Raw genomic sequence first — 54,889 nt, forward strand, 5'->3', positions numbered from 1 at the left:
TGATGTCGGGGATATGGAGGACCATATCGTCGTCGATCGCGAGCTGTGACGATCGAGGGGCTGGAGGTGGTGCGCAACCCGCGCGCCCGCCGGCTGAAGCTGACGCTGGACCGGGTCAGCGGCCGGGCGCGACTGGTGCTGCCGGCCCGGGCGGCGTTGAAGCCGGCGCTCGCCTGGGCGGGGGCGCAATCGGCGTGGCTGGCCGAACAGCGGGCCCGCCTGCCACGGGTCCAACCCTTCGCGATCGGACTGGTGCTGACGATCGACGACCGACCGGTGACGATCGTGCGCGGCGAGGGGGCACGGCGGACGCTGGCGTTCGACGGCGCGACGCTGTCGGTCGCCGGGCCGATCGAGACGCTGTCCCGCCGCGTCGAGGCCTGGCTGAAGCGCCGCGCGCTCGACCTGCTGACCGAGGAGACGGCCTATTATGCCGCCCGGGCCGGCGTCTCCGTCACGCGCGTGGCGGTCGGCGATCCGCGCGGTCGCTGGGGCAGCTGCGCGTCGGACGGGGCGATCCGCTATAGCTGGCGGCTGATCCTGGCGCCGCGCTTCGTCCGCCGCGCCACCGTCGCGCATGAGGTCGCGCACCGCGTCCATATGGACCACAGCCCCGCCTTCCACGCGCTGGTCGCTACACTCTATGGCGAGGACCCGACCCCGGCGCGGCATTGGCTGCGCGCGCACGGGGCATCGCTTCACGGATTCGGCCGCTCGCCAGTATAGCGGTCCGGCGGCGGCGACTCGATCGGCGCGCGCGGCTGGGGCCGGGGTTGCGGCTGGCGCGGCTGGGTCTGGGCGGGGGTCGCCGGCTCGCGACCGCCGGTCACGCGGTCGATCAGATCGTCGAGCTGCTGCTGCGGCGAGGGCTGGGCCGGGGGCGCGGCCGGAGGCGCCGGCTCCGCCGGTACCGCGCCGCCCGGACCCTGGACCGGCGCATCGGCGGGCGGGGCGGCCGGCTGGCCGACCGGATTGCCGTTCTCGTCGACATAGACGCCATTGTCCGGCTGGCCGTAATAGCTCTCCTCATCGGGTTCGAGCTGCCATTCGGGCAGGGTCACCTGCGTGTCGAACTGTTCGATCGGCCGGCTGGCGACGGCGGGGCGCATAAAGGCGGCGAAGGCGCGGGCGGGCGCGGTGCCGCCATGCAGGCCGGCGACCGGCTTGGCATCGTCGCGGCCCATCCACACGCCCGTCGTCAGGCCCGAGGAGAAGCCCAGGAACCACCCGTCCTTCTGCGAGGTGGTGGTGCCGGTCTTGCCCGCGACCGGCCGGCCGATCTGCGCCTGGCGGCCGGTGCCGGTATTGACCGCGGTCTGGAGCAGGTCGGTCATTTCGGCGGCGACATAGGGCGCGACCAGCACATGGCTGCGATCCACCTCATGCGTGTAGATCGTCTCGCCGTTCGCGGTCACCTTGGTGATGCCATAGGGGGTGACGGCCACCCCCTTCGACGCGACGCTGGCGAAGGCGCGGGTCATGTCGATCAGCCGCACGTCCGACGTGCCCAGTACCATCGAGGGATGGGTGTTGACCGGCGTGCTGATGCCGAACCGCTTCGCCATGTCGGCGATGGTGGTGAAGCCGACCTCCTGGCCCAGCTTCGCCGCCACCGTGTTGAGCGAATAGGCGAAGGCGGTGCGCAGCGTCACCGTGCCGCTGAAATGCCGACTGTCGTTGCGCGGGCTCCAGCCGTCGATCGTCACCGGTCCGTCGACGATCGTGTCGTCGGGCTTGTGACCGGCCTCCAGCGCGGCGAGATAGACGAACAGTTTGAAGGCGGAGCCGGGCTGGCGCACCGCCTGGGTCGCGCGATTGTAGATGGAGGTGACATAGTCGGTGCCGCCGACCATCGCGCGCACCGCGCCGTCGCGGTCCAGGCTGACCAGCGCGCCCTGCGCCCCCTTGGGCACATTGGCGCGTACCGCCGTGTCCGCCTCGCGCTGCATCGCGGGGTCCAGCGTGGTCCATACCTCCAGCGGCGCCTGCGTCTCGTCGATCAGCGTGTCGAGCTGCGGCAGCGCCCAGTCGGTGAAATAGCGCGCGCTGTTCTGCGCGGGGGCGGGGGCAAGCTTCAGCCCGTCCGGGTCGGCAGCATCGGCCTGGCCCTGGGTGATATAGCCGTTGCGGACCATCTGCTCGATCACCACGCCCGCGCGGCCGACGGCGGCGGCGGCATCGGCGGTGGGGGAATAGTTGGACGGCGCCTTGACCAGGCCGGCGATCACCGCCGCCTCCGCCAGGCTCAGATGCTGCGCGCCATGGCCGAAGAACTTGCGGCTGGCCGCGTCGATGCCATAGGCGCCGCCGCCATAATAGACCTTGTTGAGATAGAGTTCGAGGATCTGGTTCTTGGAGAACTTCGACTCCATCGCCAGCGCCAGGATCGCCTCGCGGAACTTGCGCCCGAACTTCTTCTGGTTGTTCAGGAAGATGGTGCGGGTGATCTGCTGGGTGATGGTCGAGCCACCCTGTCGCCAGCGCCCCTTTTCCAGGCGCACCTCGATCGAGCGGGCGATGCCGATCGGGTCGACGCCGGGATGCTCGCGGAAACGGCGATCCTCGACCGCGATGGTCGCGTCGCGCATCACCTGCGGGATGTCCGCATAGGGCAGCCATTCACCGTAGCTCGGCCCCAACGACACCAGGATCGACCCGTCCGAGGCATGGACGCGGATCATCTGGCCGTTGGGCGAGGATTTCAGCTCGTCGAAGCTCGGCAGCTGCGCTCGTGCGACATAGACCGCGATGGCCAGGGCGCCGAGCGCCAGCACCATGAGCGCCACCAGCAGCTTCAGCGCGAGGAAGAAACGACGACGCCAGGGGGAGCGGGGAGGCGGTCGGCGGGGCGAGCGGGGGGCGGTACGCTGTGTAGCCATGGGCGGCCGTGCGGATACGCCTTAACGATGATCGCGACAAGGGGAGAGGGGCCCGGTCCCCGCTCCCCCGCCCTGATCCTCAGTCCTCGCGCGGGCGGAAGTCGAGCGCGATCGAGTTCATGCAATAGCGCAGGCCGGTCGGCGGCGGGCCGTCCGGGAAGACATGGCCGAGATGGCCGTCGCACCGCGCGCACCGCGTCTCGACGCGCACCATGCCATGGCTGCGGTCGGCGTGATCGGTCACGCTTTCCGGCGCCATCGGCTGGGTGAAGCTGGGCCAGCCCGAGCCGCTGTCATATTTGTCGGCGCTGTCGAACAACGGGTTCTCGCAACCGGCGCAATGATAGACGCCGTCCGCCTTGTTGCCGTTGAGCGCACCGGCAAAGGCACGCTCGGTGCCCGCCTCGCGCAGCACATGATATTGTTCCGGGGTCAGCCGCTGGCGCCACTCGGCTTCGGTTAAGGTCAGGTGATCCATGACGAATATGTCGGGTCGCGGGGGGCGGGCGTCAAGCGGGGGCGGGCGCCTTGATCCGCGTCGCGCGCGCCACCGCCTCGATCAGCGATACCGGCCCGGCGCGGACCGCCAGCACGGCGAGCGTGGGACGCTCTGCCAGGTGCCAGATCGCGCTGGCTAGCCCGATCGGCCGGCGGGTGGCGCGCGCGAAGCGGGCCTGCCAGCCCTGCGCCGACTCGCCCCGTCCATGCGCCAGCGCCGCCGACAGGCCGCTGGCGAGCGCGATCCCCATGCCTTCGCCCGCCAGCGAGGGGATCACGCCGGCCTGGTCGCCCAAGCGGAACAGCCCCGACTCGGTCCGGAGCGCACGCCAGCCATAGGGGACGTTCGCCACCGCATCGATCGCCGGGGCCGCCGCCATGTCCGCCAGCCGCTCGCCCAGCGGTCCCGAGTCGCGGCCGAGTCGGTGGAGCAGCGCCAGCGGGCTGCCCGCCGCCGTCAGCCGCGAACGCCGCACCGCCAGGCAGAGATTGGCGCTGCCATCCTCCTGCCGGACCAGCCCGGCATAGCCGCCGTCGAACAGGTGCAGCTCGATCGCGTCGCCGACCAGCCGGTCGAGCGCCGGTCCGGCGGCGAGGCGGACGCGCAGGCCCATCGCCGGGTCCCGCCCCCGCGCGGCCTCGGGCCGGGCCAGGCCGCGCAGCTCATGCTTGCCGGTCGCCAGCAACAGGGTAGCGGGCGACAGGGTCGCGCCATCCGCCAGCCTGACCCCCTCCGCCGTCCAGGCGCGGACCGCGACGCCGCGCTCCACCCCCGCGCCGGCCTCGGTCCGCGCGAGCAGCAGCGAGTCGAGCCGGCGGCGCGACACCGCCAGGGCGGGCCGGGGCAGGGGCGCCTCGCGCATCCGCTCGCCCACGAACAGGCGCAGGCGATGGACGCGGGCCGGGTTCAGGCGGTCCGCCGCCACGCCCAGCCGCTCCAGCGTCTCGATCGACCGCCAGCTCAGGAAACCGCCGCAAAGCGCATCGCCGGTGTCGCGGCTGCGCTCCAGCACGACGGCGCGAATCCCCGCCTCCGCCAGCATGATCGCCGCCGCCGCACCGGCCGGTCCGCCGCCGACGATCAGCGGGGCTTGCACAGCCGCTCGACGCAGAGGCGAAAGGGGAAGGCGCGGAAGATGCGGGCGTCGTCGATGCCCGCCGCCGCCAGCAGCGGCGGCCATTCGGCGGGACGGAAGCTGCGGGCGATCGACAGATGCCCGTCCGCGCGCACGATCGGGTGCCAGCGCGCCAGCCCCGCCAGCAAGGGCCAGCCGGCATGGGCGAAGCCGTGGCGGTGCAGGTCGTTGACCAGCCAGGACGCGGCATGATCCTGCATCCAGCGCAGGAAGGCGACCAGCTCGCCCGGCGTCATATGATGCGCGACCAAACTGCTGATCGCCGCGTCCCAGCCGCCGCCCATATCGGCATAGTCGCCGGTGACGTAGCGAATCGCCGAGTCGGCGGGGGTATGCGCGCGCGCCGCCCGTTCGCTGCGCGGGTTGAGGTCGATGCCGACCAGCTCGACCGGCACCGCGCGCTTCGCCGCCCAGCGCTCGATCCGCCGCAGCATGTCGCCATCGCCGAAGCCGATGTCGAGCAGCCGCAATCGCCGGCCCCGTTGCGCGATCCGGTCGAGAAAGGCGAGTGTCGGCCGCGCCGCCAGCGTCACGCGATTGACCCGCGCCAGATCGGCGACGACGGCGGCATAGACATCGGCGTCGAGATCGTCGGCGTCCATCAGCTCCGGACCCTCGGCACGGTGGCGCAGGCTCATGGCGCTGACCGGAAGCCCAGCCCCTCCGCCGCCAGGCCGGGACCGAAGGCGAGGGCGACGCCGCGGGTCACCGGCGGTCCCTCCAGCATCCGGGCGAGCGTGAACATCAATGTCGCCGAGGACATGTTGCCATGGTCGTGCAGCACGCCGCGCGCACTGGCCAGCGCTTCGGGCGGCAGCGCCAGGCTGGTCTCCACCGCGTCGAGGATCGAGCGTCCGCCGGCATGGACCGCCCAGCCATCGATCGCCGCCGGTCCATGACCCTCGGTGACGGCGGCGGCGAAGTCCGCATCGACCAGCACCTGTGCGATCCGGCGCGGCACCTCGCCCGACAGATGCATGGCGAAACCGTGATCGGTGATCGTCCAGCGGATCAGCGAGTCGCTGTCCGGCAGGGTCGCGGCAAAGGGCGTGCCGAGCGCGAAGCCGCCCGGCGTGGCGCTGACCAGGGCGGCCGCCGCGCCGTCGCCGAACTGGAGCATCGCCAGCAGCGATTCCAGATCGTCCGTGTCCTGCAAGTGGAGCGACGACAATTCGCAGCAAATTACCAGCACGCGGGCCTGGGGATCGGAGCGGACGATATGCCGGGCGCTGCGCAACGCGACGATCGCGGCGTAACAGCCCATGAAGCCGATCAGCAACCGCTCGACCGAGGGCGACAGGCCCAGCCGGCGCGCGACGATCTGGTCCAGCCCCGGCGCGACGAAGCCGGTGCAGCTGGCGACGACCAGATGGGTGATGCCGGCAAGCTCGACCTTGGCGCGCAACGCTTCCACCGCGCGCAACGCCAACTCGGGCGCGGCCTCGGCATAGATCGCCATGCGGGCGGCGGTGCCGGGCGGCGGATCGCCGGCATAGAAGGCGCCCGGTGCCGCTTCGGCCGCCGCGCCCGCGAGCGGCGGCAGCACCGACCAGCGCTGCGCGATGCCGGCCCGCGCCGCCATCCGCTCGAACACCGGACGCCCGCGTGGAGCCACGCGGTTGCTGGCCCAGGCGCGAAAGGCGGCATGGACGTCATGCGGCGGATGGGCGGTGCCGATCGCGTGCAGATAGGCAATGGTCTCGCGAGGAGCGGGCAGGGCGCTGGTCAATCGGCGTCTTTCACTGGAGACGGTTCTGACATGGGAAGTCGTTCGTTGGAAACGCGCGGCGCGATCGGAAGGACCCACGGCATCTCGGTTTCGTGAAATCCGCTAAAATATGGAAACATAAAGTATTTTATGATGACACGGCTTGATCGAGGTCATGGCTGCTCTAGCTTGATATGGTCGACAGCCAAACTTCCCCGTGAAGGAGGCGCGTTAGGAACCATCGTACCGGACCAGTAATCGTTCGGGAAGCGGGTGCAGAGACGCGAGGAGAGCAATGGCCGGAGCTACGCAGGACGAATCCGTCGTGGCGCTCATCAAGGACCTCACCGCCAAGCTGGCGGTGGTGGCCAATGGCATCGACGAACGGATCGGGCATGAAGCCCCTCCGGCTTCCACGGCCACGCCGCTCAACCGTGCCCGTGCCCTGATCGAACAGCGCCGGTTGCGACGACGCTTCCTGCCCGAGGAGCTGTTCCACGAACCGGCCTGGGACATGCTGCTGGCGCTGTATGTCGCGTCGCACGACCATCGGGTGATGAACGTGAAGACGCTGGTGTCCTCCGCCGATGCGCCGGTCACCACCTCGCAGCGCTGGATCGAGCATCTCGCCAAGCTGGGGCTGGTCCGCCGCATGGTCGACCCCATCGACCGCCGCCGGATCGAAGTGTCGCTCAGCGACGACGGACGACGCGCGATCGAGGCCTATCTGGCGGCGATCGCCTGAGGGTCGGCCTTCACGCGATGCCGCGAAGATCGGGTTCGCGGGGAGGAGATGCGCCCGCCGCGACCCTTGGCGCGAGATCGGGCCCGATCCGCCCTATTGCTGCGCCGCGCCGCCATGATCGCGGCCGAAATCGGGGCGGGCATCGTCCTGCCCCTGCGCGATGATCGAGCGGCGGATGGCGCGGGTGCGGGTGAACAGGTCGAACAGCGTGTCGCCGTCGCCCCAGCGGATCGCGCGTTGCAGCATCGTCACATCCTCGGTCAGGCGTTGCAGGATCTCCAGCACCGCCTCGCGATTGTTGAGGAAGACGTCGCGCCACATGGTCGGGTCGGAGGCGGCGATGCGGGTGAAGTCGCGGAAACCGCCGGCGGAGAATTTGATGACCTCGCTCTGGGTCACCTCTTCCAGGTCGGACGCGGTGCCGACGATCGAATAGGCGATCAGGTGCGGCACATGGCTGGTCACCGCCAGCACCAGGTCGTGATGGCGCGGGCTCATCAGCTCGACATTCGCGCCCAGCGTCTCCCAAAAGGCACGCAGGCGCACCACCGGCGCCTCGGCGCAGCCCTCCTCCGGCGTCAGGATGCACCAGCGGCCACGGAACAGCGTCGCGAAGCCGCTTTCCGGCCCGCTATTCTCGGTACCCGCGACCGGATGGCCGGGGACCAGCACCGCGCCCGGCAGCACGGCGCGGAGCGCCGCGATCACGCTCTCCTTCGACCCGCCGACATCGCTGACGATCGCATCGGCGGGCAGGTCGTCGGCGAACTCCGCCGCCGCCGCCGCCATCGCGCCCACCGGCACGCACAGCATCACCAGATCGGCATCGATCACCGCCGCGCCGGCGCTGTCGGCGACATCGTCGCACAGCTCGATCCGCACCGCCGTCTCGCGCACGTCGGGATCGCGGTCATAGCCGGTGATCCGCACCGTCGGCATCGTCGCCCGCACCGCGCGCGCGATCGAGGAGCCGATCAGCCCCAGGCCGATGATGGTGACGCGCGCGAAGGGCAGCATCAGCCGGCCCGGGCGACTTCGGCGCGCAGCACGTCCATCACCGCGCGCATCTCCTCCTCGGTGCCGATGGTGATGCGCAGGCCGTGCGGCAGGCCCTGGCCGGGCAGCCAGCGCGTGGCATAGCCGGCATCCATCAGCGCCTTGTACGCCACCTCGGCGGTCAGCGCGCCCTCGAACAGCACCAGCACGAAATTGGCCTTGCTGGGCACCACGCGCAGCCCGGCATTGCCGAGCGCCGCGATCTGCTCGCCGAACCAGCTGCGCCACTGGCGGTTATGCTCGCGGCTGCGGGTGATGAAGTCGTCGGCGCCCAGCGCCGCGATCGCCGCGCGCTGTGCGCCGATGCCGAAGGCGAAGGGCGCGCGGATGCGATGCATCGCCTGGATGATCTCGGGCGCGGCATAGCCCCAGCCGATCCGCTCGGAGGCGAGGCCGAAGATCTTGGAGAAGGTCCGCGTCACCAGCACGTTGCCCTGGGTGCGGGCCAGTTCCAGCGCGCCGTCGTCGTCCGCGGCGTCCAGATATTCGGTATAGGCCTGGTCGATCACCAGCAGCACCGACTGGGGCAGGCCGGCATGGAGCCGGGCGATCTCGGCCTTCGCGGTATAGGTGCCGGTCGGGTTGTTGGGGTTGGCAACGAAGACGACTCGCGTCCGCTCGGTCACCGCCGCCAGGATCGCGTCGACATCGGTCGCATAGTCATGGTCGGCGACCACCACCGGTTCCGCGCCGACCCGCCGCGTCGCGATCTCATAGACCGCGAAGCCGTAGCGGACATGGATGATCTCGTCGCCCGGCCCGGCGAAGGTGCCGGCGGCGAGGTGCAGCACCTCGTCCGACCCGGTGCCATAGACGATCCGGTCCGCCTCGATCCCGTAATGCGCGGCCAGCGCCGAGCGCAGCTCGACCGCCGCCGCATCCGGATAGCGTTCCAGCTCGCCCGCCGCCGAACGATAGGCCTCGCGCGCCGCCTCCGGCGTGCCGAAGGGATTCTCGTTGGACGACAGCTTGGCGACCTTGCGTCCGTCCTCGCTGGTCGCGCGGCCGGGGATATAGGGAGCGATGCCCAGGATCCAGGGCTTGGGGGCCAGGGCGGGGAGGGGGGCTGCGGTGTCGTTGCTCATGGCCAGCGGCCATAGGCCCCGAGCCGTGGCGTTGACAACTTGCTTTGCCGCCCCCGCCGCCGTAGCGGGCATGCCCATGAACCACGACCAGCGTTTCGGCCTGTCGCGGCAGGTGGCGCTGCCCGGCCCCCTGCGGCTCGATGGCGGCGCGCTGCTGTCGCCGGTCGAGATCGCGTACGAGACCTATGGCACGCTCGCGCCCGATGGCGGCAATGCGGTGCTGCTCTGCCATGCGTTGACCGGCGACCAGCATGTCGCCAGCCCGCATCCGCGCACCGGCAAGCCCGGCTGGTGGACGCGGCTGGTGGGGCCGGGCAAGCCGATCGATCCGGCGCGCGATTTCGTGATCTGCTCCAACGTGCTGGGCAGTTGCATGGGATCGTCGGGCCCGGCCTCGACCAACCCCGCCACCGGCCATCCCTATGCCATGGCCTTCCCGGTCATCACCATCCGCGACATGGTGCGCGCGCAGGCGCTGCTGCTCGACCATCTGGGCGTGGGCGTCCTGAAGGCGGTGGTCGGCGGGTCGATGGGCGGGATGCAGGCCCTGTCCTGGGCGGCGACCTTCCCCGACCGGGTGCGCGCCTGCGTCGTCATTGCCTCCACCGCGCGGCATTCGGCGCAGAACATCGCCTTTCACGAGGTCGGGCGGCAGGCGATCATGGCCGATCCGAAGTGGCGCGGCGGCGATTATTATGCCGATCAGGACCCGCCCGCCGCGGGGCTCGCGGTGGCGCGGATGGCGGCGCACATCACCTATCTGTCCGAGGCGGGGCTGACCGAGAAATTCGGTCGCAAGCTCCAGGCGCGGGACGCCAAGGGCTTCGGCTTCGACGCCGATTTCCAGGTGGAAAGCTATCTGCGCCACCAGGGGTTGAGCTTCGTCGACCGGTTCGACGCCAATTCCTATCTCTACATCACCCGTGCGCTCGACTATTTCGATCTGGCCGAGGAGCATGGCGGGCTGCTCGCCCATGCCTTCCGCGCCACGGCTGCGCGCTTCTGCCTGGTCAGCTTCGATACCGACTGGCTCTATCCGACGCTCGAGTCGCGCCATATCGTCCAGGCGCTGAACGCCGCCGGGCGGCCGGTCAGCTTCGTCGAACTGTCCAGCCCCTATGGCCATGACGCCTTCCTGCTGGAGGCGCCGGAGATGAATCGCGTGGTCGATGGTTTTCTGAAGGGCGGGGCGTGACCGATTCCATCATCCTTTCCGCCGATCCGGCGCGGATCGACGTCGCGCAGGTGCATCGCTGGCTCGCCGATACCTATTGGTCGCCGGGCATCGCGCGTGAGAAGGTGGAACGCGCCATCGCCGGATCGCGGGTCATCGGCGCCTATCGGGGCGATGACGGGCAGGTCGGCTTCGCGCGGCTGATCACGGATGGCGTGACCTTCGGCTGGCTGGCCGACGTGATCGTCGATCCCGACTGGCGCGGGGCGGGGATCGGGCGACGGATGGTGGAAGGGCTGCTGGCCGCGCCCGATCTGGCCGATATCCGGCGGGTGATGCTGAACACGCGCGACGCGCACGGCGTCTATGCGGCGCTGGGCTTCGCGGCCCCGGTCCGGCCGGACTTCCTGATGGAGCGCCTGCAACCCGGCGCGGCCGAGCGGTTGCGGGCGCTATGATCCTGCGGCCCGATCTGGCGATCATCGCCGACCATGTCGCCGCCGGCGCGCGGGTGCTGGATGTCGGCTGCGGCGACGGCGCGCTGATGGCGGCGCTGCGCGATCGCAGCGGCGTCGATGCGCGGGGGCTGGAACTGTCCGCCGCCAATGTCGCGGCGGCGGTCGGGCGCGGGCTGGCGGTGGTGCAGGGCGATGCCGATACCGACCTGGCCGGCTATCCTGATGCCAGCTTCGACTATGCGATCCTCAGCCAGACGCTCCAGACCACGCACCAGCCGCATGTCGTGCTCGACCATCTGCTGCGCATCGGCCGGCGCGCCTTTGTCAGCTTCCCCAATTTCGCGCATTGGCGGGTGCGGCTGTCGCTGCTGTGGGGCGGGCGGATGCCGGTGACGCGGCTGCTGCCCGAACAATGGTTCGACACGCCCAACATCCACCATCTGACCGTGGACGATTTCCGCGCCTTTCTGGACGCGCGCGGCGTGGCGGTGGAGGGGGCCTGGTTCCTGGGCAGCGGCCGGCCGCGATCGGCGGCGGCGGCGAACCTGATGGCCGAACATGCGGTGTTCCTGCTGCGCCGTTGATCGATTGATGACATGTTAACGTCATAATGGGCGGAACTATAATCTATGTGAGCCGTTCACGGCCGACACTGATGGAATTCCGCCATGCCCAAGACGGCCCTGATCGTCGAAGATGAGATATTCGTGGCCCTCGATCTGGAGCGGATCCTGATGGACGCCGGCTACAGCGTCGCGGCAATCGCCGCCGACCGTAGCGAGGCGCTGGAGGCCGCGCCGCATTGCAGCTTCGCGTTCGTCGACATCAACCTGCGCGACGGGCCGACCGGCCCCGACATCGCCCGCCGCATCGCCCAGGATTTCGGCGTGAAGGTGGTGTTCGTCACCGCCAATCCGACCCAGATCGATGGCGATGAAGGCGCGCTGGGCTATGTCCGCAAGCCGTTCAGCGAAGCGGCGATCCTGGCGGCGGCGCAATTCGCCTCCGGCGACCGCGGTGCGGCGAACGAGGATGTCGTGCCGCTGGACCGGATCATCGTCGGCTGAACGCCGCACGCGGGATCGTCACCTTCACGTGCAGCCCCTGCGGTTGCCAATCGCGGGTGACGGTGCCGCCCAATTGCCGCACCGCCGACAGTTCGACCAGCTGGCTGCCAAAGCCCATCCGGTGCGTCTCCGGCTCCGCCACGGTCGGGCCGCCTTCCTCGCACCAGCACAGCGCGACATGCTGGTCCCCCGCCTCCACGGTCAGGTGGACCTGACCGTCCTCGCGCGCCAGCGCGCCATATTTCGTCGCATTGGTCGCCAGCTCGTGGAACAGCAAGGCTAGCGGCGTCGCCGATCGATCGTCAATCAGCAGGTCGTCGCCGATGATGGTCACGCGCTGTCGATCGCCCAGCCGATAGGGTTCGAAAATCTGCTCCAGCAAGCCGGTCAGGCTGTCCTGCTGGCCGGTCGGGCGTGAGGCGATGCTGTGCGGGCGGACGAAGTCGTGCGCGCGGCCCAGCGCCATGATCCGCTGGCGCAGATCGTCGGCGGCGGGGCGGAATTCGGGCCGGGCGCGGGCGGCGAACTGGACCAGCCCGGCGATCACCGCGAAGATGTTCTTGATGCGATGGCTCAGCTCCTGGCTGATGACCTCGCGCTCCTCCAGCGCCAGCTTCTGCTCGTGGATGTCGGTGCAGGTGCCGAACCAGCGGATGATCCTGCCCTGGTCGTCGCGGATCGGCAGCGCGCGGCCCAGTACCCAGCGATAGGTGCCGTCGAAATGGCGCAGGCGATATTCGATCTGGTACGGATCGCCCGTCTCCAGGCTGTGCCGCCACACCGACCAAGCCCGATCCTGGTCGTCGCGGTGGAACATGTCGCTCCAGCCCTCGCCATCGGTCGATCCGGCGGGGGCGCCGGTGAAATCATACCAGCGGGCATTGTAGTAGTCGTGGAAACCGTCGGGCCGGGTCGACCAGACCATTTGCGGCATCGTGTCCGCCAGCGTGCGGAAGCGCAGGTCGCTTTCCTCCAGCGCGCGACGCGAGCGGGCGGCGTCCAGCCCCTGTTCGCGTGCGGCACGCCGGTCGTCCAGCCGCGCCATCGCGGCGGCGGCCAGCACCACCAGCCCCTCATGCTGGAGCGGGGTCAGTCCCGCGCGCGGACGCGGGTCGAGGATGCAGAGCGTGCCGAGCGCCCGGCCATCGGCGGCGAGCAGGGGCGCGCCCGCATAGAAGCGCACGTACGGCGCGCTGGTGACCAGCGGATTGTCGACGAAGCGGAAATCCTCATGCGTGTCGGGCACGATCATCGGCTCGCGCCCCATCACCGCATGGGTGCAGAAGGAGATGTCGCGCGGCGTGCCGTCCTGCTCCATGCCGGTCCGCGCGATGAAATGCTGGAATTCCTCCTCCAGCAGCGTCACCAGCGCGATCGGCGCATCGCACAGATGCGCCGCGAATCGCGTCAGGTCGTCCAGCGCCCCGGTGTCGCGCAGGTGCAGCGCGTCATAGGTCGACAGCACCCGCACATAGGGATCGACGCACAGGGCGGCAGGACCGCGTGTCAGGGAGTCCGGAATCACGGGGCGTGAACGCGTGAACGATCAAAACGGCACATCGTCGTCGAGATCGTCGGCGAAGCCGCCGCCCATGCTGCCGCCACGGCTGCCACCGCCCGACGCCCCGCCGGAGGAGGCGCCGCCACGGCTGCCGCCGCCCGACGACCCGCCACCGAAGTCGCCACCGCCCCATTCGTCGCCGCCACGGCTACCGCCGCCGCCGCCACCGCCAGCCCCGCCCTGGGGACCGTCGAGCATGGTCAGCACGCTGTTGAAGCCCTGCAGCACGATCTCGGTCGAATATTTGTCCTGGCCGTTCTGGTCCTGCCACTTCCGCGTCTGGAGCTGGCCCTCGATATAGACCTTCGATCCCTTGCGCAGGAATCGCTCGGCGACGTTGGCCAGCCCCTCGTTGAAGATGGCGACCGAATGCCATTCGGTCTTTTCCTTGCGCTCGCCGCTGTTGCGGTCCTTCCACGATTCGGACGTGGCGATGCGCAGGTTCACGACCTTGCCGCCGTTCTGGAAGCTGCGGCTCTCGGGGTCGCGCCCCAGATTGCCGACGAGAATGACCTTGTTGACGCTACCCGCCATGAACTGCCCCGAGATTTTAGAGGCCGACGGCGACCGCCAGCCAGTAAGTGATACCGGCCATGATGTACGCAGCCGCGAACAAATAGCCAACCATGAACAGCGGCCATTTCCACCCATTCGTCTCGCGACGGGTGACCGCGATGGTCGAGATGCATTGCGGCGCGAACACGAACCACATCAGGAAGGCGAGCGCGGTCGGCAGCGACCAGCGGCCGCGCAGGCGGTCGGTCAGCGCCTCCTGCCCCGCCTCGCCATCGGTATTGTCGATGGCATAGACGGTGCCGATCGCCGACACCGCCACTTCGCGCGCGGCCATGGCCGGCAGCAGCGCGAGCGCGATGTCGCGGTTGAAGCCGATCGGCTTGACCACCACCTCGATCCCGCGTCCGATCCGCCCGGCGATCGAATAATCGACCGGCGAGATGCCGCTGCCCTCGGGCGGCTTGGGGAAGCTGAGCAGCAGCCACAGCACCACCGTGGTCGCGGCGATGATCGTGCCTGCGCGCTTCAGGAAGATGGCCGCGCGCGTCCACAGACCCAGTGCGATGTCCTGAAGGCGCGGCCACTGATATTTGGGCATCTCCATCATGAAGCCCGAGGACGCGCCCTTGGTCACCGTCCGCCGCAGCACCAGGGCGGCGACATAAGCGCCCGCGATGCCGATGATCAGCAGCCCGAACATTACCAGCCCCTGCAACCGGACGAAGGGCAGGACTGGCGTATTGGGGATCATCGCGCCGATGATCAGGGTATAGACCGGCCAGCGCGCCGAACAGGTCATCAGCGGCGCGATCAGGATGGTGGTCAGCCGGTCCTTCTCATCCTCGATCGTCCGGGTCGCCATGATCCCCGGCACCGCGCAGGCGAAGCTGGACAGCAGGGGGATGAAGGCACGGCCCGACAGGCCCACGGTCGCCATCAGCCGGTCCATCAGGAAGGCGGCGCGGACCATATAGCCGCTCGCCTCCAGGATCAGGATGAACAGGAACAGGATCAGGATCTGCGGCAGGAACACGATCACCGCACCGACGCCGGCGATCAGCCCGTCGGTGACCAGCGACCGCAGGAAACCGTCGGGCGCATGGGCGGTGATCCAGCCCTCCAGCGACTTGAACCCGGCATCGATCATGTCGGCCGGCACGCTGGCCCAGGTGAAGACCGCCTGGAACATCACGAACAGGATGGTGACCAGCAGCAGCGGTCCGACCACCGGATGCAGCGCGACCGCGTCCAGCCAGTGCGCCCAGCGCCGCGCCGGCGTCTCCGACACGATCGCCGCCTTGGCGATGGCCCGGGCGCGGCGTTGCAGGGCCGAGAGCGACTCGTCCGGGAGATCGGGCGGGGGCGGCGGGCGTCGCGGCGCCCAGCGCGTCGGTCAGGTGCCGGCGAAGATCGTCCAGCCCGCGCTTGCGCACCGCGACCGTGGGGACGACCGGCACGCCCAGTTCGCGCGCCAGCACGGCGGGGTCGAGCACCAGCCCGTCGCGCTCCGCCAGGTCGACCATATTGAGCGCGACCACCACCGGCCGGCCGAGCGCGATCAGTTGCAGGGCGAAGCGCAGATGGTTGTCGAGATTGGCGGCGTCGATCACGACGATCATCGCGTCGGGCACGCGTTCGAAGCTCGACCGGCCGGTCACCACGTCGCGCGTCACGCGCTCATCGGGGGAGGAGGGGTCGAGGCTATAGGCGCCGGGCAGGTCGACCAGCTCGACCGGGCGGCCGTCGTCCAGCGCGATCCGGCCCGAATGCCGTTCCACCGTCACGCCCGGATAATTGCCCACCTTCTGGCGGGCGCCCGTCAGGGCGTTGAACAGCGCGCTCTTGCCGGCATTGGGATTGCCGACCAGCGCCACCAGCGGCGCGGCCTGGGTCACGGTCAGCCGGCGACCGGCGAGACATGGATCGACGCGGCGACGGCGCGGCGCAGCGCCACCGTCATCCGGCCGATCTTGCACGCGATCGGCCCGCCGCCCAGCGTCGCCCGGTGCAGCACCTGCACCTCGACGCCCTCGTCGAAGCCGAGCTCGCGCAGCCGTCTCGCCTCGGGCGGCGCCAGTCGCGTCCAGTCGATCGTCGACACGGTGGCGTTGCGGCGGCGCGGGAAGGTCGCAAGACAGTCTGAAGCCATGCGCGGCACATAGAGAGCATGCGACTAATTATCAATTAGCGACGGACAAGGATTCCGTCCGCCCGGCTGTCCGCCGGGGCGGATTGGTCGGGTCAGAGAAGCTCGGGCGCGGCATAGCCGTGATTCGCCAGCGTGCGGGCGATCGCCGCCTCGCGGTCACCCAGCCGGGTGAAGACCAGCCGGTGCGGCCCCGGCATGGCGGGCCAGGCCTGGTCCTGCGTCAGATATGCGACCCGCCGGGCGATGCCGGGGCCGCCATCGACGAAGCGCACGTCCGGCGCGACCTGAGTCATCACCGGTTCCAACAGCGGGAAGTGCGTGCAGGCGTTGACGATCACGTCGATGGCCGCGCCGCCCGGCTGGTCGAACAGCCCGTCCAGCTCGGCCCGCACCGCCGCCGGATCGGGCGCGGTCCCCGCCAGCATCCCCTCCGCCAGCGCCACCAGGGCCGCCGAGCCGTGGCGGATCACCGTGCAGTCGCCGGCGAAGCGCGCCGCCAGATCGTCGACATAAGGCTGGCGCACGGTCGCCTCGGTGCCGAGCACGCCGATCGTGCGCGTCCGACTCAGCGACGCGGCGGGCTTGATCGCGGGCACCGTGCCGACCACGGCCAAGTCGAGCGCCGCCCGCACCGCCGGCAGCGCGATGGTGGAGGCGGTGTTGCAGGCGATCACGATCAGGCGCGGGCGATAGCGTTCCGCCAGTCGGCCGAGCAGCGCCGGCACCCGCGCCGCGATCTCGCCTTCGCTCTTGGTGCCATAGGGGAAGCCGGCCGAGTCGGCGGCATAGACGATCGGCGCGTCCGGCAGCGCGGCCCGGACCGGCCCCGCGATCGACAGCCCGCCGACGCCGGAGTCGAAGATCAGGATCGGCCGCGCATCGCTCATGCCGCCGCCTTAGCGATGCGCGGCGTCGAGCGGAAGCGACGCTCCCTCATGCTCCTACAAGGGCAGGAGCATGAGGGAGCGGCCGGCCTGCCGGATGTTCGCCGGTACATTCCAGCCGACATGGACAGGAACAGAGCGGGCACGCTATAGGGGCGCGACAAGGGGGAAGAGTGGTCACCGAAGTCCTCTGGATCGCACCGGCGCTCGCGCTGCTGATCGGCTATCTGTTCGGCTCCATCCCGTTCGGGGTGCTGCTCACCCGCATGGCCGGGGCGGGCGACCTGCGCAGCATCGGGTCCGGCAATATCGGCGCGACCAACGTGCTGCGCACCGGTCGCAAGGGGCTGGCGGCGGCGACCCTGCTGCTCGACATGCTGAAGGCGGTAGCTGCGATCCTGATCGTCGAGCATCTCCATCCCGGCCAGGGCCAGCTCGCGGCGCTCGGCGCCTTTCTGGGCCATTGCTATCCGGTGTGGCTGCGCTTCCGCGGCGGCAAGGGGGTGGCGACGCTGATGGGGATCGTGGTCGCGCTCCACTGGCCCTCCGGCCTGGTGTTCGCGGCGGTGTGGCTGGGGCTGCTGGCGTCGCTGCGAATCTCCTCGGTCGCGGGGATGCTGGCGGCGGTCAGCGCGCCCGTCTCCGCCGCGCTGTTCGGTCGATTCGACCTCGTCGTGCTGCTGCTGGCGCTGGCGCTGATCGTGCTGTGGAAGCACGCCGCGAATATCGAGCGGCTGCTCGCCGGCACCGAACCGCGCATCGGTCGTAAGGGCTGAACCGGTGAGCGCGCGCCAGCCCGCCGCCACCGCGCGGCTGCGGCTGTTGCGCACCGCCGGCGTTGGCCCGGTCACCTATCGCCAGCTCATCGGCCGTTTCGGCGATGCGGAATCCGCGCTGGCGGCCTTGCCGATGCTGGCGCGGCGCGGCGGCGGCGAGGGGCCGCGCATCGCCGACCCGGCCGCGATCGAACGCGAGCAGGCGGCGGTTGCGCGGCTGGGCGCGACCTATCTGTTCCTGGGCGATCCCGACTATCCGCCGCTGCTCGCCCAACTGGACGACGCGCCGGTCGCGCTGATCCGGCGCGGCGATGTCGGCCTTTCGGCGCGGCCCTGCGTGGCGATGGTCGGCGCGCGCAACGCCTCGGCCGCCGCCTGCCGCTTCGCCCGGCAGATCGCGCATGAGCTGACCCAGGCGGGGGTCACGGTCGTATCCGGCCTGGCGCGCGGCATCGACACGGCGGCGCATCACGGCGCGCTGGCCGGCGGCACGATCGGGGTGATCGCCTGCGGCATCGATGTCGTCTTCCCGCCCGAAAATGCCGGGTTGCAGGAGGCGGTCGCGACCCAGGGCCTGCTGCTCGCCGAACAGCCGCCCGGCACCGAGCCGCGCGCGCGGCTCTTTCCCTATCGCAACCGGATCATCGCCGGCCTGTCGCAAGCCACGTTGGTGGTGGAGGCGGCGCCGCGCTCCGGCTCGCTGATCACCGCGCGACTGGCGGGCGAGGCGGGGCGCGACGTGCTGGCGGTGCCGGGCAGTCCGCTCGATCCCCGCGCGCGGGGGTGCAACCAGCTGATCCGCGACGGCGCGATCCTGGTGCAGGACACCGCCGATATCCTCGAACAGATCCGGCCGATCGATCCGCGCGCGGCGGTGCGGATGCCCGCCGGCCGCTTCGACGCCGGCCCCCCGGCCGACCCGAGCGACCGCGACCGGAAGGTCGTCGCCGGCCTGCTCGGCCCGGTGCCGGTCGCGATCGACGAACTGGTCCGCCAGTCGGGCCGCCCGCCCGCCATCGTCCAGACGGTGCTGCTGGAGCTGGAACTCGCCGGCCGGGTCGAGCGCCATGCCGGCGGCCGGGTGGCGCTGGTCTGATCCGTCCGGCTTGACGGGCGGGATCGCGCTCACCACCCTCGCGCGTACACACAAGGATCGCTAACGCCCCGCCCATGCAGCTCGTCATCGTCGAATCGCCCGCCAAGGCGAAGACCATCGAAAAATATCTCGGGTCGGACTATCGAGTCCTGGCCTCCTACGGCCATGTCCGCGACCTGCCGCCCAAGGACGGCTCGGTGAATCCCGATGACGGATTCGCGATGGAGTGGGAAAATTACGCCGACAAGGCCAAGCAGCTCAAGGCGATCGCCGACCTGTCCAAGACCGCCGACCGCCTGATCCTGGCGACCGACCCCGATCGCGAGGGCGAGGCGATCAGCTGGCACGTGCAGGAGGTGCTGCGCGCGCGCAAGGCGCTGCCCAAGGACGTGCAGCGCGTCACTTTCAACGCGATCACCAAACAGGCCGTCACCAGCGCGATGCAGGCCCCGCGCGAGCTGGATACCGACCTGATCGACGCGTATCGCGCCCGCCGCGCGCTGGATTATCTGGTCGGCTTCACCCTGTCGCCGGTCTTGTGGCGCAAGCTGCCCGGCGCCAAGTCGGCCGGTCGCGTCCAGTCGGTGGCGCTGCGCCTGATCGTCGAGCGCGAGCGCGAGATCGAGAGCTTCGTCTCGCAGGAATATTGGTCGGTCACCGCCGCGCTGGAGCAGGACGGCACGCCCTTCACCGCCCGGCTGGTGCAGTGGGAGGGGCGCAAGCTCGACCGGCTGTCGATCGGCAATGAGGGCGACGCGCTGCGCGCCAAGGCGGATGTCGAGGCGGGCCGGTTCGAGGTCCAGTCGGTCGAGACGCGGCCGGCGACCCGCAACCCGCCGCCGCCCTTCACCACCTCGACCCTGCAACAGGAGGCGGCGCGCAAGCTCGGCTTCTCCGCCGACCATACGATGCGGATCGCGCAGGGCCTCTACGAGGACGGCGCGATCACCTATATGCGGACCGACGGCGTGCAGATGGACGGCAGCGCCATTTCCGCCGCGCGCAAGGCGGTGGCCGATCGCTACGACGCCTCCTACGTCCCCGACAAGCCGCGCCAGTACCAGACCAAGGCGAAGAACGCGCAGGAAGCGCACGAGGCGATCCGCCCGACCGATTTCAGCCGCGACAAGGTCGGCGGCGGCGATCACGCCCGCCTCTACGACCTGGTCTGGAAGCGCGCGCTGGCCAGCCAGATGGCCTCGGCGCGGATGGAGCGGACGACGATCGATCTCGCCGACGGCACCGGCCGCCACATGCTGCGCGCGACCGGGCAGGTGGTGCTGTTCCCCGGCTATCTCGCGCTCTACGAGGAAGGCCAGGACGACAGCGCCACCGACGAGGAGGCGCGCCGCCTGCCCCGCCTGCGCGAGGGCGATACGCCGGCCAAGAAGGGCGTCGCCGCCGAGCAGCATTTCACCCAGCCGCCGCCGCGCTTCTCCGAAGCGTCGCTGGTCAAGCGGATGGAGGAACTGGGGATCGGTCGCCCGTCCACCTATGCGTCGATCATCAAGACGCTGAAGGACCGCGCCTATGTCCGCGTCGAGAAGAACCGCTTCTTCGCCGAGGAGAGCGGGCGGCTGGTGACGGCGTTCCTGGAACGCTTCTTCGAGAAATATGTCGGCTTCGACTATACCGCCGGGCTGGAGGAGGAGCTGGACGACGTGTCCGGCGGCCGCGCCGAATGGCAGGCGGTGCTGGAGGCGTTCTGGCGCGACTTCAAGCCGCGCACAGCCGAGGTGATGGAGCAGCAGCCGAGCGCGATCACCGCCGAGCTGGACCAGTTCCTGGCCCCCTATCTCTTCCCGGAAAAGGCGGACGGCAGCGACCCGCGCCTGTGCCCCAATTGCGGCGCGGGCAAGCTGGCGCTGCGCGGCGGCCGGTTCGGCGCGTTCGTCGCCTGCTCCAACTATCCGGAATGCAAATATACGCGTCGCTTCGCACAGGGCGGCGCGGCGGCCGAGGATAGCGGGCCGGAGACGCTGGGCAACGATCCCGAGACGGGCCTGCCGGTCGAGCGCAAGTCGGGGCGGTTCGGCCCCTATATCCAGCTGGGCGACGGCAAGGACGCCAAGCGCGCCTCCATCCCCAAGGATGTCGATCTCGACCTGGAATGGGCGCTGAAGCTGCTCAGCCTGCCGCGCACGATCGGCAACCATCCGGAAACGGGCGAACCGATCACCGCGTCGATCGGCCGCTATGGCCCCTATCTGGCCCATGCCGGTAAATATGCGCGGCTCCAGGCGACCGCCGACGTGTTCGAGACGGGGATGAACGCCGCCGTGGTCAAGCTGGCCGAGGCGGCGGCGGGTGGCGGCCGTCCGGCGCGCGGGGCCGCGCGCGAGCCGCTCAAGCTGCTCGGCAAGCATCCGCGCACCGAGGCGGAGCTGAAGGTGATGGAGGGCCGCTACGGCGCCTATGTCACCGATGGCGAGACCAATGCGACCCTGCCCAAGTCGGTGACGGTCGACCAGCTGACGCTGGAGGAAGCCGCCTCGCTGATCGACGCGCGCGCGGCGGCTGGGCCGAAGACCAAGAAGCCGGTGAAGAAGGCGGCGGCGAAGAAGCCGGCGGCGGACAAGAAGGCCCCGGCCGAGAAGAAGGCGGCGGTCAAGAAACCGGCGGCGAAGAAGCCCGCCGCGAAGAAGGCGGCGAAGCCGGCCGCCGGAGAGTGAGGCGATCACCCCCCGCTCATGGGGCGGGGGTGATTATGGGTTGGCCCGATACCGAACCCCTTCGACCATCCCGGCGAAGGTCGGGCGAACAGGCCGGACAAGCTTGTGAGTGTACCACAAGGCGTGGCCTTGCTTGGCTCTGTGCTCCTGCGTTCGCAGGAGCACGATAGCGACTCGGATCACCGACAGCCCGCCGATCGCGTCGACGCCGCCTACAGCAGCAATTCCTGCGGCGTCAGCCGGCCGACATGGCCGCCGCCGCGCCGGCGGGCCATCTCCGTCTCGGCGGTGTGGCGGATGTCGGGATCGCGGTCGGTCAGGAAGCCGATCAGGCTCTCCTCCTCAATCTCGCGCCATTCCTTGCCGCGATCGGGGCCGTAGCGGACGCGGGGCAGCAGGCCCGGCTCCTTCGACCATTGGATCAGCTGCGCGACCGACGCCTCGTTCAACTGGTCGCGCAGATGGTGCGCGGTGACATAGGCATCGGGAAAGGCGCGGTGGATCGGCAGGCCGCGCTCATGCACCATCCCCTCCGGCTTGCGCCAGTAGCGCAGCACCTGGTTGGAGAAGCTGGGGCTGTCCGGCCACAGCCGGAGCGCGCATTTCCAGGTGCAGATCCAGTCGGCGCCGCGCGTCAGCGCCGGGGTGCAATATTGCTCCTCGAAACTGGCGCGGTGCGCGGCCAGCGCGATGCGACGGGGCCAGGGGTCGAGCACCGGCCGCGCGACATCGTGCCACCAGCGGGCATCGGCCACATCCTCGTCGCGGATATGGTGGATCGCCATGGTGATGGGTGGGATCGGCCGGCCGGGATTGACCAGGATGCTGCCGCCCTCGCCCTGCAAGTCCCAGCGCCCGTCCTGGCCCAGCGCCACGTCCTGCCAGCCGATCTCGATCACGGCATGGGCGGGCGGGGAATTGCCGGTCGTCTCAAGGTCGATGACGCGGATGATCGAGGGGGCAGGGGGAGGAGCCATGCCCCTATGTGGGGCCAGTTTCGCCGGAAAGCGAGGCCGCGACGCCGCAGGCCGCAAGATGCGCCTCCACGCCCGCCAACAGGGTGGCGAGGTCGTCGGCATCGGTCGCCTCCGCCCGCACCGTCACGGCGGCTTGCGTGTTGGAGGGGCGCAGCAGCCACCAGCCCGTCCCCTGGCTGACCCGCAGGCCATCGGTGGTGTCGACCGCCACGCCCGCGGCCGCGAGTCGCGTGGCGACCGACTCGACCACCGCCCATTTGCGCGACTCGGGCACCGGGATGCGCAGGTCCGGCGTCGAAACCAGGCGCGGCATCGCGTCGTGCAGGTCGGTCAGCGACCGCCCGGCGAGATCGATCGCCCGGATCAGCCGCACGGCGGCATAGAGCGCGTCGTCGAAGCCGTAATATTCCTGCCCGAAGAAGATATGGCCCGACATCTCGCCCGCCAGCGGCGCGCCGGTGTCCGCCATCAGGGTCTTCAGCGAGCTGTGCCCGGTGCGGCTCATCACCGGGGTGCCGCCCCATTGCGCGATCCGGTCGAACAGTGCGCGGCTGGACTTCACATCGCCGACCACCGTCGCGCCCGGCTGTTCGAGCAGCAGCCGCTCGGCGAGCAGCATCAGGATCTGGTCGCCCCACAGGATGCGACCCCGCCCGTCGACCGCGCCGATCCGGTCGCCATCGCCGTCAAAGGCCAGGCCGAAATCCAGCCCCCGTTCCGCCACCAGCGCTTGCAGGTCGACCAGATTGGCCGCGTCGCTGGGGTCGGGATGGTGATGCGGGAAATGCCCGTCCGGCACGATGTGGAGCAGGTGATGCTCGCCCGGCAGCCGCGCGGTCAGCCGTTCGACCACCGGCCCGGCCGCGCCGCTGCCGCAGTCCCAGCCGATGCGGAAAGCGGGGACGCGCCCCGGCGCCTGCCCCTGGAGCAGCCGGTCGACATAGGCGTCGTGCAGGTCGATCGACTCGACCGTCCCCGCCCCCCGGCTCCACGCACCCGATTCGGCGAGCGCGCCCAGCGCCGCGATCCCCGGTCCATGCAGGCTGCGGTGGCGCAGCACCATCTTGAAGCCATTGTCGTCGCGCGGATTATGGCTGCCGGTCACCTGGATGCCGCCCGCCATGCCCGGCAGCACCGCTTCGGCGAAATAGAGCATGGGCGAGGGGCCGAGCCCGATCCGCACCACGTCCACCCCGCCCTCGGTCAGGCCACGCACCAGCGCGGCCTCCAGCATCTCCGAGGTCAGCCGGCCGTCGCGGCCGACCACCACCCGGCCGCCGCCCGTCTCCGCCACGCGCGTCGCGAAGCAGCGACCGATCGCATAGCCGTCCGCCGCGTGCAGCGTCCGGCCGACGGTGCCGCGCACGTCATATTCGCGCAGGATCACGGGGTCGAAGCGATGGCTCATGCCGAGGGGCCGAGCAGCCGGTCGCGCGCGGCGTTGACCCGCTGCGCCAGTTCGGCCGATCCGCCGCGATCGGGATGGACGCCCGCCAGCAACCGCCGATGCGCCGCGCGGATCGCCGCCGCGTCGGCGCGGGGACCGACGCCCAGCACCGCCCGCGCCTCCGCCTCGTCAGCCGCCATGCGCCGCTTGCCCGACGGCTTCAGATAGGTCCACGCCGCCCAGATCAGCAGCGCGACGACCAGCCACTTCATCAGGACGGAATCACGCCGCGACGTCCGGCACGCCGGGGGCCTCGGCCATCTCCGCGCCCTGTTCGCGCCCGGCGATCTCGCCGATATCGGGCAGTTGCAGCGCCGCCATCATCTCGCGCAGCTCCTGGCGCGCGGCGACATGGCCGATGCCCATCGATCCGATCGCCTTCGCGTCGATCATCGTCAGCCCCTGCGGGAACATCTCGCGATAGATCACGCGCTCGCCCAGGCCGGGGATGATGCGGAAGCCGACCCGCTTGGCGAGCTGCGCCAGCGCGTCGGACACGCGGCGCATGTTGCGCGCCTCGATATGCTGGAGGCGGTTGCGCAGCACGACCCAGTCGATCGTGGTGCCGTCGGCGCGCGCCCGCTGCTTGCGCGCGTCCCAGATCAGCTCCGAATAGAAGGACGGGCGCGTCACCTGATAGGTGTCGGGATCGACCTGGCCGATCAGGTCGAAATCGACGAAACTGTCGTTCATCGGCGTGACCAGCGTGTTCGACAGCGTCGCCGCCGTGCGCGCGAAATAATCGTCGCGGCCGGGCGTGTCGACGACCAGATAGTCGCAGTCCTGCTCCAGGTCGCGCCACGTCGCCTCGAAGAAGTCCTCGCTCTCGCCGTCATGCGTGGCATGGCGCGGCATCGGCAGCTCCAGCCCCTTGGACCGGATCGTCTGGGCGCGATTGTCCAGATAGCGGCCCACCGTGCGCTGACGATGATCGAGGTCGAGGCAGGAGACGCGCGCCCCCTTGGCAGCCAGCGCGATGGCGACGTGCACCGCGGTGGTCGACTTGCCGGTGCCGCCCTTTTCGTTGGCGAAGACGATGACGTGGGGCATGCGCCCTCTTCTTCCTTATTGCTACTGCGGTCTCCCCTCCATAGAAGCGCCCGCCGTTGGGTGCGAGGGAAGTTTTGCGTATCGCCCGTCGATCCCATATGCCGTTCTGAAGGAGTCCTGCCGTGCTGACCGTTCGCGACCTCAACGACTTGCGGGCGTCGATCGCCGGCTGGCGAGCCGAGGGCGCGCGGATCGCCCTGGTGCCCACCATGGGCGCGCTCCATGCCGGCCATATGGCGCTGATCGAGGCGGCGCGGCGGCCCGGCACCCGCGTCGTCGCGTCGATCTTTGTCAATCCCAAGCAGTTCGGCCCGAACGAGGACCTGTCGCGCTATCCCCGGCGCGAGGGGGCGGATGCGCGGATGCTGGCCGAGGCGGGCTGCGACCTGCTCTGGCTGCCGTCGGTCGAGACCATGTACCCGGCGGGGTTCGCGACCACCATTTCGGTCGCCGGGGTCAGCGATCATTTCGACGGCGCGGCGCGCCCGGGCCATTTCGACGGCGTCGCCACCGTCGTCACCAAGCTGTTCCACCAGATCGGGCCCGACGCCGCCTATTTCGGCGAGAAGGACTATCAGCAGCTCGCCGTGATCCGCCGCTTCGTCGCCGACCTCAACCTGCCCGTCGAGATCGTCGGCGTGCCGACCCAGCGCGAGGATGACGGCCTGGCCCTGTCGTCGCGCAACATCTATCTGGACGAGACGGAGCGTGCCCGCGCGGTCGCGCTGCCGCGGGCGCTGGGCGTCGCGAATCGCGCGATCGGCCGGGGCGAGCCGGTCGAGTCGGTGCTGGACGATGCACGCCGGGCGCTGGAGGGTGCGGGCTTCGTCATCGACTATGTCGCGCTCGCCGATGCCGAGACGCTGGCGCCCGACCCCGAACCCGGCCGGCCCCGCCGGCTGCTGGCGGCGGCGCGCATGGGCCAGACCCGGCTGATCGACAATGTTCCGGTAGAATAAGGGCGTATGCTCAACAGATTAGGTTAATGGCGTTAACTATTTCTTGAGTCGAATCGGTGCATGGATGAGTCCCATGAGCAATGAGGACGAGTCATGGGCAATAGTTTCAAGAGTGCGCAGTTCCTGATCGAGAGTAGAATCGCCGACGCCGCCGCGGGCGATGTCGACGCCTTGTTCGACCTCGGCATCTGCTACCAGACCGGCACCGCCGGCTTGCCCATCGACCTGATCGAAGCCCATAAATGGTTCAATCTCGCCGCCGTGCGCGGTTCGCAGGCGGCGCATGACGCCCGCGCCGAGGTGGCCGAGGAACTGACCGCGCGCGAGATCGCGACGGCGCAGGCGGCGGCCCGGGCGTGGCTGCGCCTCACCACCAGCATCCGCCACGCCGCCTGATCATCGGCCGCCGCCGGCCCGGTCAGGGCTTGCGGAACTTGTAGACGAACTGGTCGGTCCGGCCCCGGATGGCGGGATCGAAGACGTTCTTCGAATGATCGTCGGCCGGGTTGCGCAGCACCTTGCTCTCGCCGACGAAGCGGAAGCCGGCCGCCTCGACCTGACGGCGCACCGCCGCGGGATCGATCCGGTGCGTCGTGCCGGTATGGGACAGCTCGGTGCCGGGCGCATCGGCATGATCGATCACGATATAGGTGCCGCCCTTCTTCAACAGCTTGAACACCGCCGCGTCGAAGGACCGCAGCGCCGGCTCGCCGCCACCGCCATTGGGGATGTCGTGATAGTTTTGCGCCGTCCAGAACAGGTCGACCGGCACCGGCGCGGCCGGCAGGTCGACGGACTGGACCTCGGCGGTGACATTGGCCAGCCCGCGCGCCTGGAGCGCGGGCAGCGACTTGGCGGCGTATTTGGCCCCCGCCGCCGGCCAATAGGCATAAACATGCCCCTTCGCGCCGACGACGCCGCTGAAGATCCGCGTCCAATATCCGCTGCCCGGCAGGTAATCGACCACCACGTCGCCCGGCTTCACGCCGGCGAATTGCAGCACCGCCGCCGCCTGGCGCCGGGCATCGTCGCCTTGCTGGTCGGCGCGGGCCGGATCGGCGAGCGCCTGCGTTACCGGCGAGGCCGCCTGTTGCGCGGCGAGGGGGGCGGCCACCACCAGCATCATCGCCGCCATCGTCCATCCTGGCTTCATCATCGCTCTCCTTATCCTCTGGATCAGGCCAGCATATCGCGGACCATCGGGATCACTTGCCGGCCGTAACGCTCGACACAGCCCATCAGCCGGTCGTGCGACAGCGGCCCGGCGCTGTATTTCAGGTGGAAGCGCGACAGGCCGAGCGTGCGCACCGTGGCGGCGATCTTGCGCGCCACCGTTTCCGGCCGCGCCGACATAGAGCGACCCGGCGCGCACCTCCGCGTCGAAGGCGGCGCGCTGGAGCGGCGGCCAGCCGCGCGTCGATCCGATGCCGTCATGCATCCGCTTGTAATCGGGGAAGAACTCATCGGCGGCACTGGCGTCGTCGCGACCGACATAGCCGGGCGAATGGACGCCGACCGGCAGCATCGGCTGCTTCCGGTCCTGCAGCGCGCGGGCATAGAGGTCGACAAAGGGGCGGAAGCGCGCCGGATCGCCGCCGATGATCGCCAGCAGCATCGGCAGCCCGTAATGCGCCGCGCGCACCACCGATTGCGGCGACCCGCCGACCCCGATCCAGGTGGCGAGCGGCGCCCTCTCGACCGGCGGGTGGATCGCCTGGTCGGTCAGCGCCGGGCGGACATGGCCGCGCCACGTCACCGGGCCGCCGCGCCGGATCGCCGCGAACAGGTCGAGCTTCTCGTTGAACAGCCGCTCATATTGGTCGAGCGGATAGCCGAACAGCGGGAAGCTCTCGGTGAAGGAGCCGCGCCCCAGGATCGCCTCCGCCCGGCCCGACGACAGCGCGTCGAGCGTCGCGAACCGCTGATAGACGCGGACCGGATCGTCGGACGACAGCACCGTGACCGCCGAAGCGAGTCGGATGCGGCCGGTGCGCGCCGCGATCGCGGCCAGCACCGTCTCGGGCGAGGAGATGGCGAAATCGGCGCGGTGATGCTCGCCGACGCCGAACACATCGACGCCCGCCTGGTCCGCCAGCACCGCCTCCTCGACCGTGTCGCGGATCGCCTGGGCCGGGTGGACGGCAAGGCCGGCCGCCTCGGTCACGTCGCCGAACGTATCGAGCCCGAATTCCGTCATCATCGCTCCACGCTTGCAGTCACTTGTGACCTATCGCGGTTTGGCGGGAAGCGAAACGTTCCTGCCGCCGCCATCCGCGTCTAACGATCGATCGGCGCGAAGGACAACAGGCCGTGGCGATAGTTGAGGGTGATGCGCAGCCGCGTCGGCGCATCGCCGACCCGCGCGGCGGCGGCGCGGGCATGCGGCTTCCACCAGCCGATCGTCGGGTTGCCGGCGAAGCCGACGCCGTCATGCCACAGGCTGAAGCGATGGTTCGCGTCGCGATCGTGAAGCAGGCTGATCGCATAGAGACCGGGGCCGGGCGCGCGGATGCACAGCGTCACCGGCCCGGTCGCCGGCACGGGCCGGTCGACGCGGCGGAACGATTTGCCGGCCGCGACCAGCTTGTCGTCGTCCGCCAGGAAATCCGCATCGGTCGCCGGATAGAGTTCCAGCCGCAACCGGCCCCGGCGGTCCTTCAACCCGTCGACCGTAACGATGAAGGCGGGGCCGTTCTCGCCGGGTGCGCAGGTCGCGTCGCGCGTGCCGAGCGCGGGGTGGACGGCGGCGAGCAGCGCCAGCGCCGCGATCATCGCCGCCGCGCCGACGCGATCAGCCCGGCGGCGCCCAGCACCATGCCGACCAGCAGATGCGCGGCCAGGATCAGCGTCGCCATCAGCGTCATCGCCTCCGCCACGCGCGCGCCCTTGCCGACCAGGAGCGCGGCGAGCCCGGCGAAGACCAGGTCCTTGTTGGGCAGCAGCGGCAGCCGCGCGACCAGCAGCCGCAGCGTCGACAGCACCAGCCACCAGCGCACCGCCACCGTCGGTAGCATCAGATGCCACATCAGCGCCGCCAGCACCGTGCTGGCGATGGTGCGGAGCAGGTGGACGCCCGAGATCATCCAGAGCGTCGGCGCGGGCAGCGTGAACAACTGGCGGCGCAGCAGCAACAGCAGCAGCGACAGGCCGATCACCAGCCCGATCGACCAGAGCAGCGTCGATCCGCTGATCCCCATGTCGAGCGATCCGACCAGGGGCGCGGCGACCAGCACCATCGCCAGCGTGGTGCCGTTGCCGACCAGCGCCGACAGGATCGTCACGTCCTTGATCGCGCCGAACGGGGCGGTGCCGGGGGCCATGTGGCGGCGCGCCCACGCGTAGAAATAGACCTCGCCGATATAGCCGAGCAGCAACTCGTTGCCGACCAGCTTGCGCAGCAGCGGCACGAAGCCCGACAGCGGCAGGCCCCAGAGCCGGCGGAAGATCACCCAGTCTGCGACCGGCCCGGCCATGTAATAGAGCAGGAACACCAGCCAGAAGCCGATCCCGCGCGGCAGCAGCGCCCAGAGATTGGCGAGGTCCAGCCCGCGCAACTGCCACACCACCGCGCCCAGGATCGACAGCGACACGACGGGCGCCAGGATCTTCGACCAGCGCGAGACGGGCGCCTCCGGATCGGGCGCGGTGGCGTCCGCCATCGCCTGGTCGATCATCGTGTCGCTCATGCGACGGCTCCCTCGGTCGTCCGCGCCACCTGCGCGAAGGTCGCCCAATAGCGGCCGGCGGCGGCCTCGATCGTGAACCGCCGCGCCTGCGCCAGGCTGGCGGCATCGTCCTGGTCGCCGGGCCGGGCGGCGGCGATCGCATCGGCCAGCGCCCGGACATCGCCGACCGGCACCAGGGTGCCGAGCGCGCCGTCTTGCAGCAGGGCGCCCATGCTGCGGCTGCACCGCGTCGCGACGATCGCGCGACGGGCGGCCAGCGCCTCCAGCACCACCGCCGGCACGCCCTCGAAATCGGAGGACAGCAGCAGCACGTCATGCGCGGGCAGCAGCTGCGCCGGGTCGGGGCGATAGCCCAGGAAATCGACACGCGCCGCGATCCCCAGCCGCTTCGCCCGCGCCTCCAGCGCGGCCCGGTCGGGGCCGTCGCCGATCAGCGTCAGCCGGTCGTCCGGCGTGCCGCCCCTGGCGAAGGCGTCGAGCATCAGCGCGATGTTCTTCTGCGCCGCCAGCCGCCCGATCGCGACGAAGCGGCGGCCGGGTCCGGTGCGTGCCGGCTCGGGCAGCGCGCGGAGCCGGTCGATCAGCTCTTCGGACAAGGCGGGGTCGGGGATGATGGTGATCCGATCGGCCGACACGCCCGTCGCCTCGGCGATCTCGGCGAGCATCGGCGTCTCCATGCCGGTGAAGTGATCGATGAACCGGCCCTGGAGGCGCAGCCAGCGCCGATAGAACCAGCGCTGCCAGCCGGGCGTGTCGCGGCGGTCGAGATCGTTGCTGATCTTGGCGACGATCGGCGGGCAGTTCCGGCCCAGGACCAGCTTCATCGCCACCGCCACGACCGCATAGCTGTTGCCCGCGCAGAACAGCAGATCGGGGCGCAGCGACCGGATGACGCGCGGCAGCGTCGCGATCATCCACGGGGTTTCCCAATGCGCGATGCCGGGCCAGCGGCCGCGCGGCATCACCGCCTCCAGCCCCGCGCCCACATCCGTCGCCATCGCGCCGTCCGGGCGGCCCAGGAACAGGGGCGCCTCCCGTCCGTCCGCGCGCCAGTGGCGCACCAGCCGCAGCGCGATCCGCTCCACCCCGCCGGGCTCGTGGCTGTGCAGGAAGGTCAGGACGCGCAGCGGCGTCGGGGGGTGGGCGGGGGGCATGACGGGCGCTTGATCTCATGGCATCGGACATATTCAAACCGTCATGGCGCGCGCAGCGAAGCCATCCGGCGTCGGATCAGAACGCCCTGGATGGCTTCGCTGCGCTCGCCATGACGACATGGACACGGGTCATGTCACCGTCGCCATGGCGTTGCTGTCCACGCCATGGCGATGACACGCCGCGCTCCAGAAGGTAAGACGCCGCCGCCCGTCCGACCCGCAGCGGGCCGGACGGAAAAAGCGTCGCCCGCCGCCGTCAGACGTCGAGATTGGCGACGTTCAGCGCGTTTTCCTGGATGAACTCGCGCCGCGGCTCGACCACCTCGCCCATCAGCTGGGTGAAGATCATGTCGGCAGCCGAGACATCCTCGCTGGTCACGCGCAGCATCGAGCGGTTGGACGGATCGAGCGTGGTTTCCCACAATTGTTCGGCGTTCATCTCGCCCAGCCCCTTGTAGCGCTGGATGGCGAGGCCCTTGCGCCCCGCCGCCAGCACCGCGTCGAGCAATTGCGAGGGCCGCGCGACACGCGATTCGCCGCGCGCCAGGGTGGCGGCGGTCGCCTCCTCCTCCGCCGCGCCGTCCTCGGCCGCATCCGCCTCGACGCTTGCCACGCCGCGCGCCGGCACCAGCTTGCCCGCCTGGGCGAAGCTGTCCGCCTGTTCGGCCGCCAGCGTATGGAGCTTGCGCGCCTCGGCCGAGGAGATGAACCCCGCCTCGACGATGTGATGGTCGGTGACGCCGCGCCACAGCCGCTCGAAATGGATGCCGCCCTCGTCGGTCAGCCGCGCCGACCAGCGCGCCTCATGGTCGCCCGCCTCCAGCCGGCGGGTCACCTCCGCCACCCGGCCCTGGCGCTGCTCGCGCGTGAAGCTGGGGTCGAGCGCACCGGCCAGCGCCAGCACCTCGATGATGACCGGGTCGTAGCGCCGCGGCACATAGCGCATCAGCGTGCGCATCCGCCGCGCATGGTCGGTCAGGTCGCGCAGGTCCGCGCCGGTGCGCGGGCCGGTCGCCGTCTCGAACACCATCGCCGACACGCCGCCCTCGACCAGGTAATTGTCGAGCGCCGCATCGTCCTTCAGATAGACCTCCGACCGGCCTTTGGTCGCCTTGTAGAGCGGCGGCTGGGCGATGAAGAGGTGCCCGCGCGCGATCAGCTCGGGCATCTGGCGGTAGAAGAAGGTCAGCAGCAGCGTGCGGATATGCGCGCCGTCGACATCGGCGTCCGTCATGATGACGATCTTGTGGTAGCGCAGCTTGTCGGCGTTGAATTCCTCGCGGCCGATGCCGGTGCCCATCGCCTGGATCAGCGTGCCGATCTCCTTGGACGAGATCATCCGGTCGAAGCGGGCGCGCTCGGTGTTCAGGATCTTGCCGCGCAGGGGCAGGATCGCCTGGAAATGGCGGTCGCGGCCCTGTTTGGCGGAGCCGCCGGCGGAATCGCCCTCGACCAGGAACAGCTCGGACTTGGCCGGGTCCTTTTCCTGGCAGTCGGCCAGCTTGCCGGGCAGCGAGGCGATGTCCATCGCGCCCTTGCGCCGGGTCAGCTCGCGCGCCTTCTTCGCCGCCTCGCGCGCGGCGGCGGCGTCGATCACCTTGCCGACGATCGAGCGGGCATGCTGCGGATTTTCCTCCAGCCATTCGGCCAGCTTGTCGGCCATCAGGCTTTCGAGCGGCGCGCGCACCTCGGACGAGACCAGCTTGTCCTTGGTCTGGCTGCTGAACTTGGGGTCGGGCAGCTTGACGGAGACGATCGCGGTCAGCCCCTCGCGCATGTCGTCGCCGGTCAGCGTCACCTTCTCCTTCTTCAACAGCCCCGACTTGTCGGCATAGCTGTTGAGCGTCCGGGTCAGCGCGGCGCGGAACGCGGCGATATGCGTGCCGCCGTCGCGCTGGGGGATGTTGTTGGTGAAGGCCAGGACGTTCTCGTAATAGGAATCATTCCATTCCAGCGCGACGTCCATGCCGATCGAATCACGCTGCCCGTGGATCGCGATCGGATCGGGGAAGAGCGGCGTCTTGGCGCGATCGAGCCATTTGACGAAGGCGGCGATCCCGCCCTCGTAGAACAGTTCGATGGTCTTCGGCTCGTCATGCCGCGCGTCGGTCAGGAACAGGCGGACGCCCGAATTGAGGAACGCCAGCTCGCGATAGCGATGCTCCAGCTTGTCGAAGTCGAATTCGGTGATCTTGAAGGTGGCGGGGCTGGGCAGGAAGGTGACGCGCGTCCCCTTCTGCCCCTCGGCCGCCGGGCCGACGACCTTGAGCGGCGCGACCGCATCGCCGTGCGCGAAGCGCATGAAATGCTCCTCGCCGTCGCGCCAGATCGTCAGGTCCAGAAATTCGGACAGCGCGTTCACCACCGACACGCCGACGCCGTGCAGGCCGCCCGACACCTTATAGGCATTGTCGTCGGACGTGTTCTCGAACTTCCCGCCCGCATGCAGCTGGGTCATGATGACCTCGGCCGCCGATACGCCCTCCTCGGGGTGGATGCCGGTCGGGATGCCGCGCCCATTGTCGGTGACCGACACCGATCCGTCGGGGTTGAGCGTGATGTCGATCCGGTCGCAATGCCCGGCCAGGGCCTCGTCGATGGCGTTGTCCGACACCTCGAACACCATATGGTGGAGGCCCGATCCGTCGTCGGTATCGCCGATATACATGCCCGGACGCTTGCGCACCGCGTCGAGGCCCTTCAGCACCTTGATCGACGAGGCGCCATATTCGTTACTGGGGTTCGTTGCCATTTTGGAGATATAGCGAGGGACGCGCAAACTCCCAAGGCATTTGGCGGTTCCCTGGCCGGGTCGTACGCGAGCCGCAACGGCCGGGCCGCGGCGGTCGACCTTCGTCAGCCGGGTCCGGCGGCTGCGTGTCCCGCCTGCCAGCCGTCGATCCCCGCCCAGCCGGCAAAGCCCAGCGTGCGGATGCGCCGCCAGCGCCGCTCGGTCATCCCGCCCAGCGCGATCCGCGTCGCCGCCCCACCGATCCGCGCCGCGCGCATCGGTCCCAGTGTCCTGGCCCCCGGATGCGAGCGGGTGGCGAAGACCGGCGAGACCAGCACCAGTCGCGCGCCCGCCCGTCGACCCGCCGCCGCTTCGCGCGCGTCATGCGCGGGCCAGCTCGTCGCGCCGCGCACCCGGCCATGCAGCCCGGCCGCCCCCGGCAGCGGGGGCCGCGCCGCCAGCAGCATCAGCCGCCGCGCCCGCGCGATGCGGCGGACGCGCTGGAAGATCGCGCGCCGCTCGGCCGGCGGCGTCGCATGATGGCGGAAGATCACGCCGCTGCCCGGCGGCAGGCGGCGCAGCATCGGCCACAGCCGGTCGCCGACCCGTTCGTCGGTCATCAGCCAGCGCATGGGGTTTCGGGACGCCACGTCCGCGCCTATAGGCCGCGCCATGATCGAAGACGAGAGACTGACCGCGATCCGCGCCCGCATCGACGGCGCGGCGCGGCTCGCCGGCCACGCCCCCGACACGGTGACCCTGGTGGCGGTCAGCAAGACGCGCACGGCCGAGGAGATCGCGCCGCTGATCGCCGCCGGGCAGCGCGTCTATGGCGAAAATCGCGTGCAGGAGGCGGAGGGCAAATGGCCGGCCTTGCGCGACGCGAATCCCGATATCGCGCTGCATCTGGTCGGGCAGTTGCAGTCGAACAAGGCGGCGGACGCGGTCGCCCTGTTCGACGCGATCCATTCGGTCGACCGGCTGTCGCTGGTGACCGCGCTGGCCCGCGCGATGGAGGGCGGGCGGCGGCCGGACTGTTTCGTGCAGGTCAATATTGGTGAGGAAGCGCAAAAGGGCGGCTGCCCGATCGGCGAGCTGCCGGCGCTGCTGGCCGAGGCGCGGACGGCGGATCTGCCGGTGAAGGGATTGATGGCGGTGCCGCCCCTTGGCGTCGATGCCGCGCCCTATTTCGCGCTGCTCGCCAAGCTGGCGCGCGACCATGGGCTGGCGGGCCTCAGCATGGGCATGTCCGACGATCTGGAGACGGCGGTGATGCTGGGCGCGACCCATGTCCGCGTCGGCACCGCGCTGTTCGGAGCGCGCGCATGAGCCTCGCCACGCGGTTCGACGCGCTGCTGTTCGATTTCGACGGCGTGCTGCTGGAAAGCGAGTCGGTGGGCAACCGCCATATCGCCACCTTCCTGACCGAGGCGGGCTATCCGACCACGCCGGCCGATTCGATGGCGTATTTCATGGGGCTGGCGGGGCCGGACTTCCTGGCGGCGGTCGAGCGGCATATCGGCGCACCGATGCCCGCCGGCTTCGCCGAGGCGCGCGAGGCGGAGAATATCCGGGTGCTGGAAGAGGGGCTGGGCGAGGTGGCGGGGGCGGTCGCCTTCGTCCGGTCGCTGCCCGCCGACTTGCCCAAGGCGATCTGCTCGTCCAGCCCGGTCCACTGGATCGACACGCATCTGCGGCATCTGGGCCTGCGCGACGTGTTCGGCGATCACCTCTATTCGGGTCGCGAGCATGTCGCGCGCGGCAAGCCCGCGCCGGACCTCTACCTCCATGCCGCCGCGCAACTGGGCGTCGACATCCGCCGCTGCGCGATCCTGGAGGACTCGCCGGTCGGCGCGACGGCGGCGGTGGCGAGCGGCGCCTATGTCATCGGCCTGTGCGCGGGCGAGCATTGCGCGATCGGCCATGACGAACGCCTGCGCGCGATCGGCGTCGACGCCACCGCGCAGGATTTCACCGAAGTGGCGCGGCTGCTCGGATGATCGGGGCCGACGCTCCGGCGGCGCGTGCGCTGGCGGACGTCGCTGCCGCGATGCGAGGCGCACATCACGACTGGTGGATCATCGGCAGTGCCGCGGTCATGCTGCTTGGCGGCGACACCAGGATGGCGGACATTGATCTCCTGATCGACCCACGCGACAGTCAGGGCGTGCTTGCGCGCTTGAACGTCGCGCCCCTCCCGTCCGATTCCAACGAGCGATTCCGGTCCGGGACGTTCGCGCGCTGGACCGCGTCAACGATGCCGGTCGAGATCATGGCGGACCTGCACGTCCGGAACGATGGAGAATGGCAGCGCGTCACGCTGACGACCCGTCGATCCGTGTCGGTGGCAGGCGAGACCCTGTACGTGCCGGAACGTGCGGAGATGGTGGCGCTGTTGCATCGCTTCGGCCGGCCAAAAGACCTGCAGCGAGCGCGACTCCTGATGATCGCGCCGTAGGACGTTACGTCCCGGCGACGCTCAACCGCGATCCAGCACCCGGCGCAGCGCGCGCGACAACTGGTCCAGCGAATAGGGTTTGTGCAGCAGGTCGAAGCCATGCTGCGCATTCTCCGCCAGTACATGGCTGTAGCCGCTGCACAGCACCACGGGCAGCGTCGGATGGTTCCGGCGCAGCGTCATCGCCAGCTCGACGCCGTTCATTCCCGGCATCACCACGTCGGAAAACACCACGTCGAAGCGTGACGGTGCCTCCTCGATCATCGCCAGCGCGGCGGTCGCGTTGGTCGCCAGCACGCTCTGATAGCCGATCTCGCTCAGCGCCTCGGTGGCGAAGCGGCTGACCTCCTGATTGTCCTCGACCAGCAACACGCATTCGCCGCGCCCGTCGATGCCGTCATCCACCGTGTCGCGCGGGCCGGGCGCGGCGGTGCCGACGACGCGCGGCAGATAGATGGAGAAGGTCGCGCCCTCCCCGAGCCGGCTGTCGACGCTGACATCGCCGCCCGACTGTTTGGCGAAGCCGATCACCTGGCTGAGCCCCAGGCCGGTGCCCCGGCCGACGCCCTTGGTGGTGAAGAACGGCTCGAAGATCCGCATCTGGTTCTCCGCCGCGATGCCGTCGCCGTCATCGGTGACGGAGACGATCACGAAGTCGCCGGCGATGTCGTGATGGCCGCGCAGCGAGGGGATGCCGGGCGCGGGCGCCACCGTGATCCGCAAATGGCCGCTGCCCCCTTCTCCCCGACGGCTGCTGCTGCCGACGATGGCGTCGCGGGCGTTGACGACCAGATTGACCAGCGCCGTCTCGAACTGGCTGCGATCGACCTCCGCCAGGCAGGGCGTGTCGCCCGCGTCGAAGCTCAGCGCGATGCGGCCGCCGACCAGGGTGCGGACCATGTCGAGGATGCCCGCCACCGCCACGCCCACGTCGATCAGTTCCGGGGTCAGCGCCTGGCGGCGCGCGAAGGCGAGCAACTGCCCGGTCAGCTTGGCGGCGCGGTCGGCGGTGTCGCTGATCGCATCGACATAATGATCGCGCTTGGCGGGCGACAGGTTCGGCCGGCGCAGCAGCTCGACCGAGCCCCGGATGATCGTCAGCAGATTGTTGAAGTCGTGCGCGACGCCGCCGGTCAGCTGGCCGATCGCCTCCATCTTCTGCGCCTGGCTGAGCTGTTCGCTGGCGAGGCGCAACTGCTCGGCGGCGATCTTGGCATCGGTCATGTCGCGACCGACCGCGAAGATCTCCGTATCGCCCGGCGCCGCCACCCACTGGATCCAGCGATAGCTGCCGTCCTTGTGACGGATGCGCATCTCGAATTGCGGAAGGATCATGTCCTTGGCTGTGACGATCGCCGCCTCGGTCGCCGCCACGTCGTCGGGATGGGCGAGCGTGTCGCCGGACAGGCCGACCAGTTCGGCCTGGTCATAGCCCAGCACCTGCGTCCAGGCCGGGTTGACGGTGAGATAGCGGCCATCCGCCCCCACCACGGCCATCAGGTCGGGCGACAGGTTCCACATCCGGTCGCGCTCGGCGGTGCGTTGCGCGACCAGCCGCTCCAAGTCCCGGTTGAGCGATTCGAGCTGGCGCTGCCCGTCCTCCACCGCCCGGTCGGCCAGCACCCGCGCCGTCGTCTCGTTGGTGAAGATGAACAGGCCGACGATCGCGCCGTCCTCGCCCAGCACCCGCGAATAGGAGAAGCTCCACCAGGTCTCGGCGGCGCCGCGATCGGTATCCAGCTTCCAGGGCAGGTCGACGAACCGCTGGCTGCGCCCGGCAAAGGCGGCCTCGACGATCGGCCTGGCCTGGTCCCAGGCATCGGGCCAGACCCGCGCCAGCGTCGAGCCCATCGCGCCGTCCAGCCGGGGGCCGAGCAGCGGGAAATAGGTCTCGTTGAAGAAGAAGAACAGCTCGTCCCGACCCCAGCACAGGATCATCGATTCGGGCGAGTTGAGCAGCAGGCTGAGCGCGGTCTTGAACGCCGGCGACCAGCCTTGCGGCGGCCCCAGCGGATGGTCGGTCCAGTCGCGCGCCAGGATCAGCCGCGTCGCCGCGCCCCCGCCCGACAGGAACGCCAGGCCGGGCGGCAGATCGCCATCTGAACCATGTGAGTCGTAAAGCGACATAAGCTCCGGACGGCGTTGGACGGGGCGGGCATGACTAGCCTTCCGGCGGCCGTCAAGACCGGACGCGCGCCCGGCATCCGGTGCCGCCAAGTCATTGGGGATGGGGCAGTTTACGATCCATTATGGGACAGGCGAAAATAGGTCCTTTTGTAAATGAACCATTTACCAGGGCGCACATTGAGCGGGCGCCGTGGGCGGGGTGCCGCCTCGGGTCTTCTGGGCTCAACGAAGGACTTCTCTCTATGCGTCTCACCAAAGCTGCTCTGGCCGTGTCCGCGGTCTTCCTCGCACCGGCCGCGGCCAACGCCGCCGTGATCGGCAGCCTGGGGGGCGGCACCGGCACCTTCGCGACGCTGAGCAGCGCCGGCCTCGACGGCGGCACGGTCGCGACGCTCACCGGCGGCACCGTCTATGCCTCGGACCGGCCCTTCGCCGACATGCCCGAGGGCACGATCTTCGGCGGCACCTTCCTGGCGGCGGGTCCGCTCGCCGGCCAGCCGGCGCGGCTCAGCTTCGGCTCGGCGCTCAGCTATCTCAGCTTCCTCTGGGGCTCGCCGGACACTTATAACCGCCTGACGGTGTTCACCAACCAGGGCAGCTACGACTATACGGTCGACTCGCTTGACTTCGCGGTGCGCAACGGCAACCAGGCCTTCTCGCAATATGTGCAGTTCGCCGCGAGCGCGGGCGAGGCGATCACCGGCGTCTCCTTCACCAACGAGCCGGCGCGCGACGCGTTCGAGTCGGCCAACTTCAACTACACGCTCGCCACCGCCGCGGTGCCGGAGCCGGCCACCTGGGCGATGATGCTGCTCGGCTTCGCCATGATCGGCGCGGCCGCCCGCTATCGCCGTCGCGGCGTCGCGGTCACCTACGCCTGATCGGCATCGGAGCGGGTCGCCGGTCACCCGGCGGCCCGCCTCCACCCCCGGCCGATCCGATCAGGGTCGCCGCAGGATCGTGCCGCCGTCCTCTTCCATGGAATGGGAGGGAGACGGCGCGCAATCGCGATCCGTTATCGCGGACGGGTGTACGCTGGAGATAGGAACCGCATCCCATGGCGGGCGAGCGCGGTCGGAGCGCCGAACGCTGACACCGTAAGCGCGCTACAGTGGCGCGAGATGAGAGGATGGTGGGTCCGCCGGGGCTCGAACCCGGGACCTCTCGATTAAAAGTCGCTTGCTCTACCGACTGAGCTACGGACCCAATGGCCGCGTGACTAGGGACAGGGGCGGCGGCGGTCAACCATCGTGCGCAATTGTCGAATATGGCGATGGGTCACCGGATCGCGCCAGCGGCCCGCGACGGTGGCCAGCGGGACCAGCACGAAGTCGCGCGATCGGAAGGCGCCGTGCGGAATCGTCAGGTCGCGCGCGCGCCATGTCCCGCCCGACCACAGGATGATGTCCAGGTCGATCGGCCGCGCGCCCCAGCGCCGTCCGCGCCGCCGGCCGAGGTCGCGCTCGATCGCCTTCAGCCAGGCGAGCATCGCCGGGGGGGCAAGATCGCTGTCGACCAAAGCGGCGGCATTGGCGAAGCGGCGGATCGAGGGGCCGATCGGTGGCGTGCGGATGATCGGCGACACATGATGCGCGCCCAGCCGCGCGGCGGCGGCGGCCACCATCGCCTCCGGCCGGCCGGCGCGCCCGCTTCTGTTGGAGCCGAGCGCGATCGCATAGGTTGTACGCGTCATGGCCAGCGCTTACCCGCAAATCACCGCATCCGCATCCTCACCCATTCCGGAGACCGAACCGCCGCACGACTGTCCGCGCTGCCCGCGCCTGGTGGCGCTGCGCGAGACGCTGCGCGCCGAGCATCCGGACTGGTGGAACGCGCCGGTCACCGCCTTTGGCGACCCGGAGGCCTGGCTGGCGATCGTCGGCCTGGCGCCCGGCAAGCAGGGCGCGAACCGCACCGGGCGGCCCTTCACCGGCGATTATTCCGGCGACCTGCTGTTCGGAACGCTGCGCAAATATGGGCTGGCGGGGGGCACCTTCACCGCCGATCCGGGCGACGACCTGCACCTGAGCGGCGCGGCGATCGTCAATGCGGTCAAGTGCCTGCCCCCCGCGAACAAGCCGCTGCCGGAGGAAATCCGCAACTGCCGACCGTTTCTGGAGGGCCAGCTCGCCGCCCTGCCCCAGGTGCGGATCATCGTCGCGCTCGGCCAGATCGCGCACCAGTCAGCGGTGAAGGTGATGGGTGGTCGCCTGCCCAAGGCGCGCTTCGGTCATCTGGCGGAGCATGTCATGCCCGATGGCCGGGTGCTGATCGATAGCTATCACTGCTCGCGCTACAACCAGAATACCGGCCGCCTCACCACGCCGATGTTCGAGGCCGTCTTCGCCCGCGCGGTGGCGCTGCGGGCGGAGATGGCGGGCTAGAGCGGTTTCCCACCAGGTTGAACTACCCTCATCGCCCTGCGGGCGACCGCTTCGCGGCGGGGCGCTTTCGATCCGGGGCGGCGTTGCTTGTCGGTCACGATGCTTCGGCATCGCTCCCTTCGCGCGCCTTGCCCCGAACCGAAATCACCGCCGTGCCGATGATCCAACCTGATCGGAAACCGCTCTAGTTCAGATATCCTGCACCAGCCGGCCGTACAGCTCCGGCCGCCGGTCGCGGAAGAAGCCGAAGGCGGCGCGGTGGCGCTTGACCCGGTCGAGGTCGAGCGTCGCGACGATCACGCCCTCTTCCTCGCGGTCCAGCTCGGCCAGGATGTCGCCGCGCTCGTCGGTGATGAAGCTGGTGCCGTAGAAGGTCTGGCCATGTTCGGTGCCGACTCGATTGGCGGCGATCACCGGCACGACGTTCGACACCGCATGGCCGACCATCGCCCGCCGCCACAGTCGCGCGGTGTCGAGCGACGTGTCGTGCGGCTCGCTGCCGATCGCGGTGGGATAGAAGAGCAGTTCCGCCCCCATCAGCATCATCGCGCGCGCGGTCTCCGGATACCATTGGTCCCAGCAGACCCCGACGCCCAGCTTCGCCGAGGGGCCGTCCCACACTTTGAAGCCGGTATTGCCGGGGCGGAAGTAGAATTTCTCCTCATAGCCCGGTCCGTCCGGGATATGGCTCTTGCGATAGACGCCGCGCACCTCGCCGTCCGGGCCGATCATCGCCAGGCTGTTGTAATGATGGGGGCCGTCCGCCTCGAAGAAGCTGGTCGGGATCCACACTTTCAGCGCCTCGGCCAGTGCCTGCATCGCCAGCACCGCCTTGTGCTCGCCGACCGGACTAGCATTGGTGAACAGGCTCTCATCCTCGACGCGGCAGAAATATTCGCCTTCGAACAGTTCGGGCGGCAGGATCACCTGCGCCCCCTGGCCATGCGCCTCGCGCACCAGGCGCGAGACGTTGGCGATGTTCGCATCGATATCCGCCGAAAAGGCGAGCTGGAGCGCGGCGACGGTGATTTCGGTCATGCGCGCCCAGATAAGGGTTCAGGCGGCGTCCGTCACCCGCTTCCTGGGCGGATCAGGCGGGAATCTGCTGCGAGATGCAGTGGAAGCTGCCGCCGCCGGTCAGGATATGGTCGGCGCGCTGCCCCACCGCCTGCCGGTCGGGGAATAGCGCCTGCACCGCCGCCACCGCCGCATCGTCATTCTCCGCGCCATAGAGCGGCACGACCACGGCGGCGTTGCCGATATAGAAGTTCATATAGCTGGCGGGCACGATCTCGTCGTCGCGGATCACCCGGCCGGGCGAGGGGAGGGTGACGACCTCCAGCCCCGCCGCGGTCAGCGTGCGGTGCGCGGCCTGATAGACCTGCCAGTTGGGATCATTCTCCGCCGCCTCGGGGATCGCGACCCGGCCCTCGCCGACGAAACGCGCCAGATTGTCGACATGGCCGTCGGTATGGTCGTTGAGCAGCCCGTCGCCCAGCCACACCACGCGGGTCAGCCCCAGATCCTCGGCCAGCCGCGCGACGATCTGGTCGCGGGTCAGCGTCGGGTTGCGATTGGCGTTGAGCAGGCATTGCTCGGTGGTGACGACCGTACCGGTGCCGTCGCCGTCGATCGCGCCGCCCTCCAGCACCCAGTTGCAATAGCCGACCTTGCGGCCCTGCGTCTGCGCCAGCCGCATCCCGATCGTGTCGTCGCCGGGCAGGTCGTATTTGCCGCCCCAGCCGTTGAAGTCGAAATCGCGCGCCTGGCCGTCACCGATCAGGATCGGGCCGGTGTCGCGCAGCCAGATGTCGCCGAAGGGCTGCACCTCGACCTGCGCGAAGGGCGCGAGCGCGGCGGCGGCGGCGGCCGATTCGGCATTGGCGCAGACCAGGATCACCGTCTCGCCGCGCCCGTCGGCATGGACGGCACGAGCGAAGGCGGCGACCTCCGCACGCGCCGGCTCCAGATCCTCGACCCAGAGTTCGGGATGGCTGGGAAAGCCGATCCACACCGCCGAATGCGGTGCCCATTCGGCGGGCGGCGGCGGGGTGGTGGAGGCGGTGGTCGTCTGGTCGGTCATCGTGCGGTGTCTCGGCTACGGTCGCGAATGGCGCGGAATTCGGCGGTCGGATACCAGTTCGGCCACGAATTGCCATCCGCCAGCATCCGGCCGAGCTTGTAGTAGATCCGCAGATCGGACAGCGCACCCGACCAGTCCCATTTCGGATCATATTCGTCCGCCGGCTTGTGATAGCGGTTGGCGACATAATCCTCGGCCTTGGCATGGCCGGCGGCGGTGCCGCCCTCCACCAGGTCCTGGCCGGAATTGGCGTCGAGCATCGGCACGCCCAGCTTGGCGAAGGAGAAATGGTCGGACCGGTAATAGCCGCCGCGTTCCGGATTGCTCTCGGTCCCGATCACGCGATTCTCGCCGGCGACGATCGGCTTGACCAGATCCTCCAGCTCCGACTTGCCCGCGCCCGCGATCACGAAGTCGCGCGCCAGGCCGTTGACGTTGAGCACGTCCATATTGACCCCGCCGACCGTGCGGCCGAGCGGATAGATGGGATGCTCCGCATAATAGCGCGAGCCGAGCAGCCCCGACTCCTCCGCCGTCACCGCCAGGAAGCCGATCGAGCGCTTCGCCGGCCCCGCCTTGGCCTGCGCCTCGGCCAGCGCGACCAGCCCAGCGACGCCCGAGGCATTGTCGACCGCGCCGTTGCAGATATCGTCGCCATCGACCGGATCGCACCGGCCCAGATGGTCCCAATGCGCCGAATAGAGGACATAGTCGTCGGGCTGCGCGGTGCCCGGCAGCACGCCGATGACGTTCTTCGACGCCTGCCGCCGGATCGTGTTGCGGAAGCTGAGCGACATGCGCGCGTCCAGCGGCACCGCCTTGAAGCCCTTGTGCGTCGCCGCCTCGGCCAGGGCGGTGAAATCCCGGCCCGATGCGGCGAACAGCGCCTGCGCCTGGGGCAGCTGCATCCAGCCGATCACCTGGCTCTGGTCGAGGTGATCGCCCTTCTCGTCCAGTTCGAGCTGCGGCCCGGTCCAGGAGGATTGCACCACTGCCCAGGGATAGGCGGCCGGTTCGGTCTGGTGGACGATGATCGCGGCGGCGGCGCCATGCTTGGCCGCATTCTCGAACTTATAGGGCCAGCGGCCGTACCAGGTCATCGCCCGGCCCTCGAACGGCCCCTCGCGGCCCATGGTCTGCCAGTCGGCGTCGTTGATCAGGATGACGACGGTCTTCCCCTTCACGTCGACGCCGGCATAATCGTCCCAGCCCTTTTCCGGCGCGGTGATGCCATAGCCGACGAAGACGACCGGGCTGTCCTTGACCGCGACCGACGGCGTGACGCGATAGGTGCCCGCGACCATGTCGGTGCGATAGGCCAGGCGCTGCGCCGGCTTGCCCGGCACGGTGAAGGTCATCGGCGACATGTCGGTGGCGGTGATCTCGACCATCGGCACGGCCTGAGTCCATGCGCCGTGATTGCCGGGCTTCAGCCCCGCCGCCTTGAACCGCTCAATGATGTACGCGACCGTCTTCTCCTCGCCCGCCGTGGTCGGTGCGCGACCTTCATAGGCGTCGGACGACAGCGTCTGGGTGACGGTCTTCAGCGTCTCTAGCGAGATGGCGGGCGTGGGCGCGGTCTGCGCAAGGGCGGGCGTTGCGACGGTGGCCAGCAGGGCAAGGATGGTGAGGCGCATGGTGTCTCCTGGATGCGCCCCATGATGTGGCCGGGGTCGCCGCGCCGAGCAAATGAAAAGGCACGAAAAAAGGCGGCCCCCGCCAGGGGGACCGCCCGTTTTCGTGCTCGTGGTCGAACCGTCGGTTAGCGCGAGTAGAACTCGACGACCAGGTTCGGTTCCATCTTCACCGGATAGGGCACCTCGTCCAGCGTCGGGACGCGAACGAAGGTGATCTTGGCGTTGCCGTCCGGCGCGACATAATCGGGCACTTCACGCTCGGCGAGGTTCTGCGCCTCGAGCACCAGCGCCATTTCCTTGGCCTTGGTGCCCAGCGTGATCTCGTCGCCGACGAAGCAGCGACGCGACGCGATGTTGCACTTCACGCCGTTGACGCGGATGTGGCCGTGGCTGACCAGCTGGCGGGCGGCGAAGATCGTCGGCGCGAACTTGGCGCGATAGACGATCATGTCCAGGCGCTGCTCCAGCAGACCGATCAGGTTCTGCGAGGTGTCGCCCTTCATGCGGGCGGCCTCCTGGTAGCACTGCTTGAACTGCTTCTCGGTGACGTCGCCGTAATAGCCCTTCAGCTTCTGCTTGGCGCGCAGCTGGATGCCATAGTCGGAGACCTTGCCCTTGCGGCGCTGGCCGTGCTGGCCGGGGCCGTATTCGCGCTTGTTGACCGGCGACTTGGGGCGGCCCCAGATGTTCTCGCCAAGACGGCGATCGAGCTTGTGCTTGGCGCTGTGGCGCTTCGACATCGTAATTCCTTGCAACTGACAACAACGTTGGTCCCGGTATCGCTCCGCGACTCGGACGAATGAGGATTCTCATGCGCAGGAGAGCAGGGCCGCCGCTTCACCGGGATGCGGGGCCGATTGCGAAGGGGCGCGCCTAGCCGCAGGCGGCCCCGGAGTCAAGCTGACGGGTCAAGCTGGCGCCGGGGCGGACGGGATCAGCGCGGTGCGCCGGTCCGTCCGCCATTGATGCGCCGGGCGTTCTCCGCCGCGCCGGCATTGGCGCTGTCGATCTCAGCCCACTCCGCCTTGCTGTGGCAGGTGCGCTTGGCCATGATCGAGCCGAGCGGCACCTCCTTGCGGCAGACCGGCTTCTCGGTCGCGACCGGCGTGGGCGCGGCGGCGGGTGTTTCCGGCGCGATCGTCTGGGCGGCAAGGGCGGCAGACAGCAAGAGCATGAACATGGGCGGTTTTCCCTGAAAAAGAGACAGGGGATATGACCTGAAATCCCAGGCGAATGCAAAGCCTGATCGTGATGCCGCATTGGCGGAGCCGACCGGCATCGCTAGAGCGGCGCCCATGTCCGACACGATCCTGCCCGGCCCCGACTGCACCACCATGACCGAGGTCCGCGCCGGCGTCGACGCGCTCGACCGCGAACTGGTCGCGCTGCTCGCCCGGCGCTTCGCCTATATGGACGCGGCCGCGCGGATCAAACCGGCGCGCGGCGCGGTGCGCGACGAGGCGCGCAAGGCCGAGGTCATCGCCCATGCCCGGGTCGAGGCGGAGCGGCTCAGCCTGCCGGCGGCGGTGATCGCCGACCTATGGGAGCGGCTGGTCGAGGCCTCGATCGCCTATGAGCTCGACCGGTTCGACCGCACCCGCTGATTCCTCCGCACGGCCGCGCCGCAGCTTCGCGCCCTCCAGCGCCGACAGCACGCCGCGCAGCGTGCGGACCTCCTGGCTCGACCAGCCCGGCTTGGTCAGCAGCGTGCGCAGCGTGCGGCGGGTCGTCTCCTTGCGCTCGGGCGGGAAGTAGAAATGCGCCGCCTCCAGCATCGAATCGAGCTGGCCGATCATCCCCTCCAGCTCGCCCTGCGGGGCCGGGGGCGGCAGGTCGGTTTCGGGCGGCTGGGCCAGCGACTGGTGCTTGGACCATTCATAGGCGACCAGGATCACCGCCTGCGCCAGGTTCAGGCTGCCGAACTCCGGGTTGATCGGCACGGTGACGATGGTGCGGGCCAGCGCGACATCGTCGGTCTCCAGCCCCGATCGCTCGGGCCCGAACAGGAAGGCGCTGCGCCCCGGTTCGGCCTGGATCGCGGTGGCGGCCTCCTCGGGCGTGACGACGGGCTTGGTCACGCCCCGCTTGCGCACCGTGGTGGCATAGACATGGGCGCAGTCCGCCACCGCCTCGGCGACCGAATCGAACAGCGTCGCCCCCTCCAGCACCAGGTCCGCGCCGGAGGCGGCGGGGCCGGCCTGGGGATTGGGCCAGCCGTCGCGCGGCGCCACCAGCCGCAGCTCGGTCAGGCCGAAATTGAGCATGGCGCGCGCGGCCTTGCCGATATTCTCGCCCAATTGCGGGCGGACCAGGACGATGACCGGCTTGGGGGCGGGGGAGGCAGACATAGGCTCCCTTTTCCGCGTCTCGCGCGCAAAGTCGAGCGGGCGCTATAATTCGATGCGCGTCGCTTCCGTGGAAAGGTCGGCGAACAGCGCCGCCTCGGTGCCGGTCATCCAGGTCTGCCCGCGCCCGTCCAGCCGCGCGAACAGCGCCGCGCGCCGGCCGGGGTCGAGATGCGCGGCGACTTCGTCGAGCAGCAGCACGGGCGCGCGACCGGTCCGTTCCGCGACCAGCTCGGCATGGGCGAGGACGATGCCGATCAGCAGCGCCTTCTGCTCGCCGGTCGAGGCGAGCGCCGCGCCTTGCGCCTTCTCGCGGTGGACGACCGACAGGTCGGCGCGATGCGGGCCGATCAGCGTGCGGCCGGCGGCGGCGTCGCGGCGGCGGCCCAGCGTCAGCGCGCGGGCGAAGGACTCGACTTGCACCGGCTCGCCCAGCAGGTGCAGCCGGGCATGGGGAAAGGCCCCCGCCGCCGCCGCGTCGAGCCGTTCGGCGAGCAGCGCGACCGTCTCCAGCCGCGCCGCGTCGAGCGCCGCGCCATGCTCGGCCATGCGCGCCTCCAGCGCGGTCAGCCATTCGGGATCGGCAGGATGCTCGCCCGCCAGCAGCCGGTTGCGCTCGCGCATCGCCGCCTCGTAGCGGCTGGCATGACTGGCATGGGCCGGCGACAGGGCGAGCACTAGCCGGTCGAGGAAGCGCCGCCGCTCCCCCGCCGGCTCGACGAACAGCCGGTCGGTGGCGGGGGTGAGCCAGAGCGGCGTGATCCACTCGGTCAGCCCGGTCGCGGTGGCGGTCGCGCCTTGGATGCGGACGATGCGGCGATCCGGCGCGGGGGCCTGGGTGCCGGTGGCCAGCTCCACGCCCGCGACCGTCGCCGCCACGCCCCAGCCGCCCGGCCCCCCCTGCCGCGCCATCGCCGCCAGCGGCGCGCGGCGCAGCCCGCGACCGGGCGTGAGCAGCGACACCGCCTCCAGCACATTGGTCTTCCCCACCCCGTTCGCGCCGGTCAGCACCACGAAGCCGGGGCCGGGCGCGAGGCTCAGCGCGTCATGGTTGCGGAAATCGCTGAGGGTGAGGCGGTCGAGCAAGGGGCGGGGTCAGGAATGAACAGCGATTCCGCGTGCCATGGCGGACGCGGCCAAGTCGTGGTCGAAGGTCGCGAGCGCGGCCCCGGCGCGCAGCGTGACGGCAAGATGCAAGGCATCGGCCGCGCGCAGGCCGCGTGGCGGCGTGTTCACCAGATCGGCGGCCTGGCGAAAATGCGATTCGTCGATCGACAGCATCGAGCAGCGCGCCAGGCGGAACTCCGTCCACACGGCATCGATGGATGCCAGCGCGGCATCGTCCAGCACCCCGCGCCGATACTTCATCGCCAGGGCACTTGCGACCTCGGTCAGCGTCCAGGCGCTGATCGCCAGCGGATCGGCCGGCACGGATCGCAGCCACGTGCGCGCCCGCTCGCTATGCGGTTCATTGGTCAACGCCGCGACGATCAGCGACGTGTCGCAATAGATCACTAGTAGCGTGCCTCGCGCCGCATTGCCGCGACGCTGTCGTTCGCATCGAAGGGCAGCGTCGCGGCCAGCGCATCGAGTCGGGTGAGATCGAAGGCCGCCGCTGTCGGCACCGGCGCCAGCCGGGCGACGATCATGCCACCCCGCTCGATCTCGATCTGCTCGCCGATCTCGACCCGGCGGACCAGTTCGTCGAGCCGATCGGCCGCATCGCGGATGTCATAGGCTTCCATGATCGAACTCCTTCCTCGCCGGGCTGCCGCCCGAACCGCGTGCGGTCACACCCGCATCGGCATCAGCACGTACAGCGCGGGCGCCTTGTCGTTCTCGCGGATCAGCGTCGGCGCGCTGGCGTCGGCCAGGTGGACCTCGACCAGGTCGCTGTCGATCTGGCCCAGGATGTCGAGCAGGTAGCGGCTGTTGAAGCCGATCTCGAACGGCGTCGACGTATATTCGCCGGGCACTTCCTCGGCCGCCGTGCCGTTTTCCGGGCTGCTGACCGACAGGGTGATCTTGTCGCGGTCCAGCGCCATCTTCACCGCGCGGGTCTTCTCGGTCGCGATGGTGGAGACGCGGTCGACGCCCTCCATGAAGCTCTTGGGGTCGAGCTTCAGGATCTTGTCGTTGCCGGTCGGGATGACGCGCGAATAATCGGGGAAGGTGCCGTCGATCAGCTTGGAGGTCAGGATCGCCCGGCCCAGGTCGAAGCGGATCTTGGTGCCCGACAGCGCGACACGCCGACCGACCCGTCCACCTCGTCGAGCAGCTTGCGCAGCTCGGCGACGCATTTGCGCGGCACGATCACGTCCGGCATCTGCTCGGCGCCCTCGGGACGCGGCATGGTGACGCGCGCCAGCCGGTGGCCGTCGGTCGCCGCCGCCTTCAGCACCGGCTCCGGCCCGTCGGTGGCGACGTGCAGGAAGATGCCGTTCAGATAATAGCGCGTCTCCTCGGTGGAGATGGCGAAGCGCGTCTTGTCGATGATCTGCTTCAGCGTCTCGGCCGGCAGCTCGAACTGGGTCGGCAGCTCGCCCTCGGCGATCACCGGGAAATCGTCGCGCGGCAGCGTGCCGAGCGAGAAGCGGGCGCGGCCGGCGACGATGGTCATGCGCCCCTCGGCGGCGGACAGCGACACCTGCGCCCCCTCGGGCAGCTTGCGCGCAATGTCGAACAGCGTGTGCGCGGACACGGTGGTCGATCCGGGCTGGTCGACCGCGGCGGACACCTGCTCGTTAATTTGCAGGTCGAGGTCGGTCGCCATCATCTTCAGATGGCCGTCGGTGGTCGCCTCGAGCAGGACGTTGGACAGGATGGGGATGGTGTTGCGGCGCTCCACCACCGATTGCACATGGCTCAGCCCCTTCAGGAGCGTCGCGCGTTCGATCGTCGCCTTCATATCATCCCCCAGGCCCGACTTCGGCCGATTTGGATTGCAGTCCTAGCCGATTGACCGGGAGGAGCAAGCGTTCCTCCCTGCGTCAGCCAGCCGAATCTGGCGGTTCAACGCGGTTTGCCGTTGCATCGCTCCGCCCGAGGATCGACATGCCCGCGCATGAGGATGGCGCGACACATGGGATTGCTGGCGACCCTCTGGCTGATCGCGGCCGGGCCGGTGGCGGCGCGCGAGACGATCGGCGTGTGGCGCAGCTGGGGCGCGTTCCGCGACCGCGACCGCTGCTATGCCATCGCCGGCCCCGCCTCGGCGGGTGGCGCGTCGCGTTGGCGCCCCTTCGCCAGCGTCGCGCGCTGGACCGAGGCGAGCGCGGGGCGGGGCCTGCGCGCCTCGCTCCACGTCCGGCTCAGCCGCGAGCGCGACCGCTCCGCGCCCGTCACGCTGACGGTCGGCGAGCGCCGGTTCGCGCTGGTCGGCAACGGCGTCGACGCCTTCGCCACCGATGCGGAAAGCGACCGGGCGATCGTCGCGGCGCTGCGCGGCGCGCGCAGCATGAGCATCGAGACGGTCGGCGTGCGCGGCCGCCCCTTCGCCGACAGCTATGCCCTGCGCGGCGCGGCCACCGCGATCGATGCGGCGATCCTGGCCTGTGCGGGACGATAGAAAGGCCCGACGAAGCCACCGGTCCGGATGGTTCCGTGAGACAGTGGAAAAAGCCTCGCGGATCGGCTATAGGCGCGCGATGCAGACAGCCGCGAACCTGATGCCCATTCCGGGGCATGTCGATCCCGTGCCCGTGCCCCGCGCGGCCGCACCTCGCAGCGACGGGCGGGTCGACCTGATCGGCCTGACCCGCGACCAGATTCGCGCCGCGCTCGAATCGGCGGGGCTGGAGCCCAAGCAGGCGAAGCTGCGCGCCAAGCAGATCTTCCATTGGCTCTACAATCGCGGCGCGACCGAATTCGCGCAGATGACCGACATCGCCAAGGCGCAGCATCCCTGGCTGACCGAACGATTCGTGGTCGGCCGGCCCGAGGTGGTCGAGGCGCAGGTGTCGACCGACGGCACGCGCAAATGGCTGCTCCGCTCGCCCGACGGGCAGGATTACGAGGCGGTGTTCATCCCCGATGCGGATCGCGGCACCCTGTGCGTGTCAAGCCAGGTCGGCTGCACGCTCAACTGCACCTTCTGCCACACCGGCACGATGCGGCTGGTGCGCAACCTGACCGCGGGCGAGATCGTCGGCCAGGTGATGCTGGCGCGCGACGCGCTGGGCGAATGGCCGTCCCAGCCGGAGGGGCGGATGCTCACCAACATCGTGATGATGGGGATGGGCGAGCCGCTCTATAATTTCGACCATGTCCGCGACGCGTTGAAGCTGGTGATGGACGGCGATGGCCTGGCCCTGTCCAAGCGGCGCATCACCCTGTCGACCAGCGGCGTGGTGCCGATGATGGCGCGCGCCGGCGAGGAGATCGGCGTTAACCTGGCGGTGTCGCTCCATGCGGTGACCAAGGAGGTGCGCGACGAGATCGTGCCGCTCAACCGCAAATACGGCATCGAGGAGCTGCTCCAGGCATGCGCCGACTATCCGGGCGCGAACAATGCCCGGCGCATCACCTTCGAATATGTGATGCTGAAGGACAAGAACGACTCGGACGAAGAGGCGCACGAGCTGGTCCGCCTGCTGCGCAAGTATCGCTTGCCGGCCAAGGTCAACCTGATCCCCTTCAACCCCTGGCCCGGCGCGCCCTATGACACGTCGACGCCGGAGCGGGTGCGGCGATTCTCCGACATCATCTTCGAGGCGGGCATTTCCGCCCCCGTCCGCACCCCGCGCGGCCGCGACATCGACGCCGCCTGCGGGCAGCTGAAGACCGCCGCCGAGAAGAAGTCGCGCGCCGAGCGCGACCGCGAGGCGGCGGCGGACGCGGCCGCCCAGGCCCCGACCGAAACCGCCGCCGCCTGATCCGGGGCGGGCGGCGGTGATCGATGCCGGCGCGATGGCGCTCGCGGCCGTTGCCGGCCTGGTCGGCGGCGGGATGAACGCGCTGGCGGGGGGCGGCACCTTCGCCACCATGCCGGCGCTGCTCGGGCTCGGCACGCCGGCCAATGTGGCCAACGCCACGTCGAACTTGGCGCTGATGCCGGGGGCCTGGGCCAGCGCCTGGGCGTTCCGCGACGAGCTGCGCCCCGTGGGCGGCGTATCGGTGCGCGTGCTGGCGGCGATCACCTTCGCGGGCGGGCTGCTGGGCAGCGTGCTGCTGGTCGCGACGCCGGGCCGCGCCTTCGACGTGATCGTGCCATGGCTGCTGCTGATCGCCTTCCTGGCCATCGCCTTCGGGCGCCGGGCCGGCGACTGGCTGCGCGACCGGGTGACGATCGGCACATCGACGCTGATGATCGTGCAGGCGGTGCTGGGCACCTATGGCGGCTATTTCGGCGGCGGCGTCGGCATCATGACCACCGCCACCTATGGCCTGCTGGCGGGCGAATCGGTGAGGTCGATGTTCGCGCCGCGCACGCTGATGCTGGCGGTGGCGAATTTCGCGGCGGCGCTGGTCTTCATGGCCACCGGGCTGGTGCGCTGGCAGCTGTGCCTGCCGATGCTGGTCGGCGGCCTACTTGGCGGCTGGCTGGGCGCGTCGCTGGGCAAGGCGTTGCCGGCGTCGGTGGTGCGTGGCTGGACGCTGCTGGTGACGGCGGCGACGACGATCGTGTTCTTCGTGCGGGCGTACGGGTGATCCGGAACGCCTGACGGCTCGTTACCGCCGCCGCGCCAGGGCCCGCGCGAGCGACAGCGCCGCATCGTCGGCCAGCACGCCGCCGGCATTGCCCGGCGCCATCACCGCGCGCTCCGCCCGGCGGACGCGGGCGAGCGCGTTGGCGAGCATCGCGGGCGTCCAGCGGCGCAGATGGCGCGCGGTCGCGGCCTCCTCCTTGAAGAAGACGCGGTGGCGCTTCATCACCGCCTCGACCGGCTCGCCCGTGGCCATTTCCGCGCGCATCTCGGCAAGCGACACCAGTCGGCGCGCCACCTGGCGCAGCCAGGGAATGGGCGACCCGCCCGCCTCCGCCAGCCGCCCCAATTCGCTGGCGAGCAGGTCCGGCCGTCCTTCGATCAGCGTGTCGACCAGCGCGAAGGTCTCGCCCTCGTCCAGATCCGCGCCGACCGCGTCCAGCGCCGCCAGAGTCAGTTCCTGCGGCCGGTCCGGCGCGGCGTCCAGATAGAGCGCCAGCTTCTCGACCTCGCGCGCCAACACCGACCGGTCGCCGCCCGCCGACTCGACCAACCGCGCGGCGACCCCGGGGGCGACGCGCATCCCCTGGTCCTGCGCCAGTTGCGCGGCGAGCTTCTCGGCATCCTGCGCGGTCGGGGGATAGCAGCCAAAGGCCATGGCGCGCGGATGGTCGAGCGCCAGCTTCACGATCTTGGCGCTGGTCTTCACCCCCGGCGCGATCGCCACGACCGGATTGGTGCCGCTTTCGAGTTCGAGCAGGGCGGTGACGGCGGCGAGGCTTTCCTCGCCCAAGCCGGTGATCCGCACCCAGCGCGGCGTACCGAACAGCGACATCGACGCCGCTTCGTCCGCCAGCCGCGCCGGATCGGCGCGTAGCGCCGCGCCCTCCAGGTCGATCCGCTCCGCCTCCGGCCCCAGCGCCTTGCCGAGCAGGGCTGCCAGCGCCTGCGCGCCCGCCTCGTCCGGTCCATGCAACAGGTGGAAGCGGACGTCGCGCCGGGGAGACTGGAGCGCCTGCCGGATCTGGCCGGCATTGGCCTTCACCGCGTCACTGCCCCGTGCTGGGCGTCTTGGCCCGGTTGCGCGCGGTGATCGCGACGCTGGTCACGATCTCGTCCGCGACGATCTTGGCGAGGCGTTCGAGCGCGCTGTTCTCCGCCGCGATCGTCGCATATTCGGACTGGACCACGTCGATCCCGGCATCCGAGCCGGCGGTCGCGTCGAGCAGCGTCCGGTTGTCCGACAGGTCGGTCAGCTGATAGCGCGCGCGCAATATCCGCCGCTCGCGCGTGATCGAATCGTCGCCGCGTACGCCCAGGCCGCTGATCTGGTCGTCCAGCCGCACCGTCAGCCGATAGCGCGGCGTGCCCGTCGCGCCCAGCCGGTCGCGCAAGGCATTGCCGACCAGCCAGCCCGCCTTGCCCTCGATCGGCGCGACCTCGACCTCGGCGAGCGATTTCGCGACCGGTCCGGCCGCGCCGCCCGCATAGAGCGGATGCAGGCCGCAGCCGCCGAGCAGCGGGGTCGCGGCCAGCGCCAGCGCGGAAAGGGCGAGATGGCGGGTCATGCGACGATGTTCACCAGCCGGTCGGGCACCACAATCACCTTGCGCGGTGCCTTGCCCTCCAGGATGCGGACGATCTTGTCGCTGGCCAGTGCCGCCGCCTCGACATCCTCGCGGGCCGCGCCCTTGGCGAAGACCAGCGTGTCGCGCAACTTGCCGTTGACCTGCACCGCGATCGTCACCTCGTCATCGACCAGCATCGCCGGATCGACCACCGGCCAGGCGGCATCGGCGATCAGCCCGTCCTGCCCGCTCGTGGCCCAGGCCTCCTCGGCCAGATGCGGGACCATCGGCGCGGACAGCCGCACCATGGTCGCGATCGCGTCGCGCCGGTCGGCGGAGGGGGCGGCCTTCTCGATCGCGCCGGCCAGCGTGTAGAGCAGCGCCACCGCCTTGTTGAACTGCAACCCCTCGATCGCCTCGGCGACGCCCGCCGTGGTGCGGTGGACCAGCTTGCGCAAGGCGACGTCCTCGCCCTCCGCCGGTGCCTCGGCCTGCCCGACCAGGCGCCACAGCCGCTGGACGAAGCGCCACGCGCCCTCGATGCCGTTCTCGCTCCACTCCAGGTCGCGCTCGGGCGGCGAGTCGGAGAGCATGAACCAGCGGACCGCGTCGGCGCCATATTGGTCGACGATCGGTTCGGGATCGATCGTGTTCTTCTTCGACTTCGACATCTTCTCGATGCGGCCGATGGTGATCGGCTGGCCGGTCGCGATCTCGATGCCATCGCGGACATCCTCGGGCGCCAGCCAGCGATTGTCCGACGACTTGTAGGTCTCGTGCGTGACCATGCCCTGCGTGAACAGGCCGGCGAACGGCTCGGCGATGTCGAGCTGGCCGATATGCTTCAACGCACGCGTCCAGAAGCGGGCATAGAGCAGGTGCAGGATCGCATGCTCGACGCCGCCGATATACTGGCCCACCGGCAGCCACTGCGCCGCCTCTGCCGGATCGAACGGGCGATCCCGGGGCTGGCTGGCGAAGCGGATGAAATACCAGGACGAATCGACGAAGGTGTCGAGCGTGTCGGTTTCCCGACGCGCCGCGGCACCGCAATTCGGGCAGGCGACGTCCTTCCAGCTCGGATGCCGGTCCAGCGGATTGCCGGGGATGGCGAAGGACACGTCCTCGGGCAGCACCACGGGCAGCTGGTCCTTGGGCACCGGCACCGCGCCGCAGGC

The 54,889-nt window shown here is 69.9% G+C and carries 56 protein-coding genes, 1 tRNA gene and 2 pseudogenes (2 of these 59 cut by a window edge); 21 read left to right on the forward strand and 38 right to left on the reverse strand.

Annotated features, from left to right (window positions below; translation table 11 throughout):
• Positions 1-49, forward strand: the end of a protein-coding gene (locus QE452_RS15755; protein WP_309659322.1) for a YcgN family cysteine cluster protein. It extends 386 nt beyond the left edge of the window; only the last 49 of its 435 coding nucleotides appear in the window; the start codon falls outside the window, past its left edge; the stop codon is at positions 47-49.
• On the forward strand, positions 46-726 hold the full coding sequence (locus QE452_RS15760; RefSeq protein WP_309659321.1) for a YgjP-like metallopeptidase domain-containing protein: 681 nt from the start codon (positions 46-48) through the stop codon (positions 724-726). Before QE452_RS15755 ends, QE452_RS15760 begins: the two co-directional genes overlap by 4 nt.
• Here QE452_RS15760 and QE452_RS15765 read toward each other — a convergent pair.
• The 5 genes from QE452_RS15765 to QE452_RS15785 all read right to left on the reverse strand — a co-directional run bounded on the left by QE452_RS15765 (position 699) and on the right by QE452_RS15785 (position 6,242).
• Positions 699-2,879, reverse strand: a complete 2,181-nt coding sequence (locus QE452_RS15765; RefSeq protein ID WP_405052775.1) for a transglycosylase domain-containing protein — start codon at positions 2,877-2,879, stop codon at positions 699-701. The two genes, QE452_RS15760 and QE452_RS15765, sit on opposite strands and share 28 nt — an antisense overlap.
• Before the next feature lie 79 nt (positions 2,880-2,958).
• Positions 2,959-3,357 (reverse strand): peptide-methionine (R)-S-oxide reductase MsrB, encoded by a 399-nt coding sequence (gene msrB / locus QE452_RS15770; RefSeq protein ID WP_125996152.1) that lies wholly within the window; start codon positions 3,355-3,357, stop codon positions 2,959-2,961.
• Positions 3,358-3,388: 31 nt separating this feature from the next.
• Entirely contained in the window at positions 3,389-4,474 is a 1,086-nt protein-coding gene (locus QE452_RS15775; protein ID WP_309659320.1) for an FAD-dependent monooxygenase, read from the reverse strand.
• Positions 4,459-5,151 carry a methyltransferase domain-containing protein gene (locus QE452_RS15780; RefSeq protein ID WP_309659319.1) on the reverse strand — a complete coding sequence of 231 codons (693 nt, stop codon included), beginning with the start codon at positions 5,149-5,151 and terminating at the stop codon, positions 4,459-4,461. Before QE452_RS15780 ends, QE452_RS15775 begins: the two co-directional genes overlap by 16 nt.
• Positions 5,148-6,242: a type III polyketide synthase gene (locus tag QE452_RS15785; RefSeq protein ID WP_309659318.1), complete on the reverse strand. Its 1,095-nt coding sequence runs from the start codon at positions 6,240-6,242 to the stop codon at positions 5,148-5,150. The genes QE452_RS15780 and QE452_RS15785 overlap by 4 nt, the downstream gene beginning before the upstream one ends.
• Positions 6,243-6,546: 304 nt before the next feature.
• On the opposite strand from QE452_RS15785, the gene QE452_RS15790 reads away from it, so the two are divergent.
• Positions 6,547-6,966, forward strand: a complete 420-nt coding sequence (locus tag QE452_RS15790) for a hypothetical protein (RefSeq protein ID WP_309659317.1) — start codon at positions 6,547-6,549, stop codon at positions 6,964-6,966.
• A gap of 93 nt (positions 6,967-7,059) precedes the next feature.
• Here QE452_RS15790 and QE452_RS15795 read toward each other — a convergent pair whose 3' ends face one another.
• A complete protein-coding gene (locus tag QE452_RS15795) occupies positions 7,060-7,983 on the reverse strand; it encodes a prephenate/arogenate dehydrogenase family protein (RefSeq protein ID WP_309659316.1) in 924 nt (307 codons plus the stop codon).
• Positions 7,983-9,107 (reverse strand): histidinol-phosphate transaminase, encoded by a 1,125-nt coding sequence (gene hisC / locus QE452_RS15800; RefSeq protein WP_309659315.1) that lies wholly within the window; start codon positions 9,105-9,107, stop codon positions 7,983-7,985. Before hisC ends, QE452_RS15795 begins: the two co-directional genes overlap by 1 nt.
• Positions 9,108-9,183: 76 nt before the next feature.
• Between hisC and QE452_RS15805 the strand changes: the two genes are divergently transcribed.
• From QE452_RS15805 to QE452_RS15820, 4 genes are all read left to right on the forward strand, one after another.
• Entirely contained in the window at positions 9,184-10,302 is a 1,119-nt protein-coding gene (locus QE452_RS15805; RefSeq protein WP_309659314.1) for a homoserine O-acetyltransferase, read from the forward strand.
• Positions 10,299-10,739 (forward strand): GNAT family N-acetyltransferase, encoded by a 441-nt coding sequence (locus QE452_RS15810; RefSeq protein ID WP_309659313.1) that lies wholly within the window; start codon positions 10,299-10,301, stop codon positions 10,737-10,739. Before QE452_RS15805 ends, QE452_RS15810 begins: the two co-directional genes overlap by 4 nt.
• Positions 10,736-11,323, forward strand: coding sequence for a methionine biosynthesis protein MetW (metW, locus tag QE452_RS15815; RefSeq protein WP_125996159.1), 588 nt, complete (start codon positions 10,736-10,738; stop codon positions 11,321-11,323). Before QE452_RS15810 ends, metW begins: the two co-directional genes overlap by 4 nt.
• 84 nt (positions 11,324-11,407) lie before the next feature.
• A complete protein-coding gene (locus QE452_RS15820; protein ID WP_309659312.1) occupies positions 11,408-11,806 on the forward strand; it encodes a response regulator in 399 nt (132 codons plus the stop codon).
• On the opposite strand, the gene QE452_RS15825 is transcribed toward QE452_RS15820, so the two are convergent.
• From QE452_RS15825 to murI, 5 genes and pseudogenes are all read right to left on the reverse strand, one after another.
• The gene (locus tag QE452_RS15825; protein ID WP_405052808.1) at positions 11,793-13,328 is read right to left on the reverse strand and encodes a sensor histidine kinase; all 1,536 of its coding nucleotides are present in this window, start codon (positions 13,326-13,328) and stop codon (positions 11,793-11,795) included. The genes QE452_RS15820 and QE452_RS15825 overlap by 14 nt on opposite strands.
• 24 nt (positions 13,329-13,352) lie before the next feature.
• A complete protein-coding gene (gene ssb, locus QE452_RS15830) occupies positions 13,353-13,901 on the reverse strand; it encodes a single-stranded DNA-binding protein (RefSeq protein WP_309659311.1) in 549 nt (182 codons plus the stop codon).
• A 16-nt stretch (positions 13,902-13,917) separates the two neighbouring features.
• Positions 13,918-15,778, reverse strand: a pseudogene (locus QE452_RS15835) (ferrous iron transporter B).
• 2 nt (positions 15,779-15,780) lie between these two features.
• Positions 15,781-16,032 carry a FeoA family protein gene (locus tag QE452_RS15840; RefSeq protein ID WP_125996162.1) on the reverse strand — a complete coding sequence of 84 codons (252 nt, stop codon included), beginning with the start codon at positions 16,030-16,032 and terminating at the stop codon, positions 15,781-15,783.
• A 92-nt stretch (positions 16,033-16,124) separates the two neighbouring features.
• The gene (gene murI, locus QE452_RS15845; RefSeq protein WP_309659310.1) at positions 16,125-16,919 is read right to left on the reverse strand and encodes a glutamate racemase; all 795 of its coding nucleotides are present in this window, start codon (positions 16,917-16,919) and stop codon (positions 16,125-16,127) included.
• A gap of 170 nt (positions 16,920-17,089) precedes the next feature.
• Here murI and plsY point away from each other — a divergent pair, with 170 nt between their 5' ends.
• The 3 genes from plsY (at position 17,090) to topA (ending at position 21,460) form a co-directional block, all read left to right on the forward strand.
• Positions 17,090-17,692: a glycerol-3-phosphate 1-O-acyltransferase PlsY gene (plsY, locus tag QE452_RS15850; RefSeq protein WP_309659309.1), complete on the forward strand. Its 603-nt coding sequence runs from the start codon at positions 17,090-17,092 to the stop codon at positions 17,690-17,692.
• A gap of 4 nt (positions 17,693-17,696) precedes the next feature.
• Positions 17,697-18,788, forward strand: coding sequence for a DNA-processing protein DprA (gene dprA, locus QE452_RS15855; RefSeq protein WP_309659308.1), 1,092 nt, complete (start codon positions 17,697-17,699; stop codon positions 18,786-18,788).
• Between the two features lie 74 nt (positions 18,789-18,862).
• Entirely contained in the window at positions 18,863-21,460 is a 2,598-nt protein-coding gene (topA, locus tag QE452_RS15860; RefSeq protein ID WP_309659307.1) for a type I DNA topoisomerase, read from the forward strand.
• Positions 21,461-21,672: 212 nt separating this feature from the next.
• On the opposite strand, the gene QE452_RS15865 is transcribed toward topA, so the two are convergent.
• From QE452_RS15865 to QE452_RS15880, 4 genes are read right to left on the reverse strand one after another with little or no spacing between them, the layout of a single operon-like run.
• Positions 21,673-22,437, reverse strand: coding sequence for an exonuclease domain-containing protein (locus QE452_RS15865; RefSeq protein WP_125996166.1), 765 nt, complete (start codon positions 22,435-22,437; stop codon positions 21,673-21,675).
• 4 nt (positions 22,438-22,441) lie between these two features.
• Entirely contained in the window at positions 22,442-23,845 is a 1,404-nt protein-coding gene (gene pgmG / locus QE452_RS15870) for a phosphoglucomutase/phosphomannomutase PgmG (protein ID WP_309659306.1), read from the reverse strand.
• A complete protein-coding gene (locus tag QE452_RS15875; protein WP_125996168.1) occupies positions 23,842-24,096 on the reverse strand; it encodes a J domain-containing protein in 255 nt (84 codons plus the stop codon). The genes pgmG and QE452_RS15875 overlap by 4 nt, the downstream gene beginning before the upstream one ends.
• A 10-nt stretch (positions 24,097-24,106) precedes the next feature.
• The gene (locus QE452_RS15880; RefSeq protein WP_309659305.1) at positions 24,107-24,934 is read right to left on the reverse strand and encodes a division plane positioning ATPase MipZ; all 828 of its coding nucleotides are present in this window, start codon (positions 24,932-24,934) and stop codon (positions 24,107-24,109) included.
• A 122-nt stretch (positions 24,935-25,056) separates the two neighbouring features.
• On the opposite strand from QE452_RS15880, the gene panC reads away from it, so the two are divergent.
• Both panC and QE452_RS15890 read left to right on the forward strand, forming a co-directional pair.
• On the forward strand, positions 25,057-25,893 hold the full coding sequence (panC, locus tag QE452_RS15885; protein ID WP_309659304.1) for a pantoate--beta-alanine ligase: 837 nt from the start codon (positions 25,057-25,059) through the stop codon (positions 25,891-25,893).
• 93 nt (positions 25,894-25,986) lie between these two features.
• Positions 25,987-26,289 carry an SEL1-like repeat protein gene (locus QE452_RS15890; RefSeq protein ID WP_309659303.1) on the forward strand — a complete coding sequence of 101 codons (303 nt, stop codon included), beginning with the start codon at positions 25,987-25,989 and terminating at the stop codon, positions 26,287-26,289.
• 22 nt (positions 26,290-26,311) lie between these two features.
• Here QE452_RS15890 and QE452_RS15895 read toward each other — a convergent pair whose 3' ends face one another.
• The 6 genes from QE452_RS15895 to QE452_RS15920 all read right to left on the reverse strand — a co-directional run bounded on the left by QE452_RS15895 (position 26,312) and on the right by QE452_RS15920 (position 34,096).
• Positions 26,312-28,093 (reverse strand): LLM class flavin-dependent oxidoreductase, encoded by a 1,782-nt coding sequence (locus QE452_RS15895; protein WP_309730360.1) that lies wholly within the window; start codon positions 28,091-28,093, stop codon positions 26,312-26,314.
• A 77-nt stretch (positions 28,094-28,170) separates the two neighbouring features.
• Complete coding sequence (locus QE452_RS15900; protein ID WP_309659300.1) at positions 28,171-28,665, reverse strand: DUF2141 domain-containing protein; 495 nt, start codon at positions 28,663-28,665, stop codon at positions 28,171-28,173.
• Complete coding sequence (locus tag QE452_RS15905; RefSeq protein WP_309659299.1) at positions 28,662-29,579, reverse strand: hypothetical protein; 918 nt, start codon at positions 29,577-29,579, stop codon at positions 28,662-28,664. The genes QE452_RS15900 and QE452_RS15905 overlap by 4 nt, the downstream gene beginning before the upstream one ends.
• The gene (locus QE452_RS15910; protein ID WP_309659298.1) at positions 29,576-30,733 is read right to left on the reverse strand and encodes a glycosyltransferase; all 1,158 of its coding nucleotides are present in this window, start codon (positions 30,731-30,733) and stop codon (positions 29,576-29,578) included. Before QE452_RS15910 ends, QE452_RS15905 begins: the two co-directional genes overlap by 4 nt.
• Before the next feature lie 256 nt (positions 30,734-30,989).
• Complete coding sequence (gene gyrB, locus QE452_RS15915) at positions 30,990-33,485, reverse strand: DNA topoisomerase (ATP-hydrolyzing) subunit B (protein WP_125996175.1); 2,496 nt, start codon at positions 33,483-33,485, stop codon at positions 30,990-30,992.
• A 104-nt stretch (positions 33,486-33,589) separates the two neighbouring features.
• On the reverse strand, positions 33,590-34,096 hold the full coding sequence (locus tag QE452_RS15920) for a thiamine phosphate synthase (protein WP_309730363.1): 507 nt from the start codon (positions 34,094-34,096) through the stop codon (positions 33,590-33,592).
• A 40-nt stretch (positions 34,097-34,136) separates the two neighbouring features.
• Between QE452_RS15920 and QE452_RS15925 the strand changes: the two genes are divergently transcribed.
• Genes QE452_RS15925 through QE452_RS15935 form a run of 3 tightly spaced genes read left to right on the forward strand, consistent with a single transcriptional unit; the run spans position 34,137 to position 35,922 of the window.
• The gene (locus QE452_RS15925) at positions 34,137-34,793 is read left to right on the forward strand and encodes a YggS family pyridoxal phosphate-dependent enzyme (protein ID WP_309659296.1); all 657 of its coding nucleotides are present in this window, start codon (positions 34,137-34,139) and stop codon (positions 34,791-34,793) included.
• Entirely contained in the window at positions 34,790-35,464 is a 675-nt protein-coding gene (locus QE452_RS15930) for an HAD family phosphatase (protein WP_309659295.1), read from the forward strand. Before QE452_RS15925 ends, QE452_RS15930 begins: the two co-directional genes overlap by 4 nt.
• Positions 35,461-35,922 (forward strand): nucleotidyltransferase domain-containing protein, encoded by a 462-nt coding sequence (locus QE452_RS15935; RefSeq protein WP_309659294.1) that lies wholly within the window; start codon positions 35,461-35,463, stop codon positions 35,920-35,922. The genes QE452_RS15930 and QE452_RS15935 overlap by 4 nt, the downstream gene beginning before the upstream one ends.
• Positions 35,923-35,943: 21 nt before the next feature.
• On the opposite strand, the gene QE452_RS15940 is transcribed toward QE452_RS15935, so the two are convergent.
• On the reverse strand, positions 35,944-38,049 hold the full coding sequence (locus QE452_RS15940) for a PAS domain-containing protein (protein ID WP_309659293.1): 2,106 nt from the start codon (positions 38,047-38,049) through the stop codon (positions 35,944-35,946).
• A gap of 242 nt (positions 38,050-38,291) precedes the next feature.
• Between QE452_RS15940 and QE452_RS15945 the strand changes: the two genes are divergently transcribed.
• Positions 38,292-38,930: a PEPxxWA-CTERM sorting domain-containing protein gene (locus QE452_RS15945; protein ID WP_309659292.1), complete on the forward strand. Its 639-nt coding sequence runs from the start codon at positions 38,292-38,294 to the stop codon at positions 38,928-38,930.
• Positions 38,931-39,179: 249 nt separating this feature from the next.
• Here the strand turns inward: QE452_RS15945 and QE452_RS15950 are convergent.
• Positions 39,180-39,255: transfer RNA gene (locus tag QE452_RS15950), tRNA-Lys, on the reverse strand.
• Between the two features lie 13 nt (positions 39,256-39,268).
• Complete coding sequence (gene folK / locus QE452_RS15955) at positions 39,269-39,742, reverse strand: 2-amino-4-hydroxy-6-hydroxymethyldihydropteridine diphosphokinase (RefSeq protein ID WP_309659291.1); 474 nt, start codon at positions 39,740-39,742, stop codon at positions 39,269-39,271.
• Here folK and QE452_RS15960 point away from each other — a divergent pair.
• A complete protein-coding gene (locus QE452_RS15960) occupies positions 39,741-40,433 on the forward strand; it encodes a uracil-DNA glycosylase (RefSeq protein ID WP_309659290.1) in 693 nt (230 codons plus the stop codon). The genes folK and QE452_RS15960 overlap by 2 nt on opposite strands.
• Before the next feature lie 189 nt (positions 40,434-40,622).
• Here QE452_RS15960 and aguB read toward each other — a convergent pair whose 3' ends face one another.
• The 5 genes from aguB to QE452_RS15985 form a co-directional block, all read right to left on the reverse strand.
• The gene (gene aguB, locus QE452_RS15965; RefSeq protein ID WP_309659289.1) at positions 40,623-41,471 is read right to left on the reverse strand and encodes an N-carbamoylputrescine amidase; all 849 of its coding nucleotides are present in this window, start codon (positions 41,469-41,471) and stop codon (positions 40,623-40,625) included.
• Between the two features lie 52 nt (positions 41,472-41,523).
• Positions 41,524-42,516, reverse strand: coding sequence for an agmatine deiminase family protein (locus tag QE452_RS15970; RefSeq protein WP_309659288.1), 993 nt, complete (start codon positions 42,514-42,516; stop codon positions 41,524-41,526).
• Entirely contained in the window at positions 42,513-44,153 is a 1,641-nt protein-coding gene (locus QE452_RS15975; protein ID WP_309659287.1) for a M28 family metallopeptidase, read from the reverse strand. The genes QE452_RS15970 and QE452_RS15975 overlap by 4 nt, the downstream gene beginning before the upstream one ends.
• Positions 44,154-44,278: 125 nt before the next feature.
• The gene (gene rpsD, locus QE452_RS15980; protein WP_125994410.1) at positions 44,279-44,893 is read right to left on the reverse strand and encodes a 30S ribosomal protein S4; all 615 of its coding nucleotides are present in this window, start codon (positions 44,891-44,893) and stop codon (positions 44,279-44,281) included.
• A gap of 194 nt (positions 44,894-45,087) precedes the next feature.
• Positions 45,088-45,333 (reverse strand): hypothetical protein, encoded by a 246-nt coding sequence (locus QE452_RS15985; RefSeq protein WP_309659286.1) that lies wholly within the window; start codon positions 45,331-45,333, stop codon positions 45,088-45,090.
• Positions 45,334-45,448: 115 nt separating this feature from the next.
• Between QE452_RS15985 and QE452_RS15990 the strand changes: the two genes are divergently transcribed.
• A complete protein-coding gene (locus QE452_RS15990; RefSeq protein ID WP_309659285.1) occupies positions 45,449-45,757 on the forward strand; it encodes a chorismate mutase in 309 nt (102 codons plus the stop codon).
• Here QE452_RS15990 and QE452_RS15995 read toward each other — a convergent pair.
• The 5 genes and pseudogenes from QE452_RS15995 to dnaN all read right to left on the reverse strand — a co-directional run bounded on the left by QE452_RS15995 (position 45,692) and on the right by dnaN (position 49,406).
• The gene (locus tag QE452_RS15995) at positions 45,692-46,501 is read right to left on the reverse strand and encodes an RNA methyltransferase (RefSeq protein WP_309659284.1); all 810 of its coding nucleotides are present in this window, start codon (positions 46,499-46,501) and stop codon (positions 45,692-45,694) included. The two genes, QE452_RS15990 and QE452_RS15995, sit on opposite strands and share 66 nt — an antisense overlap.
• 42 nt (positions 46,502-46,543) lie before the next feature.
• Positions 46,544-47,584 carry a DNA replication/repair protein RecF gene (recF, locus tag QE452_RS16000; protein WP_309659283.1) on the reverse strand — a complete coding sequence of 347 codons (1,041 nt, stop codon included), beginning with the start codon at positions 47,582-47,584 and terminating at the stop codon, positions 46,544-46,546.
• A gap of 9 nt (positions 47,585-47,593) precedes the next feature.
• A complete protein-coding gene (locus QE452_RS16005) occupies positions 47,594-48,013 on the reverse strand; it encodes a type II toxin-antitoxin system VapC family toxin (protein ID WP_309659282.1) in 420 nt (139 codons plus the stop codon).
• Complete coding sequence (locus QE452_RS16010) at positions 48,013-48,243, reverse strand: hypothetical protein (RefSeq protein ID WP_309659281.1); 231 nt, start codon at positions 48,241-48,243, stop codon at positions 48,013-48,015. The genes QE452_RS16005 and QE452_RS16010 overlap by 1 nt, the downstream gene beginning before the upstream one ends.
• A 45-nt stretch (positions 48,244-48,288) precedes the next feature.
• Positions 48,289-49,406, reverse strand: a pseudogene (gene dnaN / locus QE452_RS16015) (DNA polymerase III subunit beta).
• A gap of 174 nt (positions 49,407-49,580) precedes the next feature.
• Between dnaN and QE452_RS16020 the strand changes: the two are divergent.
• The 3 genes from QE452_RS16020 (at position 49,581) to QE452_RS16030 (ending at position 52,147) form a co-directional block, all read left to right on the forward strand.
• Complete coding sequence (locus QE452_RS16020) at positions 49,581-50,066, forward strand: hypothetical protein (protein ID WP_309659280.1); 486 nt, start codon at positions 49,581-49,583, stop codon at positions 50,064-50,066.
• A 79-nt stretch (positions 50,067-50,145) separates the two neighbouring features.
• Positions 50,146-51,372, forward strand: coding sequence for a 23S rRNA (adenine(2503)-C(2))-methyltransferase RlmN (rlmN, locus tag QE452_RS16025; RefSeq protein WP_125994418.1), 1,227 nt, complete (start codon positions 50,146-50,148; stop codon positions 51,370-51,372).
• Between the two features lie 16 nt (positions 51,373-51,388).
• Complete coding sequence (locus QE452_RS16030; protein ID WP_309659279.1) at positions 51,389-52,147, forward strand: sulfite exporter TauE/SafE family protein; 759 nt, start codon at positions 51,389-51,391, stop codon at positions 52,145-52,147.
• A gap of 21 nt (positions 52,148-52,168) precedes the next feature.
• Here QE452_RS16030 and holA read toward each other — a convergent pair whose 3' ends face one another.
• The 3 genes in view from holA to leuS are tightly spaced (at most 4 nt apart) and all read right to left on the reverse strand, a layout consistent with a single transcriptional unit that may run on beyond the window.
• Positions 52,169-53,188 carry a DNA polymerase III subunit delta gene (holA, locus tag QE452_RS16035; protein ID WP_309730368.1) on the reverse strand — a complete coding sequence of 340 codons (1,020 nt, stop codon included), beginning with the start codon at positions 53,186-53,188 and terminating at the stop codon, positions 52,169-52,171.
• Between the two features lie 4 nt (positions 53,189-53,192).
• The gene (gene lptE, locus QE452_RS16040) at positions 53,193-53,711 is read right to left on the reverse strand and encodes an LPS assembly lipoprotein LptE (protein ID WP_309659277.1); all 519 of its coding nucleotides are present in this window, start codon (positions 53,709-53,711) and stop codon (positions 53,193-53,195) included.
• A protein-coding gene (gene leuS, locus QE452_RS16045; protein ID WP_309659276.1) for a leucine--tRNA ligase crosses the window boundary here: on the reverse strand, positions 53,708-54,889 show its final stretch. The gene runs 1,320 nt beyond the window's last position; 1,182 of the gene's 2,502 nt are visible here — the last part of the coding sequence; its start codon lies beyond the right edge, outside the window; it ends in the stop codon at positions 53,708-53,710. The genes lptE and leuS overlap by 4 nt, the downstream gene beginning before the upstream one ends.

The sequence above is a fragment of the Sphingomonas sp. SORGH_AS_0438 genome (assembly GCF_031453475.1).
Lineage (GTDB): Bacteria > Pseudomonadota > Alphaproteobacteria > Sphingomonadales > Sphingomonadaceae > Sphingomonas.

Excerpts from the sequence above, each read along its gene's own strand:
- QE452_RS15765 (WP_405052775.1), bottom strand. The coding sequence starts at position 2,879 with ATGGCTACACAGCGTACCGCCCCCCGCTCGCCCCGCCGACCGCCTCCC.
- msrB (WP_125996152.1), bottom strand. The coding sequence starts at position 3,357 with ATGGATCACCTGACCTTAACCGAAGCCGAGTGGCGCCAGCGGCTGACC.
- QE452_RS15780 (WP_309659319.1), bottom strand. The coding sequence starts at position 5,151 with ATGAGCCTGCGCCACCGTGCCGAGGGTCCGGAGCTGATGGACGCCGAC.
- QE452_RS15795 (WP_309659316.1), bottom strand. The coding sequence starts at position 7,983 with ATGCTGCCCTTCGCGCGCGTCACCATCATCGGCCTGGGGCTGATCGGC.
- hisC (WP_309659315.1), bottom strand. The coding sequence starts at position 9,107 with ATGAGCAACGACACCGCAGCCCCCCTCCCCGCCCTGGCCCCCAAGCCC.
- QE452_RS15805 (WP_309659314.1), top strand. The coding sequence starts at position 9,184 with ATGAACCACGACCAGCGTTTCGGCCTGTCGCGGCAGGTGGCGCTGCCC.
- metW (WP_125996159.1), top strand. The coding sequence starts at position 10,736 with ATGATCCTGCGGCCCGATCTGGCGATCATCGCCGACCATGTCGCCGCC.
- QE452_RS15820 (WP_309659312.1), top strand. The coding sequence starts at position 11,408 with ATGCCCAAGACGGCCCTGATCGTCGAAGATGAGATATTCGTGGCCCTC.
- ssb (WP_309659311.1), bottom strand. The coding sequence starts at position 13,901 with ATGGCGGGTAGCGTCAACAAGGTCATTCTCGTCGGCAATCTGGGGCGC.
- QE452_RS15840 (WP_125996162.1), bottom strand. The coding sequence starts at position 16,032 with ATGGCTTCAGACTGTCTTGCGACCTTCCCGCGCCGCCGCAACGCCACC.
- murI (WP_309659310.1), bottom strand. The coding sequence starts at position 16,919 with ATGAGCGATGCGCGGCCGATCCTGATCTTCGACTCCGGCGTCGGCGGG.
- topA (WP_309659307.1), top strand. The coding sequence starts at position 18,863 with ATGCAGCTCGTCATCGTCGAATCGCCCGCCAAGGCGAAGACCATCGAA.
- QE452_RS15865 (WP_125996166.1), bottom strand. The coding sequence starts at position 22,437 with ATGGCTCCTCCCCCTGCCCCCTCGATCATCCGCGTCATCGACCTTGAG.
- pgmG (WP_309659306.1), bottom strand. The coding sequence starts at position 23,845 with ATGAGCCATCGCTTCGACCCCGTGATCCTGCGCGAATATGACGTGCGC.
- QE452_RS15875 (WP_125996168.1), bottom strand. The coding sequence starts at position 24,096 with ATGAAGTGGCTGGTCGTCGCGCTGCTGATCTGGGCGGCGTGGACCTAT.
- QE452_RS15880 (WP_309659305.1), bottom strand. The coding sequence starts at position 24,934 with ATGCCCCACGTCATCGTCTTCGCCAACGAAAAGGGCGGCACCGGCAAG.
- QE452_RS15890 (WP_309659303.1), top strand. The coding sequence starts at position 25,987 with ATGGGCAATAGTTTCAAGAGTGCGCAGTTCCTGATCGAGAGTAGAATC.
- QE452_RS15895 (WP_309730360.1), bottom strand. The coding sequence starts at position 28,093 with ATGATGACGGAATTCGGGCTCGATACGTTCGGCGACGTGACCGAGGCG.
- QE452_RS15900 (WP_309659300.1), bottom strand. The coding sequence starts at position 28,665 with ATGATCGCGGCGCTGGCGCTGCTCGCCGCCGTCCACCCCGCGCTCGGC.
- QE452_RS15905 (WP_309659299.1), bottom strand. The coding sequence starts at position 29,579 with ATGAGCGACACGATGATCGACCAGGCGATGGCGGACGCCACCGCGCCC.
- QE452_RS15910 (WP_309659298.1), bottom strand. The coding sequence starts at position 30,733 with ATGCCCCCCGCCCACCCCCCGACGCCGCTGCGCGTCCTGACCTTCCTG.
- gyrB (WP_125996175.1), bottom strand. The coding sequence starts at position 33,485 with ATGGCAACGAACCCCAGTAACGAATATGGCGCCTCGTCGATCAAGGTG.
- QE452_RS15920 (WP_309730363.1), bottom strand. The coding sequence starts at position 34,096 with ATGCGCTGGCTGATGACCGACGAACGGGTCGGCGACCGGCTGTGGCCG.
- QE452_RS15925 (WP_309659296.1), top strand. The coding sequence starts at position 34,137 with ATGATCGAAGACGAGAGACTGACCGCGATCCGCGCCCGCATCGACGGC.
- QE452_RS15930 (WP_309659295.1), top strand. The coding sequence starts at position 34,790 with ATGAGCCTCGCCACGCGGTTCGACGCGCTGCTGTTCGATTTCGACGGC.
- QE452_RS15935 (WP_309659294.1), top strand. The coding sequence starts at position 35,461 with ATGATCGGGGCCGACGCTCCGGCGGCGCGTGCGCTGGCGGACGTCGCT.
- QE452_RS15940 (WP_309659293.1), bottom strand. The coding sequence starts at position 38,049 with ATGTCGCTTTACGACTCACATGGTTCAGATGGCGATCTGCCGCCCGGC.
- QE452_RS15945 (WP_309659292.1), top strand. The coding sequence starts at position 38,292 with ATGCGTCTCACCAAAGCTGCTCTGGCCGTGTCCGCGGTCTTCCTCGCA.
- QE452_RS15960 (WP_309659290.1), top strand. The coding sequence starts at position 39,741 with ATGGCCAGCGCTTACCCGCAAATCACCGCATCCGCATCCTCACCCATT.
- folK (WP_309659291.1), bottom strand. The coding sequence starts at position 39,742 with ATGACGCGTACAACCTATGCGATCGCGCTCGGCTCCAACAGAAGCGGG.
- aguB (WP_309659289.1), bottom strand. The coding sequence starts at position 41,471 with ATGACCGAAATCACCGTCGCCGCGCTCCAGCTCGCCTTTTCGGCGGAT.
- QE452_RS15970 (WP_309659288.1), bottom strand. The coding sequence starts at position 42,516 with ATGACCGACCAGACGACCACCGCCTCCACCACCCCGCCGCCGCCCGCC.
- QE452_RS15975 (WP_309659287.1), bottom strand. The coding sequence starts at position 44,153 with ATGCGCCTCACCATCCTTGCCCTGCTGGCCACCGTCGCAACGCCCGCC.
- rpsD (WP_125994410.1), bottom strand. The coding sequence starts at position 44,893 with ATGTCGAAGCGCCACAGCGCCAAGCACAAGCTCGATCGCCGTCTTGGC.
- QE452_RS15985 (WP_309659286.1), bottom strand. The coding sequence starts at position 45,333 with ATGTTCATGCTCTTGCTGTCTGCCGCCCTTGCCGCCCAGACGATCGCG.
- QE452_RS15990 (WP_309659285.1), top strand. The coding sequence starts at position 45,449 with ATGTCCGACACGATCCTGCCCGGCCCCGACTGCACCACCATGACCGAG.
- QE452_RS15995 (WP_309659284.1), bottom strand. The coding sequence starts at position 46,501 with ATGTCTGCCTCCCCCGCCCCCAAGCCGGTCATCGTCCTGGTCCGCCCG.
- QE452_RS16010 (WP_309659281.1), bottom strand. The coding sequence starts at position 48,243 with ATGGAAGCCTATGACATCCGCGATGCGGCCGATCGGCTCGACGAACTG.
- QE452_RS16020 (WP_309659280.1), top strand. The coding sequence starts at position 49,581 with ATGGGATTGCTGGCGACCCTCTGGCTGATCGCGGCCGGGCCGGTGGCG.
- rlmN (WP_125994418.1), top strand. The coding sequence starts at position 50,146 with ATGCAGACAGCCGCGAACCTGATGCCCATTCCGGGGCATGTCGATCCC.
- lptE (WP_309659277.1), bottom strand. The coding sequence starts at position 53,711 with ATGACCCGCCATCTCGCCCTTTCCGCGCTGGCGCTGGCCGCGACCCCG.